The sequence below is a fragment of the Fusobacterium sp. FSA-380-WT-3A genome, from assembly GCF_012843705.1.
Lineage (GTDB): Bacteria > Fusobacteriota > Fusobacteriia > Fusobacteriales > Fusobacteriaceae > Fusobacterium_B.
In genome coordinates this window covers 1-41,598 of the sequence record NZ_JABAFQ010000017.1, presented here as the reverse complement: position 1 = coordinate 41,598, position 41,598 = coordinate 1, and the positions used below count along the sequence as shown (strand labels likewise).

The 41,598-nt window shown below is 26.5% G+C and carries 41 protein-coding genes; 30 read left to right on the top strand and 11 right to left on the bottom strand.

Annotated elements, in window-relative coordinates; all coding sequences use genetic code 11:
* Positions 1–378: 378 nt before the first annotated feature.
* Entirely contained in the window at positions 379–1,665 is a 1,287-nt protein-coding gene (gene brnQ, locus HF862_RS08850; protein WP_170187508.1) for a branched-chain amino acid transport system II carrier protein, read from the bottom strand.
* A gap of 590 nt (positions 1,666–2,255) precedes the next feature.
* Here brnQ and HF862_RS08845 point away from each other — a divergent pair.
* The 5 genes from HF862_RS08845 (at position 2,256) to HF862_RS08825 (ending at position 6,849) form a co-directional block, all read left to right on the top strand.
* The gene (locus HF862_RS08845; RefSeq protein WP_170187507.1) at positions 2,256–3,395 is read left to right on the top strand and encodes an ABC transporter substrate-binding protein; all 1,140 of its coding nucleotides are present in this window, start codon (positions 2,256–2,258) and stop codon (positions 3,393–3,395) included.
* A gap of 69 nt (positions 3,396–3,464) precedes the next feature.
* Entirely contained in the window at positions 3,465–4,349 is an 885-nt protein-coding gene (locus tag HF862_RS08840; protein WP_170187506.1) for a branched-chain amino acid ABC transporter permease, read from the top strand.
* A gap of 10 nt (positions 4,350–4,359) precedes the next feature.
* Positions 4,360–5,334 (top strand): branched-chain amino acid ABC transporter permease, encoded by a 975-nt coding sequence (locus HF862_RS08835; RefSeq protein ID WP_170187505.1) that lies wholly within the window; start codon positions 4,360–4,362, stop codon positions 5,332–5,334.
* On the top strand, positions 5,327–6,124 hold the full coding sequence (locus tag HF862_RS08830) for an ABC transporter ATP-binding protein (RefSeq protein WP_170187504.1): 798 nt from the start codon (positions 5,327–5,329) through the stop codon (positions 6,122–6,124). Before HF862_RS08835 ends, HF862_RS08830 begins: the two co-directional genes overlap by 8 nt.
* A gap of 2 nt (positions 6,125–6,126) precedes the next feature.
* The gene (locus HF862_RS08825; protein ID WP_170187503.1) at positions 6,127–6,849 is read left to right on the top strand and encodes an ABC transporter ATP-binding protein; all 723 of its coding nucleotides are present in this window, start codon (positions 6,127–6,129) and stop codon (positions 6,847–6,849) included.
* 63 nt (positions 6,850–6,912) lie between these two features.
* Here the strand turns inward: HF862_RS08825 and HF862_RS08820 are convergent, their stop codons facing one another.
* A complete protein-coding gene (locus tag HF862_RS08820; protein WP_170187502.1) occupies positions 6,913–7,791 on the bottom strand; it encodes a LysR family transcriptional regulator in 879 nt (292 codons plus the stop codon).
* Positions 7,792–7,899: 108 nt separating this feature from the next.
* Here HF862_RS08820 and HF862_RS08815 point away from each other — a divergent pair, with 108 nt between their 5' ends.
* Entirely contained in the window at positions 7,900–8,469 is a 570-nt protein-coding gene (locus HF862_RS08815; protein WP_170187501.1) for a chromate transporter, read from the top strand.
* Complete coding sequence (locus HF862_RS08810) at positions 8,460–9,005, top strand: chromate transporter (protein ID WP_170187500.1); 546 nt, start codon at positions 8,460–8,462, stop codon at positions 9,003–9,005. The genes HF862_RS08815 and HF862_RS08810 overlap by 10 nt, the downstream gene beginning before the upstream one ends.
* Positions 9,006–9,056: 51 nt before the next feature.
* Here the strand turns inward: HF862_RS08810 and HF862_RS08805 are convergent, their stop codons facing one another.
* Positions 9,057–10,214: an ROK family protein gene (locus HF862_RS08805; RefSeq protein WP_170187499.1), complete on the bottom strand. Its 1,158-nt coding sequence runs from the start codon at positions 10,212–10,214 to the stop codon at positions 9,057–9,059.
* 217 nt (positions 10,215–10,431) lie between these two features.
* Here HF862_RS08805 and nagE point away from each other — a divergent pair, with 217 nt between their 5' ends.
* Together nagE and HF862_RS08795 are read left to right on the top strand one after the other, a co-directional pair.
* Positions 10,432–11,832, top strand: coding sequence for an N-acetylglucosamine-specific PTS transporter subunit IIBC (gene nagE, locus HF862_RS08800; protein WP_206039071.1), 1,401 nt, complete (start codon positions 10,432–10,434; stop codon positions 11,830–11,832).
* Between the two features lie 22 nt (positions 11,833–11,854).
* Complete coding sequence (locus tag HF862_RS08795) at positions 11,855–13,399, top strand: hypothetical protein (RefSeq protein ID WP_170187498.1); 1,545 nt, start codon at positions 11,855–11,857, stop codon at positions 13,397–13,399.
* 144 nt (positions 13,400–13,543) lie between these two features.
* On the opposite strand, the gene HF862_RS08790 is transcribed toward HF862_RS08795, so the two are convergent.
* From HF862_RS08790 to HF862_RS08780, 3 genes are read right to left on the bottom strand one after another with little or no spacing between them, the layout of a single operon-like run.
* Complete coding sequence (locus tag HF862_RS08790; RefSeq protein WP_170187497.1) at positions 13,544–14,239, bottom strand: 5'-methylthioadenosine/adenosylhomocysteine nucleosidase; 696 nt, start codon at positions 14,237–14,239, stop codon at positions 13,544–13,546.
* Positions 14,240–14,263: 24 nt separating this feature from the next.
* Positions 14,264–14,455: a hypothetical protein gene (locus tag HF862_RS08785; protein WP_170187496.1), complete on the bottom strand. Its 192-nt coding sequence runs from the start codon at positions 14,453–14,455 to the stop codon at positions 14,264–14,266.
* A gap of 8 nt (positions 14,456–14,463) precedes the next feature.
* Positions 14,464–15,342, bottom strand: coding sequence for a YitT family protein (locus HF862_RS08780; protein WP_170187495.1), 879 nt, complete (start codon positions 15,340–15,342; stop codon positions 14,464–14,466).
* A 187-nt stretch (positions 15,343–15,529) separates the two neighbouring features.
* On the opposite strand from HF862_RS08780, the gene HF862_RS08775 reads away from it, so the two are divergent.
* Together HF862_RS08775 and groL are read left to right on the top strand one after the other, a co-directional pair.
* Positions 15,530–15,802 (top strand): co-chaperone GroES, encoded by a 273-nt coding sequence (locus tag HF862_RS08775; protein WP_170187494.1) that lies wholly within the window; start codon positions 15,530–15,532, stop codon positions 15,800–15,802.
* Positions 15,803–15,820: 18 nt separating this feature from the next.
* Positions 15,821–17,431: a chaperonin GroEL gene (gene groL, locus HF862_RS08770; protein ID WP_170187493.1), complete on the top strand. Its 1,611-nt coding sequence runs from the start codon at positions 15,821–15,823 to the stop codon at positions 17,429–17,431.
* Between the two features lie 137 nt (positions 17,432–17,568).
* Here groL and HF862_RS08765 read toward each other — a convergent pair whose 3' ends face one another.
* On the bottom strand, positions 17,569–18,255 hold the full coding sequence (locus tag HF862_RS08765; protein WP_170187492.1) for a hypothetical protein: 687 nt from the start codon (positions 18,253–18,255) through the stop codon (positions 17,569–17,571).
* Between the two features lie 13 nt (positions 18,256–18,268).
* Positions 18,269–18,988: a ParA family protein gene (locus HF862_RS08760; RefSeq protein ID WP_170187491.1), complete on the bottom strand. Its 720-nt coding sequence runs from the start codon at positions 18,986–18,988 to the stop codon at positions 18,269–18,271.
* Positions 18,989–19,542: 554 nt separating this feature from the next.
* Between HF862_RS08760 and HF862_RS08755 the strand changes: the two genes are divergently transcribed.
* From HF862_RS08755 to HF862_RS08725, 7 genes are all read left to right on the top strand, one after another.
* The gene (locus HF862_RS08755) at positions 19,543–21,033 is read left to right on the top strand and encodes an ABC transporter substrate-binding protein (protein ID WP_170187490.1); all 1,491 of its coding nucleotides are present in this window, start codon (positions 19,543–19,545) and stop codon (positions 21,031–21,033) included.
* Between the two features lie 14 nt (positions 21,034–21,047).
* Positions 21,048–21,947, top strand: coding sequence for an ABC transporter permease (locus HF862_RS10060; RefSeq protein ID WP_170187489.1), 900 nt, complete (start codon positions 21,048–21,050; stop codon positions 21,945–21,947).
* Between the two features lie 10 nt (positions 21,948–21,957).
* Positions 21,958–22,773 carry an ABC transporter permease gene (locus tag HF862_RS08745; protein ID WP_170187488.1) on the top strand — a complete coding sequence of 272 codons (816 nt, stop codon included), beginning with the start codon at positions 21,958–21,960 and terminating at the stop codon, positions 22,771–22,773.
* A 6-nt stretch (positions 22,774–22,779) separates the two neighbouring features.
* Positions 22,780–23,754: an ABC transporter ATP-binding protein gene (locus HF862_RS08740; RefSeq protein ID WP_170187487.1), complete on the top strand. Its 975-nt coding sequence runs from the start codon at positions 22,780–22,782 to the stop codon at positions 23,752–23,754.
* Complete coding sequence (locus tag HF862_RS08735) at positions 23,729–24,493, top strand: ABC transporter ATP-binding protein (protein WP_170187486.1); 765 nt, start codon at positions 23,729–23,731, stop codon at positions 24,491–24,493. The genes HF862_RS08740 and HF862_RS08735 overlap by 26 nt, the downstream gene beginning before the upstream one ends.
* Before the next feature lie 79 nt (positions 24,494–24,572).
* Positions 24,573–25,235 (top strand): YitT family protein, encoded by a 663-nt coding sequence (locus HF862_RS08730; protein ID WP_170187485.1) that lies wholly within the window; start codon positions 24,573–24,575, stop codon positions 25,233–25,235.
* 264 nt (positions 25,236–25,499) lie between these two features.
* On the top strand, positions 25,500–26,450 hold the full coding sequence (locus HF862_RS08725) for a LysR substrate-binding domain-containing protein (RefSeq protein ID WP_170187484.1): 951 nt from the start codon (positions 25,500–25,502) through the stop codon (positions 26,448–26,450).
* Positions 26,451–26,503: 53 nt separating this feature from the next.
* Here HF862_RS08725 and HF862_RS08720 read toward each other — a convergent pair whose 3' ends face one another.
* Positions 26,504–27,502: an aminopeptidase gene (locus HF862_RS08720; RefSeq protein WP_170187483.1), complete on the bottom strand. Its 999-nt coding sequence runs from the start codon at positions 27,500–27,502 to the stop codon at positions 26,504–26,506.
* Positions 27,503–27,838: 336 nt separating this feature from the next.
* On the opposite strand from HF862_RS08720, the gene HF862_RS08715 reads away from it, so the two are divergent.
* The 7 genes from HF862_RS08715 to HF862_RS08685 all read left to right on the top strand — a co-directional run bounded on the left by HF862_RS08715 (position 27,839) and on the right by HF862_RS08685 (position 35,656).
* Positions 27,839–28,693 (top strand): MurR/RpiR family transcriptional regulator, encoded by an 855-nt coding sequence (locus tag HF862_RS08715; RefSeq protein WP_170187482.1) that lies wholly within the window; start codon positions 27,839–27,841, stop codon positions 28,691–28,693.
* Between the two features lie 107 nt (positions 28,694–28,800).
* A complete protein-coding gene (locus HF862_RS08710) occupies positions 28,801–29,610 on the top strand; it encodes a nitrilase-related carbon-nitrogen hydrolase (protein ID WP_170187481.1) in 810 nt (269 codons plus the stop codon).
* A 48-nt stretch (positions 29,611–29,658) separates the two neighbouring features.
* Positions 29,659–30,894, top strand: coding sequence for an aromatic amino acid transport family protein (locus tag HF862_RS08705; RefSeq protein WP_170187480.1), 1,236 nt, complete (start codon positions 29,659–29,661; stop codon positions 30,892–30,894).
* A 56-nt stretch (positions 30,895–30,950) separates the two neighbouring features.
* The gene (locus HF862_RS08700) at positions 30,951–31,769 is read left to right on the top strand and encodes a carbon-nitrogen hydrolase family protein (RefSeq protein ID WP_170187479.1); all 819 of its coding nucleotides are present in this window, start codon (positions 30,951–30,953) and stop codon (positions 31,767–31,769) included.
* A gap of 265 nt (positions 31,770–32,034) precedes the next feature.
* Positions 32,035–33,300: a dicarboxylate/amino acid:cation symporter gene (locus tag HF862_RS08695; protein WP_170187478.1), complete on the top strand. Its 1,266-nt coding sequence runs from the start codon at positions 32,035–32,037 to the stop codon at positions 33,298–33,300.
* Between the two features lie 164 nt (positions 33,301–33,464).
* On the top strand, positions 33,465–34,349 hold the full coding sequence (locus HF862_RS08690) for a DMT family transporter (protein ID WP_170187477.1): 885 nt from the start codon (positions 33,465–33,467) through the stop codon (positions 34,347–34,349).
* Positions 34,350–34,567: 218 nt separating this feature from the next.
* On the top strand, positions 34,568–35,656 hold the full coding sequence (locus HF862_RS08685) for a glycosyl hydrolase family 28-related protein (RefSeq protein ID WP_170187476.1): 1,089 nt from the start codon (positions 34,568–34,570) through the stop codon (positions 35,654–35,656).
* 335 nt (positions 35,657–35,991) lie between these two features.
* On the opposite strand, the gene HF862_RS08680 is transcribed toward HF862_RS08685, so the two are convergent.
* Both HF862_RS08680 and HF862_RS08675 read right to left on the bottom strand, forming a co-directional pair.
* Positions 35,992–36,633, bottom strand: coding sequence for an NUDIX hydrolase N-terminal domain-containing protein (locus HF862_RS08680; protein ID WP_170187475.1), 642 nt, complete (start codon positions 36,631–36,633; stop codon positions 35,992–35,994).
* Positions 36,634–36,643: 10 nt separating this feature from the next.
* Positions 36,644–37,675 (bottom strand): low specificity L-threonine aldolase, encoded by a 1,032-nt coding sequence (locus HF862_RS08675; RefSeq protein WP_170187474.1) that lies wholly within the window; start codon positions 37,673–37,675, stop codon positions 36,644–36,646.
* A 130-nt stretch (positions 37,676–37,805) separates the two neighbouring features.
* On the opposite strand from HF862_RS08675, the gene HF862_RS08670 reads away from it, so the two are divergent.
* From HF862_RS08670 to HF862_RS08650, 5 genes are all read left to right on the top strand, one after another.
* A complete protein-coding gene (locus HF862_RS08670; RefSeq protein ID WP_170187473.1) occupies positions 37,806–38,498 on the top strand; it encodes a DUF554 domain-containing protein in 693 nt (230 codons plus the stop codon).
* 9 nt (positions 38,499–38,507) lie between these two features.
* On the top strand, positions 38,508–38,957 hold the full coding sequence (locus HF862_RS08665) for a YbjQ family protein (protein WP_170187472.1): 450 nt from the start codon (positions 38,508–38,510) through the stop codon (positions 38,955–38,957).
* Between the two features lie 307 nt (positions 38,958–39,264).
* Positions 39,265–39,981: an amino acid ABC transporter permease gene (locus HF862_RS08660; protein ID WP_170187471.1), complete on the top strand. Its 717-nt coding sequence runs from the start codon at positions 39,265–39,267 to the stop codon at positions 39,979–39,981.
* Positions 39,974–40,702, top strand: coding sequence for an amino acid ABC transporter ATP-binding protein (locus tag HF862_RS08655; protein ID WP_170187470.1), 729 nt, complete (start codon positions 39,974–39,976; stop codon positions 40,700–40,702). The genes HF862_RS08660 and HF862_RS08655 overlap by 8 nt, the downstream gene beginning before the upstream one ends.
* A gap of 34 nt (positions 40,703–40,736) precedes the next feature.
* A complete protein-coding gene (locus HF862_RS08650; RefSeq protein ID WP_170187469.1) occupies positions 40,737–41,462 on the top strand; it encodes a basic amino acid ABC transporter substrate-binding protein in 726 nt (241 codons plus the stop codon).
* Positions 41,463–41,598 lie beyond the last annotated feature (136 nt).

The following is a 41,598-nucleotide window of genomic DNA, read 5'->3' as shown; positions in this document are numbered from 1 at the left end:
AATATTAAATGAAAAGTTGTGAGTAAGGAGTTATAGAATAGTCTATAGCTTTTTTTATTATTTGTTTAATATTTAAGGGGAAATTTGTAAAAATTTTAAAATAGAAAGTATTATTAAAAGTAGAGTATACTAAAAAAGAAAAAATTAAAAATTAAGAAGTAAGCAAAAAGAAGAAAAAAGAAAAATTCGGAAGTATTGTTTCAACAAAAAATAATAAATAATATTATTAAAATTAATTTGAATAGTTTGAATAGATAGTATAAATCAAAATATAAAAGAGTTATTGTATTGAAAATGAAAAATATAAATATTTATATTTAAAATAAATAAAAAAGCATGATGAAAATCATGCTTTTTTGCAACTAATTATTTATAAAGTTAAAAGTTTTTTTTATATTTTCCTCTATTACTAGAAATAAGATAAGCAATTATAATTCCTAAAATACATGGAATTAACCAAGCAAAACCATCTTTACCTAATGGTAAAAGTTGAATAAATTTAGTAAAAGAAGAAATTTTAAAAGTACTTCCTAAAACTTCTACAGTACTAATAAAAATAGATATATAAGTTCCAGTTCTAAAAGCAGCTTTATTTTCAATACCAAAAATATTCAACATTATTAAAACTATTGTTATAGGATATAAGATACAAAGAACAGGAACAGAAAGTTTAACTATAAAATCAACTCCCCCGATAGCCATAATAGTTGAAAATAAACTTGTAGCAATAGCTATTGTTTTATATGAAAATGGAGTAATTCTAGAAAACCAATCACTTGTAAGAGCTGTTAAACCAACAGAAGTTGTAAGACAAGCAGCAGCTACACATATTCCAAAAGCAATTTTTCCAATTGAACCTAGTGTCATTTGAGCTATATATAAAGCTAATCCAGTAGTATTAGTTCCAATATTAATTCCACTTATTCTAGCACCTAAATACATTAGTGATAAATAAATTAAACTTAATCCTAAAATAGCTATAACTCCAGCACTTGTTAAATATGTTTTTTGTTCATTAGGATTTGTTACTCCTTTTCCTTCAAGACCTTTTACAACAACAACTCCAAATAAAACAGCAGCTAGAGCATCCATTGTTTGATATCCTTGAATAAATCCAAATGTAAATATTCCATTTGAAACTTTTTCTACAGGAGTACCAAAATCGCCAAAAACTCCAATAATTGTTATAGATAATAAAATAATTAAAATAATAGGTGTTAAAAATTTTCCAATAATATCAGTTATTTTTGATTCTTTTAATACTAAAGCTAAAGTAACTCCAAAGAATAAAATAGAAGCTATAATAGAAACAATTAAAGGATTTAGATTGGGAGTAAGAGGTAAAACACCCATTTCTATTGTAGTAGAACCTGTTCTTGGAATAGCGAAAAGAGGACCTATAACTAAAACAAGGATACTACAGTATAAATTATTAAATCTTCTAGAAATTTTTATAGAAAAATTTTCTAATTCTCCAACTTTTATAAATGCTAAAACTCCAAGTAAAGGTAAACCAGCAGCAGTAAGTAAAAAACCTATTCCTGATAAAAACCAATTATCTCCCATGTTATATCCAACAGAAGGAGGAAATATTAGATTTCCTGCTCCAAAAAACATAGCAAATAATGCAAAACCAAGTACTAAAATTTCTTTTCTTTTGTTCATGATTAATAATCTCCTAAGTAATGTTATATAAAAAGGCAGCCTTATAAAAATTAGGTTGCCACTTTTATTTTATGTTATAATTCCACTTAAAAATTTTATCAAAAAAAATATTTTATGTCAATCTTTATTTTGAAATATGTAAAATATATTATTTTTTTAATAATTAAATATTAAATATTTGATATGATTTAAAAAAAATAAATATTTTTTCTAATTTAATTATTTTAAATTAAATAAGTTATAAAAAAAATAAAGTTATATATAAAAAAAAAGCTTGATTTTTTTTTAATTTGGGTTTATACTTCTTTTAAATAATTTTTAGTATTTATTTTATGAAGGGAGAGAAAAAATATGTTTATGCTTAATATAATAGGATTAGTCATATGTGTAATAATTCTCATACAAGTGAATATGAGACTAATTTTACATACAAAAAATTATGTTAGGTTTTAAAATGTTTTAATTATATTTTTTCTTTTAGAGTTATTCAAAATTATTTTTAAAGATAGAATTTATTTAAACAACCTAACAAGGTTGTTTTTTTTTACAAAAATAAATTTATTTTAATTTATATTTAAGGAGGAATACTTATGAAAAAAACTACAATGACATTATTAGGACTTTCTTTATTAATGGTTGCTTGTGGAGGAAAACAAGAAGCTAAAGAGGCAGGAGTTATTAAAATAGGAGGATTAGGACCATTAACAGGACCAGTGGCTGTATATGGAGTATCTGCTACTAATGGTGCTAAATTAGCTTTTGAAGAAATTAATAAAGCAGGAGGAGTATTAGGAAAACAAATAGAATTTGTACTTTTAGATGAAAAAGGAGATTCTACAGAAGCTGTAACTGCATATAATAGACTTATAGATGAAGGAATTGTTGCATTAGTTGGAGATATTACATCAAAACCAACTTTAGCCGTAGCAGAGATAGCAGCTCAAGATAATATGCCAATGGTTACTCCTACAGGAACACAATTTAATATTACAGAAGCTGGACCAAATGTTTTCCGTGTATGTTTTACAGACCCTTATCAAGGAGTAATTCTTGCAAACTTAGCAAAAAATAATTTAAATGCTAAAACTGCTGCTATAATGGTTAATACATCTAGTGACTATTCTGATGGAATAGCTCAATCATTTGCAGAAGAAGCTAAGAAAATAGGGCTTAAAATCGTTGCTCAAGAAGGATATGCAGAAGGAGATAAAGATTTTAGAGCTCAATTAACAAAAATAGCTGCAACAAATCCAGATGTTTTATTAGTTCCAGAATATTATGAGCAAACAGCTCTAATAACTACTCAAGCAAGAGAAGTTGGAATAAAAGCTAAATTTATTGGACCAGATGGATGGGATGGAGTAGCTAAAGCCTTAGATGCATCAGCTTATCCAGCTATTGAAAATAGTTACTTTACAAATCACTATTCATTAGAAGATACAAGTGAAAAAATTCAAAGTTTTGCTGCTGCTTATAGAGCAAAATACAATGAAGACCCATCAGCTTTCTCAGCTTTATCTTATGATGCTGCTTACTTAGTTAAAGAAGCTATTGAAAAAGCAGGAAATACAGAGAAAGATGCTATAGTTAAAGCTATGAAAGAAATTGATTTCACTGGTGTTACAGGTCATTTAAACTTTGATGAGAAAAATAATCCTGTAAAAGCTGTTACTATTTTAAGAATAGAAAATGGAAATTACAGATTTGATTCAGTTATTCAACCTAAATAAATAAAAAATTATCTAGTTGCCTTATATTTTTAAGGTAACTAGATATTTAACATACAAAGGAGAGAATTTATGGAATTTTTATTGCAAATTATAAATGGATTGCAAATAGGAAGTATATATGCTTTAGTTTCGTTAGGTTATACAATGGTTTATGGAATAGCCCAACTTATAAACTTTGCTCATGGAGATATTATAATGGTAGGAGCATATGTTTCTTTATTTAGCATACCTGTTTTTTCTAGAATGGGATTACCCGTGTGGCTTACTATAGCTCCAGCTATAGTTATTTGTGTTCTTTTAGGAATGTTAACAGAAAAAGTTGCTTACAGACCTCTTAGAAATTCACCTAGAATTTCTAACTTAATCACAGCCATAGGAGTAAGCTTATTATTGGAAAATCTTTTTATGAAATTATTTACACCTAATACAAGAGCTTTTCCAAAAGTGTTTAATCAACCACCTTTATCTTTTGGGGAATTATATCTTAATTATGGAACACTTGTAACAATTTTATTAACAATTGCTTTATCAGTAGGATTACAATATTTTATGAAAAAAACTAAATATGGAAAAGCAATGATGGCAACAAGTGAAGATTATGGTGCAGCTAAATTAGTAGGAATTAATGTTGATAATACAATTCAACTTACTTTTGCAATAGGTAGTGGACTTGCAGCAATAGCATCTGTATTATATGTATCTGCTTATCCACAAGTACAACCTTTAATGGGTTCTATGTTAGGGATAAAAGCTTTTATTGCAGCAGTACTTGGTGGAATTGGAATTCTTCCTGGAGCTGTTCTTGGTGGGTTTATATTAGGAATTGTTGAAAGTTTAACAAGAGCATATTTATCATCACAACTTGCTGATGCTTTTGTTTTTGCTATACTTATAATAGTATTACTTGTTAAACCAACAGGAATTCTTGGTAAAAACATTAGAGAAAAAGTTTAGGAGGAAAGAAATGGATAAAACAAAAAAATGGAGTTATTTATTAACTTTTATTTTAGTTACAATTTTATTTTTTGTATTAACAGGACTTATTAATGCAAGAATAATTTCAAGATATCAATCAAGTATTATGATTCTTATTTGTATAAATATTATTTTGGCTGTTAGTTTAAATATTACAGTAGGATGTCTTGGACAAATTACAATAGGTCATGCTGGCTTCATGTCAGTTGGAGCTTATGCAGCAGCTTTATTTTCAAAAGCTGGTTTTGTAGATGGACTTCCTGGATATATATTAGCTCTTATAATAGGTGGAATTATTGCTGGAATTATAGGAATAATTATAGGAATACCTGCCCTTAGATTAAATGGAGATTATTTAGCTATAATTACTCTTGCTTTTGGAGAAATTATAAGGGTACTAATTGAATATTTTGATTTTACAGGTGGAGCTCAAGGGTTAAGAGGAATTCCTCGTTTTAATAATTTTAGTATCATTTATATAATAATGATTGCTTGTGTTATGATGATGTATTCTCTAATGACTAGCCGTCATGGAAGAGCAATTCTTTCAATAAGAGATGATGAAATAGCAAGTGGAGCTTCTGGAGTAAATACAACTTATTATAAAACATTTGCATTTACAGTATCTGCTGTTTTTGCTGGTATTGCTGGTGGAATTTATGGACATAATTTAGGAATTTTAGGAGCTAGACAATTTGATTTTAACTATTCTATCAATATTTTGGTTATGGTTGTATTAGGTGGAATGGGAAGTTTTACAGGTTCTATACTTTCTGCTATAGTTTTAACTATATTACCAGAAGTTTTAAGAGAATTTTCAGATTATCGTATGATAGTTTATTCTTTATTGTTAATCTTAACAATGATATTCCGTCCAACAGGACTTTTAGGACGTAAAGAGTTCCAAATTTCAAAATTAGTAAATAAATTTATTCTTAAGAAAAAGGAGGGTACAAATGAGTAAAACAATTTTAAATGCTAAAGATATATGTATAACATTTGGTGCCCTTAAAGCAGTAACAGATTTTAATTTAGAAATAAAAGAGAAAGAATTAGTAGGATTAATTGGACCAAATGGAGCAGGAAAAACAACAGTTTTTAATATTTTAACAGGTGTATATTCTGCTACATCAGGAACTTATACTTTTAATGGGGAGATAATTACAAAAACCCCTACATTTAAACTTATAAAAAAAGGTTTAGCTAGAACATTCCAAAATATAAGATTGTTTAAATATATGACTGTTTTAGACAATGTTTTAGTTGCAAATAATTTTAATATGAAATATGGAATATTGACAGGGACTTTCCGTTTTCCTAAATTTTGGAAAGAGGAAAAAGAAGCAAAAAATAAAGCAATGGAATTATTGAAAATTTTTGATTTGGACCAATATGCTAATATTGCAGCTGGAAATCTTCCTTATGGAAAACAAAGAAAACTTGAGATAGCTCGTGCAATGGCTACAAATCCAAAATTACTTTTATTAGATGAACCAGCAGCAGGAATGAATCCTACAGAAACAGAAGAATTAATGAAAACTATAAAGTTAATAAGAGATAAATTTGGAATTGCTATTCTTTTAATAGAACATGATATGAAACTTGTTTTGGGAATTTGTGAAAGACTTATTGTTTTAGACCATGGAACAATAATCGCAACTGGAGAACCTAAAAAAGTTGTAAATGACCCTGCAGTTGTTACAGCTTATTTGGGTAAAGATGATGATGAAGATGAGTTTATTGAGGAGGAATAGTAATGGAAAAGGAAACTATGTTAGAAGTAAATGATTTGCATGTTTATTATGATAATATCCATGCTTTAAAAGGAATATCCCTTAAAGTAAAAAAAGGTGAAGTAGTTTCACTTATAGGAGCTAATGGTGCTGGAAAAACAACAACTCTTCAAACAATTTCAGGATTAATTCCTTCAAAAATGGGAAAAATTATATTTGAAGGAGAATATATAACAAAAACTCCATGTCATTTAATTTGTAAAAAGGGGATAGCACAAGTTCCAGAAGGAAGAAGAATATTTGCAAGATTATTAGTAAAAGATAATTTAAAATTAGGAGCTTTTACCGTTAATGATACTCCTGAGAATTTAGAAAAAGATAGAGCCAAATTTTATGAAGTATTTCCTAGAATGGCCGAAAGAAAAAATCAAATGGCTGGAACTTTATCTGGAGGAGAACAACAAATGCTTGCAATGGGAAGAGCCTTGATGAGTAGACCAAAATTATTAATACTAGATGAACCATCAATGGGACTTTCTCCTTTATTTGTTAAGGAAATTTTCTCAGTAATTAAAAGATTAAAAGAATCAGGTGTAACTATATTACTTGTAGAACAAAATGCTAAAATGGCTCTTTCTGTAGCTGATTATGCTTATGTAATAGAAACAGGAAGAATTACTATGGAAGGAAAAGCAAAAGATTTATTAAATAATCCAGATATTAAGAAAGCATATCTTGGAGCTTAGTGATAATAAAAAAAGGACTATTTAAAAATATTAGTAGTCCTTTTTTATTATTATGAAAAAATTTTAAATAGTACTATTTTTACAAATTTCTATAAATTTATCAAAATATATTGAATGAAATTTATTTTTATGATAAATAATATTAAAATTTCTACTAAAATTAATTTCATCTGTTTCTAAAATTTTTATTTCACCTTTTTCTACATATTCTTTTATTAAAAAATAAGGTAAAACAGATATTCCTATATTTTCTTTTACTGCTCTTATTATTGCATGGGTACTTATACTTTGCCACAAAGGTTCTATTTTTATATCTAAATTTTCCATTTTAATATCAAATAAATCTCTAACTGCACTTCCTTTTTCTCTTAAAATTAATTTTTCAGAAATTATATCTTTTAAAGTAATTTTTTCTTTATTGGCATAAGGATGGTTAGGATTACATATAATACATAAAAAATCTTTTCTATAAGGAATAGAAATTATAAATGGATTTTGAATTTCTCCTTCTATAAGACCTATATCAATTTTATTTTCTAATAATAATTTTTCTATATTTTTACTATTATCAATAATAACTTTTATTTTTGTATTAGGATTTTCTTTTTGAAAATTTTTAATATAAGTAGCTAGAAAATAATTTCCAATAGTAATACTACTTCCTATAATTAAATTTCCAGAATTTTTTATATCTTTCATAGAAATTTCTGTTTCTTCAACCAATGAAATTATATGTTTTGCATATTGATACATTTCTTCTCCAGCTCTTGTTATATGTAATCTTTGAGAAAATCTTTCAAAAAATTTAACCCCATAATATTCTTCTAATTCTTTCAAGGCTATACTTATTGTAGGTTGAGAAACTAAAAGTTTTTTACTTGTAATTACAGTACTTTTAGTTTCATATAAAGTTAAAAAAATTTTTAAATGTCTTAATGTCATAAAATATCCCTCTTTTTTAATTATAAATAAAAAGCTATTAACTTTATTAAATTATAGTATTTTACAAATTAAATTTCAAGTGATATTATATATCACGCGAGGTGAAAAATGAAAAATAATAAATATTTAACTTTATTTGTATCAACTTTTTTTATTAGTATGTTTACTTTTGGTGGTGGATATGTAATTATTTCTCTTCTAAAGAAAAAATTTGTAGATGAACTAAAATGGATAGAAGAGGAAGAAATGTTAAATTTAGCTGCCATAGCTCAATCTTCTCCAGGAGCAGTAGCAGTTAATGCTTCCATTTTAGTTGGATATAAAATAGGAGGTGTGTTTGGAAGTATTGTATCTATTGTAGGGACTATTCTTCCTCCATTTATAATAATTTCTATAATATCATTTTTTTATACAACGTTTAGAGAAAGTAAAATAGTAAGTGTTGTATTGAAAGGAATGCAATCTGGAGTAATTGCAGTAATTACTGATGTAACATTTAATTTAGGACAAAATTCTATATCTAATTCTGGGATAATTAGCATATTTTTAATAGGCTTAGTTTTTGTCCTTGTATATTTTTTATCAATAAATGTAATCTTTATAATTTTAATTTATATAATATTGGGAATTGTAAAAACTTTTTATAATCAAAAGAAAGGAAGTAAACAATGTATTTAGATTTATTTATAAGTTTTTTTAAAATAGGATTATTTAGTTTTGGTGGAGGAATGGGGGCAATACCTTTAATACAATCACAAGTTGTAGATATTAATAAATGGTTAACTTTAACAGAATTTACAGATTTAATAACTATAGCTGAAATGACACCAGGACCAATAGCTATAAATTCATCTACTTTTGTAGGAATGCAGACAGGTGGATTTTTAGGAGCAATTGTTGCTACAGCAGGTTGTATAATGCCAGCATGTATAATAGTTTTTACTTTAGCATGGTTATATTTCAAATATAAAAATTTGACTTATCTTCAAGGAATACTTTCCACTTTAAGACCAGCTATTGTTGGTCTAATAATGACAGCAGGATTTTCTATCTTTAATTTAGCAATTTTAACAGAAAAGTTTAATATTATAGGATTTTTATTAATAGTAATAGGAATAATTTTGTTAAGGAAATTTAAATTTACTCCTATTCAAGTTATGTTAGGAAGTGGAGTAGTTGGTGGAATTTTTTATTATATAGGAGAGTTTGTATAAAAATTTTAATAAAAAACTACACTTTAATTTAAAAGTGTAGTTTTTTGATTTTTATAAAATATTTCCTTTAAAAAATTGATTTAAAACTATATAAACAGCTCCTATAGTATTATCATTATGCTCAAAAACAGATTTTTTTATATTTAAATTTTCTGTTACATAAGGGATACAAATTAAGCTCATAAATTTAAAAAATGTTTGAAAAAATAAATTATTACATTTAGTAATATCTCCACCAACAACAATTGTTGAAATATTTAAAGTGTTGGATAAATTTCCAATAATAATTGCTAGTGAATAGATAGCATGATTAAAAATTTTAAGAGCAACAGGGTCATTTTCTATAACTTTATTTATAAAAAAATCAAATGAAGGAACTTCATTAGTATCAAAATTATAATTTATCTCTTTTAAATAATCTTCAAGCATTCTAGGATTTGTAGTTATAGTCTCAAGACATCCAATTTTTCCACAATTGCAAATTTTACCATTATTTTCTACAAAAGAATGTCCTAATTGTCCAGAGACAAAATTATCTCCTAAAAGCAGAGAGTTATTAATAATGATTCCACATGAAACTCCTCTATCGATATTTATATATAACATATTTTTTATATCAGGGCTTATAAAATCTTTTTCAGATAAAGCCATAGCTCTAACATCATTTTCTATAAAAATTTCACATTCAATACTTTTTTGGAGTAATTCTTTTAATTTTACTTTTTTCCACTGATAAAAAGCAGAATAAGTTATGATTCCTTCATTGGAATCTACTTGCCCTGGAAAAGCTATCCCAATACCTATAATAGATTTTTCTTGTTTTAATTCTTTAAAAGTTTTAATAATTAAATCAACGACAGTAGACGGAGATTTATCAGGGATTTCTAAAGTCATTTGGTTAATAGTTGTTCCATCTAAACTATTAAGTGAACCAATTAAAATACCTCTTTTTATTTTTATTCCTATGACATATTTATAATTATAATTTATAAATAATTTTGTTCCTTTTCTTCCCCTAATTCCATTTCCGTTTTCTTCTATTTCCAAAATAATATTTTCTAAAACAAGTTCTTTCATTATATTTGAAAGAGTACCAGCAGCTAATCCAGTACGCTTTTGGAGTTCAACTCTTGTAAAATTATTATTTTTTAAAGAAGAGAGAATAAGACCTCTATTTAACTTTTTTAATGAATCTAACTTTATATACAAAATATCACCTAAATCTAAAATAAAAATTATTTACTATATTATAAACTATATAAAAATTTTTTTCCACAAAAGTTTATTAAATTAATTAAAAAAATTAAACAAAAAATAATATTTCAAAGTTGAAAAAAATGTTTGACAAAAAATATAAAATGTAGTATATTAATATCAAATAAAATATTTCAAGGTTGAAATAAATATAAAAAAATTGGGAGGCTGTATGAAAAATATAAATATTTTTTCAAAATTGCAATTATTAGGGAAATCATTAATGTTACCAATAGCTGTATTACCAGTAGCAGCTATATTGTTGAGATTCGGCTCTGAGGACATGTTAAATTTGGCATTTATAAAAGCTGCTGGAAATGCTGTATTTGCTAATTTAAGTTTGCTATTTGCTATAGGAATTGCTTTTGGAATAGCTGAAAAAGCTCATGGAGCAGCAGCATTAGCAGGAGCAATTAGTTTCTTTATCTTAGAAGCAGGTGCTAAATCAATAAATGGAAATATTAAGATGGGGGTATTTTCAGGAATAATAGCTGGACTTATTGCAGGAAATGTGTATAATAGATTTAAAGATACAAAAGTTCCTGAATGGTTAGGGTTCTTTGGAGGAAGAAGATTTGTTCCTATTATGTCAGCTCTTGTAAGCGTTGTAACATCTGGAATTTTAGGATATGTATTTCCATTAATCCAAAAAGCTTTAGATTCTTTTGGTATGTGGATGATAAAAGCTGGAGAATTAGGATTATTCCTTTATGGAGTTTTACAAAGATTCTTAATTCCATTTGGATTACATCATGTTTTAAATTCAATAGTTAGATTTATGTTTGGAGAATACACAAATGCAGCTGGACAAACTTTTATAGGTGACCAAGTTAGATTTTTTGCTGGAGACCCAACAGCAGGAATATATATGGCTGGAGCTTTTGCTGTTATGATGTTTGGATTACCTGGAGCTGCTTTTGCAATATATAGATGTGCAAAGCCAAGTAGAAAAAAAGCTGTTTTAGGAATATTAGTCAGTGTTGCTTTAACATCATTTTTAACTGGAATAACAGAACCTATAGAATTTTTATTTATATTTACAGCTCCTGTTTTATTTATATTGCATTCTATATTTATGGGATTATCTTATGCAATAACAAATTATTTAGGAATTTTACATGGATTTGGTTTTTCAGCAGGATTAATAGACTATATATTAAACTTTAAATTAGCTACAAAACCATTATTAATACTTCCTTTAGGAGCATTTTTCTTCTTCTTATATTATTTTACATTTTCATTTGTTATAAATAAAATGAATTATCAAACTCTTGGAAGAGAAAGTGATGAAGAAATTGAAAAAATGAATAAAGATAAAAAAGTGGAAGAAGATGAAGAAATAGATAATTTTATAATAGCTTTAGGTGGACTTGATAACTTTATAACAGTTGATTCATGTATAACAAGATTGAGATTAGATTTAAAAAATAGAGATATAGTAGATGAAAAAATGTTAAAGAAATTAGGTTCAAAAGGAGTTATAAAACCAGGACAAACAAGTGTACAAGTCATTTTAGGAGCTAAAGCTGAAAGAATAGCTAATGGAATAAAGGAAAAATTGGGGAATAATTAAAATAAAAAATTAGGAGGAGATAATGAAATTACTTTGGTGTGATTTACATGCAAATATTCATTCAGAACAATTAAAAGATATTAAAGAGTGGTATGAATTTGGAAAAGAGATGACAGATTTTTGGCCAATAGCTTATTATCCTTTTTATATGAGAAAAGATGAAACAGGTCTTGGAGTAGAAGATATTCATTGTGAAGAAAAAAGAAATTCTGACTGGGAAAAAATAAGAGAATTTGTAAAAGAAAATTCAAATGATGATTATTTATTATTTATGGGTTATGAGTGGCAAGGTGCTGGAAAAGATGGAGACCATAATGTATTCTATAAAAATTTAGACCAAAGGCTTTATGCTCCTATGAGATATGAAGAATTAACAGAATTATTACCTCTAAATGAAGCTATAGCCATACCTCATCATTTAGCTTATGCTTCAGGACATAGAGGAAAAAATTGGGCGACTCACAATGAAAAATATTCTCCATTTGCAGAGATATTTTCATCTCATGGAAGTTCAGAAAGTGATATAACAGATATTCATATGGGAAGACATGTTCATATGGGACCAAGAACTTCAGGAAATGATGTTATGTCAGGATTAAAACAAGGAAAAATTTGTGGAATTATAGCCTCTGGAGATAATCATGTAGTACCAGCAATGTATGGGCATGGATTAATGGCTTGTTATGCTGAGGAATATACAAGAGATGGAATATTTGAAGCTTTCCTTAATAGAAGAGTATATGGGGTTACAGGAGCTAAAACAAAATTATATTATACTTTAAATGGAAATTTATTAGGAAGTATAATAGAACCAACTTCTGATAATAAATATGAAGGAGTTGTAAAAGTAGAATGTGGGAATGCTATAGATAGAATAGAATTTATAAGAAATGGTGTTGCAGAACATACTTATGTTCACAACGGAACTTGGGAAAACGAAAAATTAGAGGGAGTTATTAAATTTAAATTTAGAATGGATTTTGGATGGGGTCCAGATTTAAGAATATATCCAGATATTACTAAAAAAAACTGGGAAGGACAAGTAATAACTGAAGGAAAGATATTATCTATTGAGAAATTATGGACAAATCCTGGACAAAAAATTATTGAAGAAACAGAAAAAGAGTGTAAATTTAAATTATTAACTAAAAAAACAACACAAACAGGAAAATGGATGGGAGCTTCAGGAATTCAAACAGAAGGATTTATATTTGAAGTAGAAGCAGATATAAATTCAACAATGACTTTTGTTATAAATGGAAAAACATTTAAATATACTGTAAGAGAGATATTAGAAGGAAGTAAATTAAATGGTTTTGTAGAAGAAGCTGTAGAATTAGCAAAAGAAAGATTTGGATTTAGTGAGTATTATAGAACAGACCCATTCTGGCATAATGCTTATAAATTTAAAATAAATCAAGGTTTTCCAGAAATAGCATACAAAAAAGAAATTTCTTATACATTTGAGGGAATAAAAACTGAAAATAAAGATTTCTTTATGGTAAAAATTCATCAAAAAAATGGAGAAGTAGCTTGGTCATCTCCTGTGTGGGTAAGAAAAAAATAAGAGTATAAGAAAAATTGAAACTTAATATTTATACACCTGAAATCTGAAAAGATGGAAGGTGTATTTTTTTACAAAGGAATAAAAAAAGTTGTTACATTATTTTTTAATTGTAACAACTCTAAAAAAATTATAATATTTAATTTTTTATAGATTATTTAAAATTTCTAATACTATTTTAGCTGAATGGTCAGAAGCTAAAGGTTTAAATTCTTCATAATTCATATGAGCAGAACCATCAGCTTTATCAGACATAGCTCTTATTACAACAAAAGGAATATTAAAATGAGAAGCTACTTGGGCTACAGCTCCCCCTTCCATTTCTACAGCGAAAGCATCAAAGATAGAACCGATATTTTGAACTTTATTTTTATCAGCTATAAATTGGTCACCTGTAGCAATGATACCAGTATAAACTTTATCATCTCCTAAAACTTTAATAGCAGCATTTTTTGATAATTCAACTAAAGTTTTATCAGCATCAAAGAAAATAGAATCTTCTCCATCAATAAGTCCCAATGGACAACCAAAACCAGTAAGGTCAAAATCATGTTGAACAAGTTTTTCTGAAACTACAATATCTAAAATATTAAGTTTATTATTAATAGCTCCAGCAATTCCAGTAAATATAATTTTTTCTATACCAAAATTTTCAATGGCTATTGTGCAACCTATAGCAGCATTAACTTTTCCAACTCCTGTTTTAAATAGTACAATATCTTTATCAAAAATTTTTCCTTCATAGAAAGTAACTTTTCCTATAGTTTTTTCAGTAGGATTTGTCATAAAATTTTTTATTAAATTTATTTCAGAATCCATAGCTCCAATTATACCAATTTTCATAAATTAAATTCTCCTTTATATAAATTAAATTCTTTTACAATATAAGTTAACTTCTTCTCCATCAATGAGAGTTAGTATATACCAATCACAGTCATCTTTTAAACCACTTTGGCCAACTTTTTGAAATCCAATAATACAATCACTTGCAAAAATTTTTTCAAAAGTTTCTACTGATACAACTTCTGTATCTAAATTTATTATTTCTTCTTTAGTCATTTTTCCTCCTAATTATTATCAATATTTTTGAAACCCTCTCCTAATACTTCGGAAACTTCACTAATAAAAATAAAGGCATTTCTATCAATATTTTTTACAATTTTTTTAACAGAACTTACCTCATATCTACTTACTATACAATAAACAATCTCTTTAGGGTCCCCTTTGTAACCACCTTTAGCTATTAAAAGAGTAGTTCCTCTATCTAATTCCTCCATAATTTTATTTTTAATTTCATCACTTTTATTTGAAATTATTCCCACAGATTTAGAAGTATCAACTCCTTCTTGAATAACATCTATTACTTTGGTAGAAGTAAAAAGTCCAACTAGAGTGTACATAAAAACTTCTTTTCCAAAAAGGAAACCAAGTAGAGATAAAACTATGAAATCCAATACAAGAAAAGCTTTTCCAATAGGAATATCAAAATATTTATTTAAAATTTTAACTAAAATATCAGACCCTCCACTAGAACCTCCAGCCATAAAAATACTTCCTAAACCAATTCCAATTAGAAGGCCCCCAAAAAGAGCAGCCATTATTTTATCATTCATAGGACCTTGAAAATCTTTTAAAATTCTAAAAGCTAAAGAAGTCATAGCTGTTCCATAAAAAGTTTTTATAATAAATTTGCCACCAATTAATTTATATCCTAGAATTATTAGAGGAATATTTATAAGAAAATAAGAGGTACTTATATTAAAATCAAAAAGAAAATAAAGAATGGTACAAATACCAGCAACTCCTCCATCAGCCATTTTATTGGCTACAAAAAAATAATTTACTCCAAAGGCATAAATAAAAGCCCCTACAGTAATAATAAAAGTATCTTTAATAATATCTTTAAAATTTGTTTCTAAAAAAATAGATTTTAAAGTTTTTCTCATAGAAATCACCTAAAATATAATTGATTACCACAATAATTATAATCTATTTTTTGGAAATTATCAATATGACAGAAAAGATAATAAAATTTCTAAAAAATTCTTGACAAAGAAAAAAATAAGTGATAATATAGCATTATGAAAATTATTAGCACTCACTTATAAAGAGTGCTAAAAGGAGGAAAGAAAAATGAGCATACAAGCTATTGGAGAAAGAGTAGTTGCTAAAGAAATTAAAATAGAAGAGAAAACTCAAAGTGGAATTATATTGTCAGGAATGGTTAATAAAAAAAATCCCAATGTAGTAGAAGTAGTTGGAATAGGTTCTGGAGAAAAAGTTTCTAAAGAAATTTCCATTGGAGATAAAATAATTCATTCTGGATATGGAATTACCAAAGTAAATGATAATAATGAAGAATTTTTAATAATAGATTTTGAAAATATTTTAGGAATAATAAAATAATTTTAGGAGGCTAGAAAAATGGCAAAAGTATTATTATTTGATGAATCAGCTAGAAAAAAATTAGAAAAAGGTGTGGATACTTTAGCTAATGCTGTAAAAATAACTTTAGGTCCTAAAGGAAGAAATGTTATTTTAGATAGAGGATTTGGTTCTCCTTTAATAACAAATGATGGAGTATCTATAGCAAGAGAAATAGAATTAGAAGACCCATTTGAAAATATGGGGGCAAAATTAATAAAAGAGGTAGCTACGAAAGCCAATGATGTGGCTGGAGATGGTACTACAACAGCTACAATTTTAGCTCAAGCAATAGTAAAAGAGGGATTAAAAATTGTAAGCTCTGGTGCTAATCCTATGTTTGTAAAAAAAGGGATAGAAAAAGCTGTAGCTGAAGTAATAAAAAAATTAAAAGAAAAATCTAAAAAAGTTGAAACAAACAGTGAAATAGAGCAAGTAGCTTCTATATCAGCTGGAGATAAAGAAATAGGAAGATTAATAGCTGAAGCTATGGCAAAAGTTGGAGAAACAGGAGTTATAACTGTAGAGGAAGCAAAATCTTTTGAAACTTCTTTAGAAGTTGTAGAGGGAATGGAATTTGATAAAGGTTATATCTCTCCATATATGGCTGACCCTACAAAAATGGAAGCTGATATGGAAAATCCATATATATTAATAACTGATAAAAAAATAACAAATATTCAAGAACTTTTACCAATATTAGAAAAAGTTGTAAAAAGTTCAAAACCATTATTATTAATAGCTGATGATTTAGAGGGAGAAGCTTTAACAACTTTAGTTCTTAACTGTATTCGTGGAACTTTAAATGTGGTAGCTGTAAAAGCTCCAGGATTTGGAGATAGAAGAAAAGCTCTATTAGAAGATATTGGAGTTTTAACAGGGGCTGTTGTAATTTCTGAAGAAAAAGGAATGAAATTAGAAGAAGCAGACTTAAGTATGTTAGGAAGAGCTAAGAGAATAAAAGTTAATAAAGATAAAACAACAATAGTTGATGGACTTGGAGATAAAGAAGAGATAAAAGAAAGAATATTACAAATTCAAAGTCAATTAGAAAATACAACTTCTGAATATGACAGAGAAAAAATGCAAGAGAGAATAGCAAAAATTTCTGGTGGAGTGGCAGTTATAAAAGTTGGAGCTGTTACAGAAACAGAGATGAAAGATAAAAAATTAAGAATAGAAGATGCTTTAAATGCTACAAGAGCAGCTGTAGAAGAGGGAATTGTTCCTGGTGGTGGAGTTGCCTTAGTAGAAATTGGAAAATCTATGGAAGATTTTAAACTTGATGGTGAAGAGGGAATGGGAGTAGAGATTGTTAAAAAAGCTTTAACTGCTCCAATGAGACAAATAGCTATCAATGCTGGACTTGATGGAGGAGTTGTAGTTGAAAAAGTAAAAACTCTTAACCCTGGAGTTGGTTTAAATGCTGCCACAGAAGAATATGTGGATATGTTAGAAGAGGGAATAATAGACCCAACTAAAGTTACAAGGTCAGCTGTACAAAATGCTGCTTCAATAGCTGGATTAATACTTACAACAGAGGTATTAGTAACAGATAAAAAAGAAGAAAAGGTAGGAGGAAACCAACCTAATCTTCCAGATATGATGTAAAATTAATAAAAAATAAATTAAAATAAAAAATAAAAATGAAGGGAAATACATTTTAAAAACTTTCAAATCAAACTTTCAAACAATAAAAAAAGTTGGAGAAATCCAACTTTTTTTATTGTTTAGGAAATTATAATTTTTTATTGTACATCATTTAAAATTTTATCTATCTTTTTTAAAAGAGTGATTAAAGTTTTTTTCTTTTTAAGAGGAAGATTTTCTAAAGTTTCTTTTTTAGGAAGATGATTTAAAAAATTATCCAAATAAAAATTATCATTATCTTCAAATTTCATTGGAGTTGTTTCTGACTCAATTATTAAACTTTTATTTAAAATATCTGTGTCATTAGTTTTTTCTAATTTTAAAATAATATCTTGAGAATTTTCAGATTTTAAAATTTCATCAATTTTTTTATAAGAAAGTTTGGCAATAGCCTCTTTTGAAAAATCAGTAGAGCATAGAGAATATAATTTATAACGGTTTCTATGTCTTAGGGCTGTCATCTTATTATAACCATTTGTTTCTAACCATTTAACATAACAACCTGTATATCTATTACCACTTAATTTACTTTCCACTTCAGTAAAAATTTTTCCTAATTCTAAAGAAGTATGAGCTTGTAAGTTTAATACTTCTAGGGATTTTTCTTTTAAAAAATCATTAAGCTCATTATCATCTGTTAAATTAAAATCTCCATCAATAGATTTTATAATTTGAAAATCAGTTTTTTCTTTAGAATGAGAAGTATTAGTTTTAAGATTATCATCTTGCTTAGTTCTACGAGAATTAAGTAGACTTTTTAATCTTTCATCAATTTTTTTTTCCATGTTTTTCACCTATTTATTCACCTAGTTCTATCATAATGTCAGCTAAAGTTTTCTTTGCATCATCTAAAAGTTTAGATTTTGTTTCCCAAATAGTTTTTCCATTTCCTAAAAGATTTTCCACTTGTGAAAGCTCCCTAATAGGTTCTGGGAAAAGAATATCTGTTTCTCTTAAAAGAGTTTTTAATTTTTCAAGATTTTCATTTTGAGTAACAGTACTTCTATATTTATTAGGGACAACAGCTAAGATTTTTTCAATTCCAGCTTCCTCTATAACATTAACAACTCCTTCAATAGTAGCTCTGTCACAGAAAACAGGAATTATAATTTTATCAGAACACCTAACAAATTCTGAATCTATTTTTAAAAGAGGCATACTGTCTATTAATATATAATCATATTCCTCTCTCATTCTATTTAAAAATGGTTCTAATTTTTTTGAGAAAACAGATGAAAATTTACTATTTTCAAGAGGGATAAAGAAAAGATTTTCTCTTAATTTTATAAGCTCTCCTTTTTTTCCTCTGACCCAAACCTTAAGACCATTTTTAAAAGATGGAACTTCTCCATCTCTAAAAGTATAATGAAGAATATTATTTTGTGAATCGGAAGTTAAGATTAAAACTTTTTTTCCAATAGAAGCAAGCCCTGCACCTAATTGGACAGTAAGAAAAGTTTTTCCAACTCCCCCTTTATTAACTTTGACAATTATAACTTTACCATTATTTTTATCCATAAAAAGCTCCTATATTTATAGTTTTTATCTATTTATTGTATCACAAATAGTAAGAAAAGTTTAGAAAAAAATATTTTTTAGAAAATAAAGCTTGATTTAATTTGATTTTCATAATATAATCTGTAAAGTATAAAATGGGTAAGTTATAATTATAAAAATTTATATAGAATTTAGTATAAAACTCAAACTGAGTTAATAATAAAAAAGGAGGATGTACTAAAATATATAGGTATATTTAAGTTAAAAAATCTAATTTTTTTAGGGGGTTTTTAAAACTTACTAATAGTTAAATTTAAATATATGAATTTTTTATAAAATTTAGTGTAAGAAATTTATGTATATGTTGATTAATAAAATTTAACTTTCTTCATTTAGAGGAGAATTTATAAAAAAAGAGTTTTATATATTCAAATCATGAGAACGAAAAATGAAGAACCTAAAAAAAGGATTTTGTACTCCGAGAAGTCTGCTGGGTAGCTATGAGAGTAGTAGACACAATACATATATATTCTTTTGGATTTTTTTAATTCAAAAAAATTAAGTACGAATATTTTATGAAAAAGAAGATTTTTGCACTGTTAATGATGTTGATTATGTTAGTGGGATGTGGTGGGAAAAGCGAAAAAGAAACTACAACTACAAATAAAGTAGTAGTTAGAGTATCACAAGACCCAGATTTTTTAGACCCTCATCAATATGTTGCTGCAGCTACAGGAGAAATTCTTTTTAATATTTTTGAAGGATTGTTAAAAATGGATTCAAATGGAAACATTTATCCTGCTATTGCTGAAAGTTATACAGTTTCTGAGGATGCTTTAACTTATACTTTTAAAATAAAAAAAGGTATTTTATTTCAAAATGGTGTAGAAGTAACACCAGAATTAGTTAAAGCTTCTTATGATAGATTTTTATTAAAAGATTTTCCAACTAATCTATCAACTACTGAATTTAAGAAAAATATTGATTATGTAAAAGTAAATGGAGAAGAGGTCATTTTTAAATTTAAAAAAGTATCTGGAGAGGGAATAGCAGCTTTCTTAGATGGAATTGTTTACGAAGATGGGGAAAAAATCTATGGAACAGGACCATATTATTTAGATAGTTATATGCCTGGAGAGAAAGTTACTTTAAAAAGATTTAAAGATTATTGGGCAAATGAAAAAATTGGAAATGTAGAAGAAGTAGATTTTAGAATTATAAAAGATGAGCAAGGAGCCATAATAGCTTTTCAGGTAGGGGAAGTAGATATAATTCCTAGATTATTAGTTGGATATATTGATATGATAGGAGAAAATGGAAAGATAGAAAAAGGTGAACAAAATATGGTTCAACTTTTGGCTTTAAATAATGCTGTAGAACCATTAGATAATTTAAAGGTTAGACAGGCTATTCAATATGCTGTAGACAAAAAAGAAATTATAGAGGGAGCTACTTTAGGAGAAGGAAGTGTTTCTGGAGGAGCAATTAGCCCATCAGTAAAATCTATTTATAATGGAGAGACAGAAAATTTATATAAAACAGATATTGAAAAAGCTAAAGCTTTATTAAAAGAAGCTGGATATCCAAATGGATTAAAAATAAAATTAAGAGCTCCAGCTAACTATCAACTTCATGTAGATACAGCTCAAATTATAAAAGAACAATTAATAAAAGCTGGAATAGAAGTTGAAATAGAAGAAATTGAGTGGGGAACTTGGTTAAGTGATGTTTATAAAAATAGAAATTATCAAATGACTGTTATAGGATTTGAAGGAAAACCATCTCCTTATGCAACAGTTGATAGATATATAACTAAAGACCCAAGAAATATGGTTAATTTCTCAAACAAAGATTATGATGAAGTATTAGAAAAAATACCTTATGAAATAGACCAAGAAGAACAAGGAAAATTATATAAAGAAGCTCAATATATATTAACAGAAAATGTTGGTTCAGTATTTTTACAAGCACCAAATTATATAGTGGCTTTAAATAAAAATATAGAAGGATTTAAAATCTATCCAATATATGTAATAGATATAGGAAGTTTATCAATAAAAAAATAAAAAGGAGATAAAAAGTGTTTTTTATAAAAAAGATTTTTACTTCATTAACAACACTTTTTCTAGTATCTGTTATTAGTTTTACAGTTTTAAATGTTATACCAGGTGACCCTATATTATCAAAATTAGGTGTTGATGCAACTAAAGAACAGGTAGAAGTTTTGAAAAAAGAATATGGTTTAGATAAACCTAAATATATAGCTTATGTAGAATGGGTAGGAAAAACTATACAAGGAGATATGGGAGAATCTATAAGATACTCTACTCCTGTTAACGAGCTTATAAAAAAGAGAGTGAAAACAACATTAAATTTAGCAACAATGGCTATGGGAATTACAATTTCTGTAGGATTTCCTCTAGGACTTTTTTCAGCAATGAGAAATAAAAAAAGAGGGGATAAATTTTTGACAATTTTTAATATGATTGGAATTTCTATTCCTTCCTTTTGGATTGGACTACTTTTAATGATGATTTTTGGAGTATATTTAAAAGTTTCGTTAAAGACTGTAAATGGAATATTACCTTCAGTAACTTTGGCTATTTCTCAAATTTCAATAACTTCTATTTATTTAAAAAATATTATACTAGAAGAGTTGAATAAAGATTATGTAAAAGCTGCTATTGCTCGTGGAAGAGGGAAGGCAGAGGTTATAATAACTGATGTATTGAGAAATATATTATTTCCAATGCTTACTATAATTTCTGGATTATTTATAAAAGTTTTGGCTGGTAGTGTAATAGTAGAAAACTTATTTAATATTTCAGGACTTGGAAGTCTTATGGTCTTAGCAGTAGAAAATAGAGATTATCCAGTAGTACAAGCTTTGGTTTTATATAGTGCAGTAGTTGTAATATCGATAAATTTAATTACGGATTTATTATATTCTTATGTAGATCCTAGAGTAAAAATATCATAGGGTGAATTTTATGAATAAATTAAAAAGTATTAATAAAAATCTTCTATTTGGAATAGGATTTTTTGTAGTGCTTATATTAATTATATTATTGGCTAAAATATTTAGTCCTTATGGAGTGACTTCAATAGATATAGATAATAAATTAGCTTCTCCAAGTTTAACTCATCTTTTTGGAACAGATAAATTTGGTAGAGATATATTTACAAGAATTATGGAAGGTGGAAGAATAGCTTTATTTGTAGGATTTTCATCTATAGGAATAGGACTTTTTGTAGGTGGAATTTTGGGAATGTATTCTGGTTATATAGGTGGATATGTAGATGAAATTATAATGAGAATTATAGACGCTTTTATGTCTTTTCCAGGAATACTATTTGCTTTGATGATGATAACAGCTTTTGGACCAGGAACTTTTAATACAATTCTTGTTATAGGAATAATGAATATACCTCATTTTACTCGTTTTGCTAGAGGAGAAACTTTAAAAGAAAAAGAAAAAAATTATACCCTTTCAGCTAAAACTAGAGGGGCTTCAAATTTATGGATATTAAGACATTATATTTTTCCTAATATAAGAGGAAAATTAATTGTGTCTACAGCTTTATCTTTGGGTGTGTCTATTCTTACAGAAGCTTCATTGAGTTATTTAGGACTTGGAATACAAGCTCCTTATCCTAGTTGGGGTTCCATGCTTAGAGAAGCACAAATTTATTTTTTAGCAGCTCCATGGTATGCAATATTTCCAGGATTATTTATAACACTTACAATTTGTTCTATAAATCTTATAGGAGAATATGCAAGAGAAAAATATAATTCTAAAGGATAGGTAAAAATGAAATTATTAGAAGTTAAGAATTTAAACATATCTGTAGATTATAAAGGTGAATTATTATCTCTGGTTGAAAATTTAAATTTTTATATAAAATCAGGGGAGATATTTGGAATAGTTGGGGAGTCTGGTTGTGGAAAAAGTATTTCTTCTAAAAGTATTTTAAGAATATTAGAAGATAGATTTCATCCAACAGGAGAGATAATATTTCAAGATAAAAATTTATTAGATTTAACAGAAAAAGAAATGAGAAAGATTAGAGGAAATAAAATAAGCATGGTCTTTCAAGATGCTCTTAGTTCATTAAATCCGTTGAAAAAAATTGGAAAACAAGTTGATGAAGCATTAGAAATTCACAAAAAAGATTTAACAAAAGAGGAAAGAAAGAAAAAAGTTTTGGATATATTAACAGAATGTGATATTTATAATCCAGAAGAAGCTTGTAAAAAATATCCTCATCAACTTTCAGGTGGACAAAGACAGAGAGTGATGATAGCTATGGCTGTTATATGTGAGCCTGATTTAATAATTTGTGATGAGTCAACAACAGCTTTAGATTTAAGAACACAACTTAGAATAATAAAACTTTTAAAAAAATTAAATAGAGAAAAAAATACTACAATAATATTTGTTTCTCATGATATAGCTCTTATTGAATCTATTTGTGATAGAGTAATGGTAATGTATGGTGGAAGAAGTGTGGAAATTTTAGAGGGAAGTTTAAAAAATGCAAAACATCCATATACAAGAGCTCTGTATAGTATGCTTTTCAGTATGGAAGATAAAAATAGAATGTTGCCATATGTACTAGGAACAGTTATTTCTCCACTTGTAAGAACTAGAGAGAAATGTTATTTCGGTGATAGATGTAAATATTATAATAATTGTAAAGAAAATGATTTGGTAGAAATTGAAAAAAATCATTTTGTAGCTTGTGAAAAGGTGATAAAAGATGTTATTAGAGATAAAAAATCTTAATAAATTTTATGATGACAAGCATATATTAAAAGATGTATCTTTTCATATAGAAGAAGGGGAAGTTTACGGACTTGTGGGGGAGTCTGGTTGTGGAAAATCAACAACAGCTAGAGTGCTTACAGGTTTAACTTCAATTAAAAGTGGAGAGATAATTTTTGAGGGAAAGAAAATTGATTATAAAAAAATAAGAGGGGTTAGGGATATACAAATGGTATTCCAAGACCCAAACTCATCTTTAAATCCTATGAAAGATATAAAGTGGATATTAGAAGAGCCATTCAAAATAAATAAGTGTAAAGATAAAAAACTTATGGAGAGCAAAATAAAAGAGATGCTTCAAATGGCAAATTTAAATGAAGATGTGTTGGTAAAATATCCTGGTGAATTAAGTGGAGGACAAAAGCAAAGAATAGCAATAATTTTAGCTCTTCTTTCAAATCCAAAACTTTTGATAGCTGATGAAGCTGTTTCATCATTAGATTTATCAGGACAAGCAAGTATTTTAAATTTCTTTAAAAAGTTACAAAAGGATTTAAAATTATCATATTTATTTATTTCTCATGATTTAAGGGTAGTTTATCATATGTGTGATAGAATAGGAGTTATGAGAAATGGAGAGATAGTAGAAGAGGGGACTCCAGAAGAGATATACTTAAATCCAAAACATGATTATACTAAAGCTTTATTAAAAGCTTTACCAGGTTCTTCAGATTTTGAAGAAGCATTGAATAATATATAAAAATAAAATGAACTTATTTTGAAAGCAAAAACTCAAAATAAGTTCTTGTTTTATAAAAATAAATTTATAGAGGTAAAAAATGGAGAGGAAAAGAGTAGAGGAAGTAAAAAAATATTTGAGATTATTAGGTGGACTTTTTATGTGTGCCTTAGGTTGCATAATGATATTGAGGTCAGATTTAGGATTAGCTCCTTGGGATGTATTACATCAAGGACTTTCTAAAACTATAGGAATTACTATAGGTCAAGCAAGTATAGGACTTGGGATAACAATAGTATTTTTAGATATAATCTTAGGCCAATCAATAGGGCTTGGCACAGTTATTAATTTTATTTGTGTAGGACTTTTTATGGACTTAATTATATTTTTAGATTTTATACCTGTAAAAGAGTCTTATATCTATAGATTTATAATTTTATTTATAGGAATATTTTTTTATGCTTATGGTACTTTTTTCTATATGGTACAAGGAATGGGTTGTGGTCCAAGAGATGGATTTATGCAAATTTTAACTAAGAAAACTAAATATCCTGTTGTATATATAAAAAATTCTATAGAGCTTTTTGCTTTAATAAGTGGTTGGCTTTTAGGAGGAAAAGTTGGTGTAGGAACTTTTGCTACAGCTCTAATAATGGGAGTGTTTTTACAATATATTTTTAGATTTTATAAAATTGATTTAAAAACTTTAAAACATAGAAATATAAAAGAGGAACTTATACATTTAAAGGAAGTTTTAAGATAATAATTTTAGGAGCTATTAAAGTTAATTTAATAGTTCCTTTTTTTATATAGAAATTATGATATAATATAAATATATTTAAGAAAAATAATATATTGTAGGAGTTAATAGAATAAGCTCAACTTCTCAACAGTAGAAGAAGAAATATTAAATATTTCTATTGAGTTAGATGAAGTAAAAAAAATTAGAGAAGAATGTTCTATTTGGTAAGATTATAGAAAAAGAGATACTTAATTTTGAGTTATAAATTTGAAAGGAGAAGAGAATATGTTAAATGAAATGCAATATATTTATACTATTTATAAAGAAAGAAGTTTTTCAAAAGCAGCTAAAAAATTATATATTTCTCAACCAGCTTTAAGTGCTATGGTAAAAAAAGTAGAACAGAAAATAGGATATTTATTATTTGATAGAGAAACAATTCCTTTAACAGTAACTAAAGAAGGAAAATATTATATAAAATGTGTTGAAAATATTTTAGAAATAGAAAATAATATGCAAAAATATTTTGAAGATTTAGGAAAATTAGATTCTGGAAATATTGTAATTGGTGGTTCTTCTTTTTTTTGTGCTTTTATTTTACCTAAACTTATAGAAAAATTTAAAAGAAAATATCCCAAAGTTAATATAGAAGTTATTGAAGGAAATATAAAAGAATTAAAAGAAGGATTAGAGAACAACTCGATAGATTTAATATTAGAAACAGCTATTTCAGAAAATGATGAAAAATTAAAAACATATTTCTATAAAGATGAACATATTTTATTAGCTGTTCCATCAAAATGGGAAATCAATAACAAACTAAAAGAGTTCCAATTAACATATGATGATATAAAAGAAAAAAAACATTTAAATTCAAATATTCAGGAAGTTTCTTTAAGTGAATTTAAAAATTTGCCTTTTATTACTATGAAGAAAGGAAATGACCAGTATATCAGAGGATTAGCTCTATGTAAAAAAGCAGGATTTACACCTAAATCTATTTATAAGATTGATCAAATTATGACAGGATATCATATAGCTTTATTTACAGAAAGTGCTGTAATTTTTATAAGAGATTTATTAATAATAAATGAACAAAAAAATGATAGTTTAATATATTATAAATTGGACCCAGAACTATCAACAAGACCAATATATTTTGCTACTAAGAAAAATAAATATTTATCAAATGCATGTAAAGAATTTTTAAAAATATCTTTAGAAAATAAAAAATAGTACGATGAAAATCGTACTATTTTTTAATATAAGTTATATTTATAAATGGAAAATTAATCTTCTACACAAAGAACTTTACCATCTTTTACAATAATTTCTCCATCCATTTCTATTGTAGGATTATATTGAACCATATCTATATGAACTGTTGATCTAGCTGGTTGTCCATAGTAGAATCCATTACCCATAGCTATATGACAAGTTCCATATGCTTTTTTCTCTTCCTCAAAGTCTCCATTAAATAAGCAGTTTCTATTTAATCCAATTCCGATTTCAGCTATATTGTCACTATCTTTTATTTCAGCTATTTGTCTACGAATTTCAGTACAGATTTTAGCATCTCCACCAACTACTTCAACAATACGTCCTCCTTCTATTCTAAGTTCAACAGGAGTTGTAGGACATCCATAGTAACAAATAGGTCCATCTATAACTAATTTTCCATGAGTTGTTCCAATTACAGGTCCTAAAGAAACTTCTCCATCTGACCATGCCATTGCATCTCCAGGATTTCTAGCTATTCCACATTCAATGATAGGTTCCATTTGATTCATTTCCATATATAAATCTGTTCCTGCTGGAGTTGTTATATGAGCCATTTTTTTACCTCTCCATACAGATTGTAATTTTACTCCATCAGCATAAACTTTTTCATAATCTGCTAAAGCTCCACCACGAGTAAAGTTATCTATATTTCTTAAACAAATTGAACATTCTCTTAATTTTTTCTCATTGATAAGTTCTTTTAATCTATTGTTATAAATTGCAGCTCCAGAAGCAGTAGTCATTCCAATAAATACATCACAAGCTTCCATTGCAAGTTCAAGAGTTTTAGGGAAAATAGTAGCTTTATCTTTTCCTCTTATTGGCATCATAGAGATATTGTATTCAGCTCCACATTTTAAAGCTGCTGCAGCTATAGCATTAGCCATTCTCATGTCTGTTTGAGGGTCTATTGCTATTAGAACTTCTTCTCCTGGTTTAACTCCCATACATTTGCTTATTAGGTAATCTGCTCTTTCAACACATTCAATTATTCTGTTATCTTCCATTTATATCCACTCCTTTTTGGTTTTTGTTTATAACACAATAATATACTATCAAAAATTTTTTTTCAAATGTTATACAAAAACTAATATAAGTTATAATTTTTTTTTATAACTATCAAATTCTGTAGTATAATATGAATATTAAAAAAATATATTTTAATTATTAAGAGAATTTATGTTAGAGCTGATTTTATAAATAGTTATAATTATTTTTTATAATACATAATAAAATTTTATATATTTTGAAATATGTTTTAAAAAAAGTTATAATGAATTATATAAATTAAAATATTCAAAAAACAAACAATTCTCTTAAAAATAAGGGAAGGGATAAAGATTATGAATAATTTAATTTTAAAACTTGTAAAAGAAAATATGGATAATTTTACAAAACAACAAAAAAAGATAGCTCAGTATCTATTAGAACATTATGAAGAGGCTGTTTTTTTTACAGCAGAAGAATTAGGAGAAAAAAGTAAGACTAGTGAACCAACAGTTGTAAGGTTTGTAAAAAAAATAGGTTTCTCAAAGTATAGTGATTTACAAAATGAACTTAGAAAAGTATTAAAAGGAAAATTATATCAAGTTGACCGTTTAAATTTACCAACAGAAAAAAATGATCTTCTTTCATTTGTAGCATATTCTATGAATAAAGATATAGAAAGTATAAGAAAAACATTGAAAAATATAAATGAAAGTGATTTAAATAAAGCGATTGATTGGTTATTATCTTCTGAAAAAGTATTTATAGTAGCAACTCATGCTGAATATGGATTAGCTTGCTATTTTGGTCATTCTTTGTCTTGGATTAGAGATAAAGTATTTGTATTAACAACATTACATGGAATGAATTATGATGAGATGTATAATATAACAGAAAAAGATTTATTAGTAGCTATCAGTTTTCCTCCATATCCTAAATATACAGTTGATATTCTTAATTTTAATTTTTTAAAAGGAATAAGAACTTTAGGAATAACAGATAACGAAAACTCACCAATATCATTATTTTCAAATTGTTGTTTATATGCTCATAATGAACAAATTAGTTTTGTTGATAATTCAGCACCAACCTTAAGTTTATTATCAGTTATTTTAACATTAGTGAGTAAAAAAGATTTAAATAGAGCAAATAAAAAATTAGAAAAATTAACAAAATTTTGGGAAAGTTCAAATCTATATTATAAAAAATAATAGCCGAAAGGCTTTTATTTTTACCAATTAAATGAATTAAAATATTCATATTTTTTATTAAATGAATTTTTTTATACTTAATTAAAAATAAAAGAGAGGTGCAATCTATGAAAAAAAGAAAATTTAAAATTGGTCTAATCCAAATTTCTTCTAAAAATGGAGATACAGAAGTAAATTTAGAAAAAGGAATAAAAATGATAAAAGAAGCTTATCAAAAAGGAGCAGAAATAGTTTGTTTACCTGAATTATTTTATGGAGGTTATTTTTTAAATTCAACTGAAATGAATAATGTTGCTGAAAAAAATAATGGTCCTTTTGTTCAAACTTTATCAAGTTTAGCAAAAGAACTTGGAATTTATATAATAGCAGGATATGCAGAAGCAACAGATATAATTGGAAAAATTCATAATTCAGCCATTTTTATTAGTGAGAAAGGCGAAGTTATCGGGAATATGAGAAAAGTTTATTCTTGGGGAGAGGAGAAATTAAAATTTAGATCAGGAAATAAGTTTCCAGTTTATGATACGCCTTTAGGAAAAATAGGAATAATGATTTGCTATGATGCTGAATATCCAGAACCTGCTAGGATAATGGCATTAAAAGGAGCTGATATAGTTTTTGTTCCTTCAGTTTGGAGTGTGAGAGCACAACCACGTTGGGATATAGATTTATCAGCTAATGCATTATTTAATTTAATGTTTACAGTTGGAGTTAATACTATAGGAGAAGGAATTTGTGGAAGGTCACAAGTATATGGACCTGATGGAATATTAAGAGCAAGGGCATCTGGAGATAAAGAAGAAGTTGTTATTTGTGAAGTAGATTTAAATGAAATTCAAAAAGTTAGAAGTGAAATTCCTTATTTTAATGATTTTATAGAAGATACTTTTTCAATGGAAGCTATAAATGAGTATTAAAAATTATAATAAATAAAAATTATAAAAAAAATAAAAAGGAGGAACAATATGTCACAAGAAAAAGAAACAAGAAATTCACAATATGAAGAAGGAGCATTAAAAATTCATAAATTAACTCCTAAAGAAGCTATTTTAACAAGTATTGGATGTACAATAGGTTCAGGATGTCTTGGAACAGCTTATTCAGCTCGTTATGCAGGTTTTCCAGTCATTACTTTTTGGTTAATTTTTTCATGTGTATTAACTTTAATTTCTATGTATTATGTTGCAGAAGCTTCATTGAGAACTAGAGTAATGGTTCAATTACCAGGATTAGCAGAACGTTATACTGGTAAAGTAGGAAAAATTTTGATTTTTATAGCAGTTGTTGTTAACTCTATAAGTTGTTTAATAGCATATATAAATGGTAGTGGAAGCATTCTTAATTCTATGTATGGAGTTCCTAATTGGATTGGAACTATGATATTTTTAATACCAGCAGTTCTTGTTACTTGGTTTGGATTAAAAGCAGTAGGACGTGCAGGGGCATATATGAGTACTCTAATGATATTTTTAATTATAATTTTATGTACAGCATCTATAATAAATAAAAATGCAGATGCAAGTAGATTACTTATACAAAGATGGAAATACGCTATTCCAGTATTTAATGTTGCAGCATTTAGTTATATAGGACAGTATTTAGTACCAGATTTAGCAAGAGGTTTATCACATATTCCTAAAAAATTAGCTCCATCTTTACTTATAGGACAAGCAGTTTCAGCTTTCTTATTAATACTTATTCCTTTAGGATGTTTTATTATAGCTCCTGCTGATCAAATAACTCAAGTGGCTACAATAGCGTGGGGAAAAGCAATAGGACAATGGGCTTTCTTTGCAGCTAACTATTTTGCTTTAGTTGCTATGTTTACTTCTTTTTGCCCAATAACTCAAACTTTAGTGTCTAATATAGTAGATTTCTTTAAACTTCGTTCTGATGAAGAAATAGGAATAAGATTACCTATTATGGTTGTAGCTATCGCATTGCCTTTATATTTATCTGTTAGTGGTTTAGTTGGATTTGTTGATGCTTTATATTTTTCAGGAACATTTGCAGCAGCTATAATGGCTATTTTACCTATTTTCATAATTAATAATGCTAGAAAAACAGGGGATATTGAGCCTGAATGGACTTGTGGAAAATTAGCTAGTTGGCCAGTTCAAATAGTTTTAATCATTGTGTATGGAGGAACAGCTATATATGCAATTTTAGGAGCTTTAGGTTATTTACCAGCAGGTTGGTAAAATAGAAAAATAAATGATAAAATAATGAGAGAATAACAATAAGGAAGTGAGTAATTATGAGAAATTTGAAAATGGCAATAGCTCAATTTGAGTCAAAACATGGAGATTGTGAATATAATTTAGAAAAAGCAAAAAAAGCCATAAAAGAAGCAAGTGAAAAAGGGGCAAATTTAATTGTTTTTCCAGAACTTTATTATCAGGGATATTATACTCCTATAGAAACTTTTCATAAATTAGCTGAGACTTGTGATGGTTATTTATATAATGAATTAAAAAAAGAAGCTATTAATAACAATATCCATATAATAATGGGGTATTGTGAAAAGAAAGAAGATAGACCAGGAAAAATTTTTAATACAGTAATGTTTGTTAATAATAAAGGAGAGAGAATAGCAAATTATACAAAAGTATATGGATGGGATACTGAAAAAGATATTTTTACTGATGGAGAAAAATTTGAAGTCTGTGAAACTGAATTTGGAAAAATAGGATTATTAATCTGCTATGATATTGAATTTCCAGAAACTTTTAGAATATTACATTTTAAAGGTGCTGAATTAGTAATTTGTTGTGCAGCTTGGAGAGAACTTCTTCAACATCATTGGAATACAGGACTATATTCAGGAGCAATGTCAAATTTATTTTATGTAGCAGGAGTTAATACAGTTGGTTACAATCCAGCTAATCAAAAATTATGTGGAGATAGTAAAGTAATATTACCTAATGGAAAACTTCTTGATAAAGCTTCTGATAAAGAAGAATTAAAGTTTATAACTTTAGATATGGATGAAGTTCAACATGAAAGAGAAATATATCCTACATGGCGTGATTATCATTATGATATGTTTGATAAGAAATTATTAGAAAAATATTAAAAATTATTTAACTTAGAAAAGTAAAAGTCATATAAATTTAATGTAAGGATGAATCATATATTTGGTCATCCTTATATTTTTTATAAAAGTTAAGAGAGGATATTGTATTTAAAATTTTTGAAAAGATGATATAATAAAAAAATTATACCCCATATAAAATTTTTATATAATTTTGCTTTAAAAAAAATATAATATATAATAAAAAATATAAAAGCTAGCTTAAAAATGTAAGAAAGATACAGAAATAGCATAGAGGGGGTTAAAAATGAAAGATTCTAAAAAAATACCATTACATATAAAAATATTTATAGCATTATTTTTAGGAATAGGAACAGGATATATTTTAAACTTTATGGGCGGAGTAGATAATCCAATGATTAATGACCATATATTGCCATTTTTGCAGTTTTTAGGAGATTTTTTTATAAAGGCTATTAAAATGGTAATAGTTCCTTTAGTATTTTTCTCTGTTACTGATGCTGCTTTATCTTTAGGAGATATAAGAAGACTTCGTAGTGTTGGGTTAAAAACTGTTGTATTCTTCTTAGGAACTTCTGGATTAGCAGCAACTATTGGTCTTATTTTAGCTAATATTATTCAACCAGGAAAAGGAGTTACATTAGGAACAGCTGCTAATAGTGTTGAAGTAAAAGAACTTCCAGGAATTTATAAAACTATATTAGATTTACTTCCAAATAATCCATTTCAATCTTTAGCATCAGGAGACATGATGCCTATTATAGTTTTTTCTTTATTATTGGGATTTGCAATTATTATTATGGGAGAAAAAGGAAAACCTTTAGCATCTATTATAAATAATTTAGCAGAAGCAATGTTTAATATTATAGGATTGATTATTTCTATAATTCCTTATGGAGTTTTTGGATTAATGTCTGTAGCTATGGCAAAATATGGAACTGCTATATTTGGACCAGTTTTAAAATTTATTTTAACAGATTACTTAGCAAGTGCAATTGTAACTGTTGTTGTATATAGTATTTTATTAACTTTTATTGGAAAAGTTAATCCTATTTTATTTTGGAAAAGGGCTATTCAACCTTGGATTATAGCATTTAGTACTTGTACATCATCAGCTGCTTTACCAGTTTCAATGGAAGTGGCTCCTAAGTTAGGAATTTCTAAAGAAGTATCTAACTTTGTATTACCATTAGGTGCAACTGCAAATATGAATGGAACATGTATTTATTTTGGAATAATAGTTCTTTTTGCTAGTCAATTATATGGTATTGATTTATCAATACAACAACAAATACTTTTAGTTATTCAGGCAACTTTTTTAAGTGTAGGATGTGCTGCAACTCCTCAAATAGGTTTAGTTATTTCTATTACTCTTCTTACTCAAATGGGACTACCATTAGAAGCTACTGCTTTAGTAGCAGGAATATATAGAATTATAGACCAAGCTCACACTGCTACAAACTCTTCAGGAGATTTAGTTGCAGCTGTATGTATAGCTTCAATGGAAGGAGAATTAGATAGAGAAACTTTTAATAAATTAGAAAATGTATAGTACAATTATTATAAAGAAAAATTGATAATTTTAATTAAAATATAAAACCACTCTTTTTAGAGTGGTTTTTAAATAAATAATAAAAAATAACAAAACTAAAAGAAAAATTGTCAATTATATATAAAAAGCCAATAGTTCTAATATTTAAAAATAAGGAGAGAGGAATGAATAATAAAGGATATTTATTAGCAATAACAGCAGGAATTATTTGGGGAACTTTGGGATTAGGAACATTAATTTTAAGTAATTTTAAGTTAAATTCTTCTGAAATAGCCTTTATAAGAATGAGTTTTGCTTTTGTATTAGGAATAATATATATTTTTTTTACTAAAAAAGATAAATTAAAACCTAAGTATTTCAATAAAGGAGTAATTTTAGAGATTATCTTATCTGGAGTTATGTCTCAAGGATTATTAAATATTCTATATGCTAATTCAGTTATTAGAGTAGGAACGATAACAGGGATAATGTTATTAGCTACAGGACCTTTATTTACAATTTTATTAAGTAAGATTTTTTTTAAAGAAAAATTAGGAATAACTAAAATTATGTCATTAATAATTGCTTTTTCAGGAACTTTTATATTAGTTACAGAGGGAAATTTAGAAACTTTAAAATTTGATTATATTGGGATAGTTTATGGAATTTTATCAGGATTAAGTTATGGATTATTTCCTATTTTTAATAAAAAAATTATAGAAACTTTAGACCCTGTAGTAGCAACAACTTTAACTTTTGGAGTAGCAACAATTTTTTTATCTTTTTTTATAGAGAAAAATTTATTCATAAAAATTTTTACAAATGTTGAAATTTTTAAAAGTTGTATTTTTTATGCATTAATACCAACTTTAATTCCATATTTACTTTATTCATTATCAATGAAATTTATACCACCAAGCACAGCTAGTATAATTTCTCTTTTAGAAATTCCTTCAGCTGCTTTAATAGGTGTATGTTTATTAAATGAAAAAATAAGTTTTATTAAAGGGATAGGAATATTGATTGTTTTAGTAGGAATTGTTATTTCTAAAATTTCATATAAGAAATAATATTTAATTATTAAATGAAGAAAAATATATAATAAAAATATGAAAATTATTTTTAAAGTTATTGAATTGGATTAAAGAAAATTAATACATTTAAAGGAAGTTTTAAGATAATAATTTTAGGAGCTATTAAAGTTAATTTAATAGTTCCTTTTTTTATAAATTTTTATTGTACTATATTTTTGAATTTGTTATTATATTATTTATAAAGAAAAAATCTAATGAAAAGAGATGATAAAATGCAATTAGAAGTAAATACTGTTGTAGAATTAAAGAAATTAAATCTTTCCAAAGGGGATATTGTTAAAGTTTTAGGATATTATTCAAATTATGATGGAGCAGAGCATAAAAGAATAATATCTGATACAGATAATGGAAGTGGAATAAAACTAGATAATGGACTTTATGGAAATATTATTTGTGATGGAGAGGTAAAAATTAGTTGGTTTGGAGCTAAAGGTGATGGAGTAACAGATGATACAGAAGCTTTTAAAAAGGCATTTAATACAAAAGTTACAGTTAATCTATCAAGAAAAAATTATATTATAAATTCAACATTATTTTTAAATAAATATCAAGTTTTAAAAGGAAATGGAGCAGTAATAAGCACAAATTCAGATGTTGTAATTATAAAATGTAGTGATAATAATATTATTGAAAATTTATTTTTTGAAAATTCTCAAGTACAGGGAACAGCAATAGACTTTACTCAAGGGTTTAATAATATGATTAATAATATTCAAATAAAAAATTATAAAAAAGGATTATTATTTGGTCGTTCAGTAGGAAACCATAGTGGAAATCAAATAACAAATCTTTTTGCCAATAAGTGTGAGGTAGGAATTTATGTAGATGTCAGAGGGGAATTTTCTACTTTTACAAATTGTACTTTATCAGAAAATCAAATTGCTTTAAAAATTATTGGAGGAAATACTCATTTTGTAGGTGGAAATATCTGTAATAATGAAATTGGAGTAGAGATAGGAAAGGGAGAAAATGACGCCCATGGTTTAATTGCTGCTACTTCAATAAAACATAATACAAAATATGCAATAGTTGTGGATAGTCCTAATGTGGGAGAGTTTTTATTTGAGGGAATTAGCCTTTATTATGGAGATATTTATTTAAAAGATTGTAAAGGAATTTATTTCAGTAATTCTACAATAGATACAGCTAATGTATTTGAGGAAAATGTAACTGAGTGTAAATTTAAAGATATAAATTTTTTTAATAAACCTATTAAAAACATTCCAAATTATAATAATAGTGTTAGCTCAGTTTTATATGAAAATGTTAGAGGGAAAGAATAGAGAAAATCTAGTAATAAATGGGGTAAAAACTATATATTATATATAAAAATCAAGGGATTTTATTTTCTTAATATCAATAAAAATAAGTAATTAAAAATATAAAATTAAAAAATCACTCATAAATTAAGGGTTATAACTTATACCTTAGATTAAAAAGAGTGATTTTTTATTATAGATTAATAGGTTGTATACTTAATAATTATTTTCAGAAGTTAAAACTTCCATTTTTCTAGGAAAAAAATATTTTTCGCCAGACAAAAAAATTTAAAATAAAAAATATTTTTCCTAATAAAATTATATCATTTTATTTTTTACTTGTAAAACATTTTAAATTTTTATTCAAAATAAGTCTTAGAATTTTCATCTTTAGCTAAATTGACTAAAGTTTTAATTTGTTCTTCTAAAATTCTATAAGTAGATAGAGGAGGAAGATTATCTAATTTAAAAAATTTAACATTAGTAATATCAAAAGTTGTTTTTAAATTACCATCTAATTTTTTACAAAGAAAAGCTATTTTATAAGTATAAAAAGTATCAGCAGGGTGGTTGTGAAACTTTTTATCAAAAATAGCAAGTACTTTTACAATTTCTACATCTAAACCTGTTTCCTCTTTCATTTCTTTAATCATAACTTCTTTTGGAGAAAAACCAATATCACACCAACCACCAGGGATAGACCATTTACCAGGGTCTAATTTTTCTTCCACCATTAAAACTTCATCATTTTCATTAAGAAGAAGTCCTCTCACTTCTACTTTTGGAGTTGGATATTCACTTATAGGTAAATAAAAATCATGTAACTTTTCTAAATTTACATTTTCATCTGTTAAAATATCTAAAATTTCTAAATTAATCTCTTTAAGCTCTCTATATCTTTCATCATCATAACCATTGTGAGCATATAGAATACCTAAATCAGAAAGAGTTATATTTCTTTTAACAAGATTTAATAATTCTGTCAATTTTTTATTTTCCATAAAAAATCACCTATTTAATAATTTCTTCAAAATCTTTTATAAATTCGTCTACATTTTCTTCTTTTGTAGCCCAAGAAGTAACAAATCTAACTACAGTATTATTTTCATCATATTTTTCAATAATAGAAAATCTATATTTATCTGACAATTTTCTTATTAATTCATTAGAAAAAATTACAAAAAGTTGATTAGAATAAGAATCAACAACAAAAGGAATATTATTTTTTACAAATATATCTTTTATTTTTTTTGCCATCTTATTAGCATGTTTTCCAATCTCTATAAATAAATTATTTTTAAATAACTCATTAAATTGAATTCCAAGTAATCTACCTTTAGCAAGTAAAGCCCCTCTTAATTTAATAGAATATTGGAAATCTCCAACTAGAGAAAGATTGAAAAATACTACAGCTTCTCCAAATAAAGCTCCAGATTTTGTAGCTCCTATGTATAAAATATCACATAAATCTTTGTAATCAGATAAATCTATATCATTTTTTTCAGAGGCTAAAGCTGAAGAAAGTCTAGCTCCATCAATATAGAAATAAAGATTATTTTCTTTACAAAATTCATATATATTTTTTAATTCTTCTTTTGTATAGATAGCTCCTAATTCATTTGGGTTTGATAAATAAACCATTTTAGGTTGTACCATATGGGCATCAGTATGGATATCTAAAACTTTTTTTATTGTTTCAGGAGTTAATTTACCATCTTTTATTTTTTCTGTAGTAAGAACTTTATGTCCTGTTCCTTCAATAGCTCCTGTTTCATGTACATTAATATGACCAACATCAGAAGATATAACAGCTTGATGAGGTCTTAGAAGATGAGAGATAACCACAAGATTAGTTTGTGTACCTCCAACTAAAAATCTAATATGGGAATCACCACAATTAAGAGCAGTTTTAATTTTTTCATAAGCTAAGTTAGTATAATAATCTTCTCCATATCCATCTGTTTGTTCAAAGTTTGTTTCTATAAGAGCATTTAATATATTAGGATGAGCTCCTTCGCTATAATCATTATTGAAACTAATCATATTTATCACCTTTACTTTTAAAATTATAGAAATTATATCACTAATTTTTTAGAAATTAAAGAAAAATATTGAAATTTAAAAAAATTTGTTATAATATTCATTAAGATAAAAAGTTTATAAGGAGGGAGAGATGTTTATAATTCTTTTAAATGGATTGACTATAGTTTTGGGAACTTTACTAGGATATATCTTTAGAAAAACTTTATCTAAAGAAATATCTGAATCAATAATAAAAATATTAGGACTTTTTACTTTTATAATGGGTCTAAAAGATGCTTTAACTTTTAAAAATGGAATGTATGTAGCAATATATTTAGTAATAGGAGTTGTAATTGGAGAAAAATTTGATTTAGATGGAAAATTAAAAAATATAGGAAAATTATTACAAGAAAAGTTTAGTAAAGAAAAAGAAGAGGGAGGAATGATAAAAGGTTTTGTAACTTCAACTTTAATATTTTGTGTAGGTTCAATGGCAATATTAGGACCTGTAAAAATAGCATTAAATGGAGATGGAAATTTAATTTATATAAAATCAATATTAGATGGAGTGATGTCTATGATGTTAGCCTCTACTTATGGAATAGGGGTTATTTTTTCAGGAATAATAGTTGTACTTTATCAAGGATTGATGTTTTGTATGGGAAATATTTTAAAAGTTGTTACAACCCCAGAAGTAATGGGAGATGTAACAGCAGTTGGGGGAGCAATTTTAACAGGATTAGGTTTAACTTTAATATTTGGAGAAAAATATTTAAAAGTTACTAATATGCTTCCAGGAATGTTTTTACCAATTATCTTTTCATTAATAATGAGATTATTTTAAGGAGGAAATATGGGAAAGAGATGTGCAAAATGTGGAAAAGAAGCTGGATTTTTTAAATCTATAACTTTTTATAAAATTGGAAATGAAGAATATTGTGCTGACTGTGGAAAGGAAGAGATTGAAAAAAGAATTTCTACAATAAAAATTACCACAACTAATAATATTGAGGGATACAAAGTTGTAGACTATATAGATATTGATAGTGCAGAAGTAGTTATAGGAACAGGAATATTTTCAGAGGTAGAGGGAAATATATCAGACTTATTTGGAGCTAGGTCTTCTGGATTTGAAGAAAAATTAGCTAAAGGTAAAAAATTTGCAATGGATAAATTAAAATATGATGCTATGCTTAAAGGTGGAAATGCCATTATTGGAGTAGATTTAAGTTATACAGAATTTGATAAAAATAGAATTGGAATAATAGTTAGTGGGACTGTTGTAAAAATAGAAAAAAGTTAAATAAATTATTGACAAAAGAGAATTTATTTGATACTATTAGTTAATAAAAAATAATTGGGGGAATCACTATGTTATTTATGACGAGGCAAGAAAGGAATAGAAAATTTTAAACGAAATTTAATATCGTTTCTTTGAACTTGTCCAAAAATATCTATTTTAGTTTGTAAAGATTAGGGATTTCCTATGAGCATAATTATAACCACAGGTTATTTTTGATTAAGATGTTAAGGCTTAGTTTCAAGAGAAACTAAGCTATTTTTTTTAAGTTAAAAAATTTAAAATTTTATATATATTTTTAGGAGGAAAAATGACAGAGTACTTAACAGTATTAAAAGAGATTTTTATAGAAGGAGAAAGATATCAATATATGATACAAGGTCTTTCCTTTTCAGTAGGAGTGACATTATTTTCAGCTATCTTAGGAATTATCTTAGGAATTTTAGCTGCAATTATGAGAATTTGTAATTTTCGTCCATTTAAACATAGTCAAAATAAAAAATGGAAAAATTGGACTCCACTAACAAATTTATCAATTTTATACACAGATATAATAAGAGGAACTCCAGCAGTAGTTCAACTTATGATATTAGCAAATATTATTTTTGCTGGTTTTAGAGATATGCCTGTATTTTTAATAGCAGGAATTGCTTTTGGAATAAACTCAGGAGCTTATGTTTGTGAAATAATTAGAGCAGGAATTGAGGGACTTGATAAAGGACAAATGGAAGCAGCAAGAGCTTTAGGAATGCCTTATCATATAGCTATGAAAGAAGTTATAATTCCTCAAGCTATAAGAAAAATTTTACCAGCTCTTGTTAGTGAATTTATTACATTATTAAAAGAAACATCAATAGTAGGATTTATAGGTGGAGTAGATTTACTTCGTTCAGCAAATATAATTACTAGCCAAACTTATAGAGGAGTAGAGCCATTATTAGCTGTTGGTTTAATATATTTAATAATGGTAGGAATCTTTACTAAGATTATGAGAAATGTTGAAAAGGGGTTGAAAGTAAGTGATTAAGGTAGAACATTTATATAAAAGTTTTGGAAAATTAGAAGTTTTAAAAGATATATCAGTAGGAATAAAAAAAGGTGAAGTTATAGCTATAATTGGACCATCTGGAAGTGGAAAATCTACCTTCTTAAGATGTCTTAATAAATTAGAGGAGCCTACAGGTGGAGCAATCTATATTAATAATCAAAATTTAATGGACGATAAAACAGATATAAATAAAATTAGAGAGAAAGTTGGAATGGTTTTCCAACATTTCAATCTTTTTCCTCATAAAACAGTTTTAGAAAATTTAACTTTATCTCCTTTAAAAGTAAAAAATGCAAAATTAGAGGAAATTAATGAGAAAGCAAGAAAATTATTAAAAAAAGTAGGTTTAGCTGATAAAGAAAATGCTTATCCTGACCAATTATCAGGAGGACAAAAACAAAGAATAGCCATAGCGAGAACTCTTGCTATGGACCCAGAAGTAATTCTTTTTGACGAACCAACATCAGCTCTAGACCCAGAAATGATAAAAGAAGTTCTTGATGTTATGAGAGAGTTAGCTGATGAGGGAATGACAATGATAATAGTAACTCATGAAATGGGATTTGCTAAAAATGTAGCTGATAGAGTGTTTTTCATGGACAGAGGAACAATATTAGAAGATGATTCTCCAGAAGTTATATTTGGAAATCCAAAACATGAAAGAACTAAGGAATTCTTAAATAAAGTTTTAAATCGTTAACAAATTTTATTAAATTATATATGGAGGAAAGAATATGAAAAAAGTTTTAAAGGTTTGTGGTCTTGTTTTAACAATGTTAATGTTTTTTGCTTGTGGAAAAGAAGAGAAAAAAGCTATCTATGTAGGAACTAATGCTGAATTTCCACCATTTGAATATTTAGAAGAGGGAAAAATGGTAGGGTTTGACATTGACCTTATTAATGCTATTGGAAAAGAGTTAGGAAGAGAAGTAGTTATGAAAGATATGAGTTTTGACGGATTATTACCAGCTCTTCAATCTAAAAAAGTTGATTTAGTAATAGCTGGAATGACAGCAAGTGATGAAAGAAAAAAATCTGTTAACTTTACAGAACCATATTATTCAGCTAATCAAGTTATTGTTTTACAAGAATCAAATAATGATATAAAAGATTTTGCTGATTTAAAAGATAAAAAAATAGGAGTTATGCTTGGATTTACAGGAGATTTAGTAATAACAGAAATGGGATTACCTTCTGAAAAATATAATGCTGCTTATGCTGGAATAATGGCTTTACAAAATGGAAAATTAGATGCTGTTGTATTAGATTCTGAAACTGCAGTAAACTATGTAAAGAAAAATCCTGGATTAAAACTTGCTGAAGGAAAAGGTGAAGCTGAAGATTACGCAATAGCTGTAAGAAAAGAAGATACAAAATTATTAGAAGATGTTAATAAAGCTATAGAAACTTTAAAATCTAATGGAGAATTTGAAAAATTATTAGAAAAATATTTTAAATAATTTAGTGTAATAGTTATAAAAGGAAACAAAAGTCTAAGATTTATCTTAGACTTTTATTTTTTCTAAGGAAATTATAAATTGATTTTATATAAAAATTTTTTAATTTTTTATATGAAAATAGACAAAAATAAGTAGA

Coding starts and splice junctions, on each gene's coding strand:
- brnQ (WP_170187508.1), bottom strand. CDS start 1,665: ATGAACAAAAGAAAAGAAATTTTAGTACTTGGTTTTGCATTATTTGCT.
- HF862_RS08845 (WP_170187507.1), top strand. CDS start 2,256: ATGAAAAAAACTACAATGACATTATTAGGACTTTCTTTATTAATGGTT.
- HF862_RS08840 (WP_170187506.1), top strand. CDS start 3,465: ATGGAATTTTTATTGCAAATTATAAATGGATTGCAAATAGGAAGTATA.
- HF862_RS08835 (WP_170187505.1), top strand. CDS start 4,360: ATGGATAAAACAAAAAAATGGAGTTATTTATTAACTTTTATTTTAGTT.
- HF862_RS08830 (WP_170187504.1), top strand. CDS start 5,327: ATGAGTAAAACAATTTTAAATGCTAAAGATATATGTATAACATTTGGT.
- HF862_RS08825 (WP_170187503.1), top strand. CDS start 6,127: ATGGAAAAGGAAACTATGTTAGAAGTAAATGATTTGCATGTTTATTAT.
- HF862_RS08820 (WP_170187502.1), bottom strand. CDS start 7,791: ATGACATTAAGACATTTAAAAATTTTTTTAACTTTATATGAAACTAAA.
- HF862_RS08815 (WP_170187501.1), top strand. CDS start 7,900: ATGAAAAATAATAAATATTTAACTTTATTTGTATCAACTTTTTTTATT.
- HF862_RS08810 (WP_170187500.1), top strand. CDS start 8,460: ATGTATTTAGATTTATTTATAAGTTTTTTTAAAATAGGATTATTTAGT.
- nagE (WP_206039071.1), top strand. CDS start 10,432: ATGAAAAATATAAATATTTTTTCAAAATTGCAATTATTAGGGAAATCA.
- HF862_RS08795 (WP_170187498.1), top strand. CDS start 11,855: ATGAAATTACTTTGGTGTGATTTACATGCAAATATTCATTCAGAACAA.
- HF862_RS08790 (WP_170187497.1), bottom strand. CDS start 14,239: ATGAAAATTGGTATAATTGGAGCTATGGATTCTGAAATAAATTTAATA.
- HF862_RS08785 (WP_170187496.1), bottom strand. CDS start 14,455: ATGACTAAAGAAGAAATAATAAATTTAGATACAGAAGTTGTATCAGTA.
- HF862_RS08780 (WP_170187495.1), bottom strand. CDS start 15,342: ATGAGAAAAACTTTAAAATCTATTTTTTTAGAAACAAATTTTAAAGAT.
- HF862_RS08775 (WP_170187494.1), top strand. CDS start 15,530: ATGAGCATACAAGCTATTGGAGAAAGAGTAGTTGCTAAAGAAATTAAA.
- groL (WP_170187493.1), top strand. CDS start 15,821: ATGGCAAAAGTATTATTATTTGATGAATCAGCTAGAAAAAAATTAGAA.
- HF862_RS08765 (WP_170187492.1), bottom strand. CDS start 18,255: ATGGAAAAAAAAATTGATGAAAGATTAAAAAGTCTACTTAATTCTCGT.
- HF862_RS08760 (WP_170187491.1), bottom strand. CDS start 18,988: ATGGATAAAAATAATGGTAAAGTTATAATTGTCAAAGTTAATAAAGGG.
- HF862_RS08755 (WP_170187490.1), top strand. CDS start 19,543: ATGAAAAAGAAGATTTTTGCACTGTTAATGATGTTGATTATGTTAGTG.
- HF862_RS08745 (WP_170187488.1), top strand. CDS start 21,958: ATGAATAAATTAAAAAGTATTAATAAAAATCTTCTATTTGGAATAGGA.
- HF862_RS08740 (WP_170187487.1), top strand. CDS start 22,780: ATGAAATTATTAGAAGTTAAGAATTTAAACATATCTGTAGATTATAAA.
- HF862_RS08735 (WP_170187486.1), top strand. CDS start 23,729: ATGTTATTAGAGATAAAAAATCTTAATAAATTTTATGATGACAAGCAT.
- HF862_RS08730 (WP_170187485.1), top strand. CDS start 24,573: ATGGAGAGGAAAAGAGTAGAGGAAGTAAAAAAATATTTGAGATTATTA.
- HF862_RS08725 (WP_170187484.1), top strand. CDS start 25,500: ATGTTAAATGAAATGCAATATATTTATACTATTTATAAAGAAAGAAGT.
- HF862_RS08720 (WP_170187483.1), bottom strand. CDS start 27,502: ATGGAAGATAACAGAATAATTGAATGTGTTGAAAGAGCAGATTACCTA.
- HF862_RS08715 (WP_170187482.1), top strand. CDS start 27,839: ATGAATAATTTAATTTTAAAACTTGTAAAAGAAAATATGGATAATTTT.
- HF862_RS08710 (WP_170187481.1), top strand. CDS start 28,801: ATGAAAAAAAGAAAATTTAAAATTGGTCTAATCCAAATTTCTTCTAAA.
- HF862_RS08705 (WP_170187480.1), top strand. CDS start 29,659: ATGTCACAAGAAAAAGAAACAAGAAATTCACAATATGAAGAAGGAGCA.
- HF862_RS08700 (WP_170187479.1), top strand. CDS start 30,951: ATGAGAAATTTGAAAATGGCAATAGCTCAATTTGAGTCAAAACATGGA.
- HF862_RS08695 (WP_170187478.1), top strand. CDS start 32,035: ATGAAAGATTCTAAAAAAATACCATTACATATAAAAATATTTATAGCA.
- HF862_RS08690 (WP_170187477.1), top strand. CDS start 33,465: ATGAATAATAAAGGATATTTATTAGCAATAACAGCAGGAATTATTTGG.
- HF862_RS08685 (WP_170187476.1), top strand. CDS start 34,568: ATGAAAAGAGATGATAAAATGCAATTAGAAGTAAATACTGTTGTAGAA.
- HF862_RS08680 (WP_170187475.1), bottom strand. CDS start 36,633: ATGGAAAATAAAAAATTGACAGAATTATTAAATCTTGTTAAAAGAAAT.
- HF862_RS08675 (WP_170187474.1), bottom strand. CDS start 37,675: ATGATTAGTTTCAATAATGATTATAGCGAAGGAGCTCATCCTAATATA.
- HF862_RS08670 (WP_170187473.1), top strand. CDS start 37,806: ATGTTTATAATTCTTTTAAATGGATTGACTATAGTTTTGGGAACTTTA.
- HF862_RS08665 (WP_170187472.1), top strand. CDS start 38,508: ATGGGAAAGAGATGTGCAAAATGTGGAAAAGAAGCTGGATTTTTTAAA.
- HF862_RS08660 (WP_170187471.1), top strand. CDS start 39,265: ATGACAGAGTACTTAACAGTATTAAAAGAGATTTTTATAGAAGGAGAA.
- HF862_RS08650 (WP_170187469.1), top strand. CDS start 40,737: ATGAAAAAAGTTTTAAAGGTTTGTGGTCTTGTTTTAACAATGTTAATG.